Consider the following 54,570-nt stretch of genomic DNA (forward strand, 5'->3'; position numbering starts at 1 on the left):
CACTCCTTTCTGGTCCCGTGCGGCTGCAAATAATACTCATGCAAGAACTCACGGATCTCTTCACGCGTAAAACCCTTTTTATCAACAGGCATCGCCGGCTCCTTAAATCAACAGGTAATGAATGACTCACAACCAGCCTGACGGAGAGGGGCTCGATCACTTTCTTTAGGAAAGTGATCGAGCGTTGCTGTTTTTTCTGCAGTAAGTGAGAGAGCGTCGGTTTTGGTCGGGGGTGTGGGTGGCTAGGCGATGACGCCGTCCACCAGAGCCTTGGCCTCGGCCTGGACCTGCTTGAGGTGATCTTCGCCCTTAAAGGACTCGGCGTAGATCTTGTAGACGTCCTCGGTGCCGGACGGGCGGGCGGCGAACCAGGCGTTCTCGGTGACCACCTTGAGCCCGCCAATCGGTGCGCCGTTGCCGGGAGCTTCGGTCAGCTTCGCGAGGATGGTCTCGCCTGCCAGTTCGGTGGCGGTGACATCCGACGGCGAGAGCTTGCCGAGTGCCACCTTCTGCTCCCGGGTTGCTGCAGCGTCAATGCGCGCGTAGACAGGGGCGCCGAACTGGTCAGTCAGGCCCTTGTACAGCTGCGACGGGGACTTGCCCGTGACCGCGGTGATTTCCGAGGCCAGCAGGGCCAGCAGGATGCCGTCCTTATCTGTGGTCCAGACGCTGCCGTCCAGCTTGTTAAAGGATGCGCCGGCTGATTCCTCGCCGCCGAACGCGCCTTCGCCGGACAGCAGTCCCGGCACAAACCACTTGAAGCCAACGGGGACCTCCACCAGCTTCCGGCCCAGGCTTTCAGCCACGCGGTCGATGATCGAGGAAGACACCAGGGTCTTGCCCACCACAGAGTTGGGGTTCCAACCGCTGCGGTTGCGGTAGAGGTAGTCGATGGCCACCGCAAGGTAGTGATTGGGGTTCATCAGACCACCGTCGGGAGTGACGATGCCGTGGCGGTCGGCGTCGGCGTCGTTGCCGGTGGCGACGTCGAACGCGGCTGAACTGCCGCCGTCGGACATCCGCTTGATCAGCGAGGCCATCGCCGCCGGCGAGGAGCAGTCCATCCGGATCTTTTCGTCCCAGTCCAGGGTCATGAACGCCCATTGCGGGTCCACGGTGGGGTTCACCACGGTGAGGTTCAAGTGGTGGCGTTCGCCGATCTCGCCCCAGTAATCCACTGCGGCACCGCCCATGGGGTCGGCACCGATGCGGACACCGGCGTCGCGGATGGCGTCCAGGTTCAGCACGGACGGGAGATCGTCAACGTAGCTGCTCAGGAAGTCGAACTTGCCGGTGCTGTCCGCGGCCAGGGCGTCAGCGAGCGGAATGCGCTTCACGCCGCGGAGGCCGTTTTCAAGCAGCTCGTTGGCGCGGTTGGCGATCCAGCCGGTGGCGTCGGAGTCTGCAGGGCCCCCGTGCGGGGGGTTGTACTTGAAGCCGCCATCGGCTGGCGGGTTGTGGCTGGGCGTGACAACAATGCCGTCCGCCTCCGGGGCACCCGCAGCGCGCTTGTTGTTGTAGGTCAGGATCGCGTGGCTCAGCGCAGGGGTGGGCGTGTAGCCGTGACGGGCGTCCACAAGCACCTGCACACCGTTGGCGGCCAGCACTTCGAGGGCGGAGTTCTGCGCCGGTTCGCTGAGGGCGTGGGTGTCCTTGGCCAGGAACAGGGGACCGGTGATGCCCTGCCCTGCCCGGTATTCCACGATTGCCTGCGTGATCGCGACGATGTGTTTTTCGTTGAACGATGCCTTGAGGCTGGAACCGCGGTGCCCCGAGGTGCCGAACGCTACGCGCTGGCCGGGATCACCAAGATCCGGCGTGATGTCGTAGTACGCGTCGAGGAGCGCAGTGATGTCAACAAGGTCCTGGGGTTGGGCAACTGTGCCCGCGCGGCTAGCCATGGGACCAGCATGCCAGACGCAGGCCGGTGGCATAACGGCCTGTCCAGAATCCGGCCCCTGTGACGCGGAATGTCACGAAACAGGTAATGAAAACTGAGTACCGGGCCCAAAAGTACCTATATACCGGCTCCCGCCGCCGCTGTTACGTTCGGAAAAATCAGGAACAGTACAGCGCGACGGCGGCACTGGGGCCGCGTCGCATGCGGCAGTAGTCGGCCGCCTGGAGAGTAAGGGGGCCGGTCATGGGGGCAGGTGACGGAGCAGCCGAACAGGCAAGGCTGGCTGCAGCGAGGGTGCAGCGCCTGAAGCATCAGCTCGACCAGGCGGAGCGTGCCACCAAGGCGTGGGACGAAGGTGCAGTGGGCGAACGGATCGTGGCGGAAAAGCTGGACCTGCTCCCTGCGCACGGCTGGTTCCTGCTTCACGATGTGCACTGGCCGGGCCGGCCCAACGCCAACCTCGACCACGTGCTGGTTGGGCCCGGCGGCGTCGTGGTGGTGGACGCCAAGAACTGGACCGGCGAGGTCAGTGTCGCTTCCGGCGTCCTTTGGCAGGGCCGGTTTGCCAGGACGCAGTCCGTGGAAGGCGCCTTGGCGCAGTGCGCCGCCGTCGCGTCCGTACTGGCGCCGCCGCACCGGCGGTTCGTCCGCCCCCTGATCTGTCTCACCGGGCAGCCGGACCTGTTCGGCATCACCAGCTCCGACGTCGCCGTGGCGGGCGCAGACCGCATTGTTGCCGCCGTGCTGGCTCTGCCGACGGTCCTCGACGAGCAGGCCGTGGCTGCCCTGTATGCGTACCTTGGCCAGGAACTCACTCAGGAACCAGCCGCGGAGAGCCCTGCCGTCCGGGCTCTGACATCGAAACCGGCCGGCCCGCCGAGGATTGCGCCGTCCCCGCAGAGGCAGGCGCCGGGGACGCAGGCGTCCGGCAGGCAGGCGCGGGGGACAGCGGCGTCCGGCAGACAGGCGCGGGGGACGCCGGCGCCGGGCAGGTCACCAGCAAACGGGCCGGCGCCTGCAAGCAAGCCGGCACCAGGCCGGCCCGGTCCTCGGAACCTCGGACCCGGCGTCGGGCGTGCCACCGGCGCGGGTATCGGCAACGCAGGCCACGGTGCGGGCCGGAAATCGCGGGCCCAGCAGCAGGCCACCAGCATGACCCACCTGATGTTCCTTGCCGCCTTCGTGGTGTTCGCCGTGTACGTCCTTCCCTACTGGGGCGGGTAGTGCCGGGAGGTAGGACTGGAATGCCCGCGGCGGTAGGCTAATCAGTAAGACTTCCGAGGGGGAAACCATGAGTGACCAGCCAACGCCGCGCCCCGATTCCCAAGGTTCAGGTGCCCGCGGGACAGGCGATTCGCCGTCCGGTTACGAGCCGCCGCGCTTTGTGCCGCCACAGGGTTCCGAGATCCCCGCGCCGCCCCTTTACGATCCGAACCAGTACGGGGCAGGCCTCTACGGCCAGCCGGACAACCCGTCAGGCCAACAGCACGGAGCGCCGTACGTGCAACCGTCCAGCCCCTACGGACAGAGCGCTGGTGCGTATGGCCAGCCTTCGAACACTTATGGACAGCCAAGCCCTTATGCCCAGCCCGGCCCCTACGGCCAGCCGCAGTACTACGGCATGCCGGCAGAGCCTAAGGGCCTGAGTATTGCCAGCATGGTCTGTGGCATCGCGTCGGTCATCCTTGGCTGGCTCATGATTCCGCAGATCGCCGCCATCATCACGGGCCATCTGGCCCTTCGCCGTGAACCCTCGGGCAAGGGCCTGTCCATCACGGGCCTGGTCCTGGGCTACCTGTGTCTGCTGGGTTATGGCGCGCTATGGCTGTTCCTCGTGCTGGGGCTGATGGCGTACGGCTCCGGTTACGGCTACTGAGCGGGCGCTACGTCGCGGCGATCCGCTCCGCCTGTCCGCGCTCCGCAGTGGTCAAAACTCCGGCTGCGCTCCCACGCAGCGACCAGTCTGTTCTTACACCATCCGGACCGGTAAGGCTTCCCGCCGCCAACGCGCTGTCGATCCGCCGCCGGACCTCGCTTTCCGCCTCCGGCTCGGCTGCGAAGACCACCCTGAGCGCCACCTCGTCGCCTGCCCGCTGATGGCTCGTGTGGTGCGGTGCCAACGGGCACGGCGGAGTGTGCTCCCAGCTTCCGCATAGCTCCACCGTGATCGCTGCCCCTGGCGCCCCGGGATCGCCTTCAGCATCCATGACGAGTGACGCCTCGTGGACGTACGGTTCACGCATTATGTCCCTGCTTTCAGCGAAAACGGCCGGGCGTGCAACGGCGGCGCCGGCAGCGGAAAGGCCCCTGTCCGGGGGCCTTTCGTCGGGCGGGTGGGAGCCCGGGCGGGGGTGGGACCAGAGTGGTCAGACCCTCTCGTGGCTGCGCTCAGCGGCCGGTTCCTGCGCTTCAGTTCTCCGGCGGCGCGGGAAAGCCCAGAAGGAGAAGTCCTTGGCCGTGTAATGCGGCTCCTGACGGTCCGGCTGGGTTTCCTGGCGCGGTTCGGATTTCGGGGTGGCTTCCTTCTTGGTCCGCCAGCCGAAGTCCTCCATCGATGAATAGCACATCACAAACCTCCTCATAGTGACTGCGCTTTCAATCCTCCTCCTGATGGGTCCCGGAGTCGACACCCCTGCAGTCAGAACCCGAGCTGGGCCGCCACCTGGAGCAGCAGTGCTTCCGATCCCGCTGGCCCCACGAGCTGAATTCCCATAGGAAGGCCGTGTCCGTGCTGTCCGCCCGTCCAATAAACAGGGACGGTGATGGCCGGAAGGCCGCAGACGTTGACCATGGATGACCACGGCGCGAACTCGCACTGGCGCCGGTAGTCGCCGTCGGCGTCGTGGTCCCATTCGGCGGCGGGCCACCGCTCGCCGCCGTGAGTGGCGCCGGTGAACCAGCCAACCGGCCGCGGGGTCTGCGCGAGGGCAGCCGTCAGGATCAGGTCCCATTTGCCGTACTGGGTGATGGTGTCGCGCTCGAACTGGCGCAGGAATGCCAGTGCTTCATTCAGCTTCGCGGCGCTGCGTTGTTGGGCCCTGCGCCGAAAAGTGCGGGTCAGCGGGGTGAGGAGGGCTTCGCGGTGGGGGCTGATGCGGGCTGTGCCGACGGCGGCAGTCCAGGCTGTGGTGAAGGCGTCAGGGTAGCGGTTGTCGTAACGGATGGCGGCGTCGGCAACGCTGTGCCCGGCATGTTCGAGCATCTCCCGGCCAGTCCGCAGAGCGTCCAGGGCCTCCCTCTCCGGCCTAAACGGGAAGATGGTGGACCACGGGCTGTCCAGGGTCAGGCCGATCCGCAGCCGGCGGGGTTCGTGCCCGACGGCGCCGAGGTAGCTGCTGCCCGTGGGAGGCGTCAGCGCATCCATCATCAGTGCCGCATCCGCCGCGCTCCGGGCCAGTGGGCCCGCCACCACCAGGCGGCCGGGATCGCCAGAACTCTCGCCCGAGGGCACCAGCCCGCGTCCGGGTTTGAGGCCCACCAACCCGCAAGCCGCCGCCGGAATGCGTATTGATCCGCCGCCGTCGGACCCTGGCGTGAAGGGCAGCAGGCCCGTGGCAACCGCCGCGGCACTGCCGCCGGAGGAGCCGCCGGAACTCCGGCTCAGCGCGTACGGATTGCGCGACGGCGGTGCGATGCGGTTTTCGCTGTATGCCGTCAGTCCGAACTCCGGAACCTGGGTCTTTCCCAGTGAGACGATGCCTGCGGCTTTGAGGAGTGCAGGGAGGGCGCCGTCTACGGGAGCAGGTTTGCGCTCCAGTGCAGCGCTGCCGTGCGTGGTCACCACGCCCGCCACATCCGTCAGGTCCTTAAAGGCCACTGGCATCCCGTGCAGGAACGGCAGCTCCTCTTCGCCGCCGTCTGCCGTTCCGCCACCGGCCCCCAAGCCGAATCCTCTCCGGACCCCGGCGAATCGCTGGTCGGCTGCGTCGGCATCCACCAGCGCCTGTTCGGCCGTCACGGTGATAAAGGCGCCCAGCCGCGGATTCTGATCTTCGATGCGGGCCAGGAAATGGGCGGTGGCTTCCCGTGCGGAGACCTCCCCGCTGCGCAGCGCATCCTGGAGCCGGACCGCCGGAAGCTCGTGGATTTCAGTCCCGGCACCGGTTGGCTGCACAGCGGTCAAGGCGCCTCCTCAGAATCAGATAGAAGCGTAACCTGCCCGGACGGCAGCGGGCATGGCAGGCGCCTCGCGCTAGGCTGGGATCAGACCATGATGTTCCAAAGGAGGACTCCTGTGAGCGATTTCGATACTGTGCCAGTCAACGATGTTCCGGACGATGCTGCGATCCTGGATGTGCGCGAAGACTACGAGTGGGTGGCCGGGCACGCCGATGGCGCCCTCCACATTCCGCTGGACCAGCTTCCTGCCCGGCTGGACGAACTGGACCCGGACCAGGACCTGTACGTCATCTGCCGTACGGGAGGCAGATCGCAAAGGGCCGCCCAGTGGCTCACCGCTCAGGGCTATGCGGCCATCAACGTTGCCGGCGGAATGGACCAGTGGCTTGAATCGGGTAAGCCACTGGTCTCGGACAACGGTCTTAAGCCGCTGATCCTCTAGTCCGTTCGGGCACCAGGTCTAACTGCGTTCATCACCCTAGGGGAATATTTCATGCCGGCGTCACCCGCTACGTACACCTTTCTGGGTCCCGAGGGTACTTTCACCGAGGCAGCGCTGATGCAGGTCCCCGGCGCCGCGCTGGCTACCCGCATCCCGGCCTCCAACGTCAATGCCGCGCTGGACAAGGTGCGCGAAGGTTCCGCGGATGCGGCGATGGTCCCCATCGAGAACTCGGTGGAGGGCGGCGTTACAGCAACCCTCGATGCCATCGCCAGCGGGCAGGAGCTGCGGATAATCCGGGAGGTCCTGGTGCCAATCAGCTTTGTGCTGGTGGCGCGGCCCGGATTGAAGGTCTCCGAGATCCGCCGCATCTCAACCCACGGCCATGCCTGGGCGCAGTGCCGGCTCTGGGTCGAAGCGAATATTCCCGGCGCAGAATACGTCCCCGGTTCGTCCACGGCCGCGGCAGCCATGGGGCTCTTGGAGGACGGCACCCACTACGACGCAGCAATTTGTGCCCCCATCGTGGCTCAGGAACAGCCCGGGCTGGCTGTCCTGGCAGAGAACATCGGTGACAACCCGGGCGCCGTGACCCGGTTTATTCTGGTCAGCCGGCCGGGAGCCTTGCCCGAGCGGACCGGTGCCGACAAAACCACCGTTGTGGTCCCGTTGCCGGAGGACCGCCCTGGCGCACTGATGGAAATCCTGGACCAGTTCGCCACCCGCGGCGTCAACCTGAGCCGCATCGAATCCCGGCCCACCGGGCAGTACCTTGGCCACTACTTCTTCAGCATCGATGCCGACGGGCACGTCGGGGACGCCCGGGTAGCTGACGCCTTGGCCGGACTGCACCGGATCAGCCCCCACACCCGCTTCCTGGGTTCGTATGGCCGCGCGGATGCCCAGAGCACCTCAGTGGCTCCGCACACCTCCGACGAGGCATTCAAGGCGGCGCACGCGTGGGTGGCCGGAATTCTGCAGGGTGGCCCCTCAGCGCCTGAAACCGTTTCCGGGGCTTCGCCCACAGCGTAGGTGAATGCCGGCCAAGGTACTTCCCCGGGGCAACTACTGTGCGTATGCTTACTTGATCCACTTGGGGGATGGCCCCTAACGAAGGGAGCGGGTCATGAGCACTAGCAGCACAGACAACGACGGTCAGGGCATGATCGTAAACCCCAAGCCCACCGCAGAGAATCAGGACTGGGACGGCGACGACGCTGATCGCGCTGACCGCCTGCGCTTTGAAGAAGAGCAGGCCATGATCCGTGAGCAATCAGAGGCGCGTGCCGCCGCGAAGGCTGCAGCCGAGACCGGAACCGCCAAGAAGGCCAGCGCCTGAGGCCGGTTAACCCGCTTGCCGCTGACCCTTAGGCCGGCTGGCCCTTCACCCTGATGAGGAGGGACCGCGGCTCTACCCGGACAGTGATTTTTGTCGCTTCCCCGGTGGTGTCGCCGTCCACTTGCGTGGGCATCGGTTCGGGGCATTTGATGACAATTTTCCCTGCCCGGTACACGGTCATGATGGGCAGGTTGCCCTTGTGCTTGAAGACGATCTTGGCGTACATGGCCAACCAGCCCACGGCGCTCCGCGGGCTCATGACCACCACATCCAGCATGCCGTCGTCGATCATGGCCTCAGGGATGAAGTCGATGCCGCCGGGAATCAGCCCGCAGTTGGCGAAAAGCACGCTGCGGATGTTCCGGACCTGCTCCGGGTTGCCGTCCAGGGCGATGGATACCTTCTTCCGGCGGCCAGGCAAGTGCCGCATCCCCGCCTCCGTGTAGGCCAGCCAGCCCACGGCTTTTTTGAGCCCGTCATTGGTGTCGGCAAGGATTTCGGCGTCCATCCCGATGCCGGCGATGACCAGGAACGCGTGTTCTGAGAAGTGCCCCGTGCGTGAATTCTCGATCGCCATCCGTGCCGTGTCGATGAAGCGTTGCTGGCCGAAAAGAGCGGTCTGCACATTGGCGTGCAGGTCGTAGACGTCCAGGTCCACGTTGCGGGACAGGAGGTTGCCGGTCCCCAGGGGAATGATGCCCATGGCCACGCCGGTGTGTGCGAGGGTCTCTGCCACCACGCGCACTGTTCCGTCGCCGCCGCCCACCAGAACGACGTCGGCCTTGTAGTCCAGCGCTGCCCGGGCCTGGGAGTGTCCAGGGTCCTCAGCGGTGGTCTCCAGGAACAGCGGTTCGTCCCAGCCGGCGGAAATGCAGGCCCGCTGGATGGCTTCCCTGGCGTCTGAGGAGCGCGCCTTGATGGGGTTAAGGATCACCGCCACCCGCTGGTGAGCAAGGCCCGTTTCGTGGGCATCCTCACCCACGGCGCTGCGGATGTGAAGGGCTTTGAGCCGGCGCACGCCCCACCAACTGGAGACGGCGAAAGCCAATGCTGCCGCGCTCAGGAGGTAGAGAAGCCAGTCGTTCATGGTGCTCCAACAGTATCCCGGCGTCCGCGGCCCCGTTTCCCGTCCGTGCCGGAAGCCCGGCTCCGGCCGGATTGGATACTCTTGTCTGGTGATCGACGTAAAAGAACTCAGCGAATACCCGGACAAGTACCGTGCCAGCCAGCGCGCCCGTGGAGCGGACGAATCCGTGGTGGACGCGATTATCTCCGCAGATGCGGCCCGGCGGGCCGCGCTGATCCGCTTCGAGAATTTGCGCGCCGAGCAGAACGTCTTCGGTAAGAAGGTGGCGCAGGCCAAGGGCGACGAGAAAAAGGCACTCCTGGCCGAGGTCAAAGAGTTGGCCAACACGGTCAAAGCAGCATCGGCTGAGGCTGACGCTGTGCAGGCCAAGCAGGACGAACTGCTCCGCACCATCCCCAACCTCATTGAGGACGGCGTCCCTGAGGGCGGCGAGGACGACTACATCGTGGTGAAGACCGTCGGCACGCCCCGCGAGTTCCCTGATTTTGAACCGCGGGACCACCTGGAAATCGGCGAGCTGATCGGCGCTATCGATATGGAGCGCGGCGCCAAGGTGTCCGGCTCGCGGTTCTACTTCCTGCGCGGTGTGGGTGCACGGCTGGAGATGGCGCTGCTGCAGATGGCCATGGAGCAGGCCGTGGACGCGGGCTTCGTTCCTATGATCACGCCCACCCTGGTGCGCCCCGAAATTATGCAGGGCACCGGATTTGATGTGAAGCACGACGCCGAGATCTACCGTCTCGCCGAGGATGACCTTTACCTTGTGGGAACCTCCGAGGTGGCGCTGGCCGGCTACCACTCGGACGAGATCCTGGACCTGACCGCCGGTCCCATCCGTTTCGCCGGGCAGAGCTCCTGCTACCGCCGCGAGGCCGGTTCACACGGCAAGGACACCCGCGGGATCATCCGCGTCCACCAGTTCAACAAGGTGGAGATGTTCATCTACACCACCGTTGAAGAGGCTGCTGCGGAACACGAACGGCTGCTGGCCTGGGAAGAGGAAATGCTGGCCAAGTGCGAGCTCCCGTACCGCGTGATCGACACCGCGGCCGGTGACCTCGGCATGTCGGCTGCCCGCAAGTTCGACTGCGAAGCCTGGGTCCCCACGCAGGGCGCCTACCGTGAGCTGACGTCCACCTCCAACTGCACCACATTCCAGGCCCGCCGCCTGAACATCCGTGAGCGTGTAATCAATGCCGAAGGCGTAGCCAAGGGCACCCGCGCGGTGGCAACGCTGAACGGGACCCTGGCGACCACCCGCTGGATCGTGGCCATTCTGGAGCACCACCAGAACGCCGACGGCTCGGTCAACGTCCCGGCCGCGCTGCAGAAGTACCTCGGTGGCCTGGAAGTCCTCCCAGTCCTCTAGCTTCCGGCACCCGTGGCGGAACCGAGGTTAACACTCACAACGGGATAACCCTGTGAGTATTTACCGGCTGTTCACGGGGCGTGTGGCCCGCGTCCTAGCCGGTGCCGGGGCCATCTGTTTCACTGGATGTATGACTACATTGACTGAAGGCTCGGTCGCTGGCAACGAAGACCAGCGGAGCACAACTGAAAACAACACTGACCGGTTCATGATCGCGTTGGACGTCGACGGCACCCTGGTGGACCACGACGGCCACATGTCACCCGGCGTCCGGGACGCTGCCCAGGCTGTTGTAGCAGCCGGGCACGAGGTCATGATCGCCACCGGCCGGTCCCTGAACGCCACGCTGCCCATCATTGAGCAGATCGGCATCGGCACCGGGTACGCGGTCTGCTGCAACGGCGGCGTGACACTCCGGCTGGACCCGGCCCTGTCCGACGGCTACGAAGTGATCCACAAGGTAACGTTCGATCCCGCTCCTGCACTCCGCGCCCTCCGGTCCAAGCTCCCCACCGCGAAGTATGCGCTGGAGGACGAGGACGGCAACTTCCTGTCCACCGAGCGATTCCAGGATGCCAGCTTTGGCGTGGAGGCCATCGGCGTCGACTTCCAGACCCTCCTGGACTCCACCGCCGTCCGCCTCGTCGTGTTCAGCACTGAAAACACCCCTGAAGAATTCTCCGAAACCATCCGAGAGATCGGCCTGGCCGGCGTCACCTACTCCGTCGGCTGGACGGCCTGGCTGGATATCGCCGCGGCCGGCGTTACCAAGGCCAGCGCCCTGGAAATTCTCCGGGACCGGCTGGACATCGGGCAGCATCTCACGGTGGCCATCGGTGACGGCCGGAATGATATCGAGATGCTCAATTGGGCCGGACGTGGCGTGGCCATGGGCCAGGCGCCTGCCGAGGTGATAGCGGTGGCCAACGAGGTCACCGCTTCCGTGTACGACGACGGCGCCGCCCACGTGTTGCGCAGCCTCCTGCCGTAGCAGCTGCCGGGCTCACCCGCGCGCCATAGACTGCTCCTGTGCACTACGAGGAGTGTCCCGCCCCCGCCCGGCTGCAGCCCTACGTCAGCCACTTCTGGTTTGTGCGCGGCGCCCCCACGGCGAGGTACGAGAAAATCCTCCCCGGCCCGTTGGCGCACCTGATCCTTAACCTGTCTGCGCCATACCGCTTGATCAACCCGTTTGCCGTCGCGCCGGACAAAGGTTCCACGGAGGTCGCCGTGGGCTTCTATTCCGGCATCCAGCGCAGCTACCTCGTCAGTGAGAATCCGTCCCACTTGTTTAACGTTGGGGCGGCGCTGCGGCCGTACGGAATGGCCGCCTTTACCGACGTGCCGCCGGTGCAACTGCAGGACAAGGTGCAGGACACGGACGGTTTCCTGCCCGGCTTCGCGGACCTCCGCGCCGGTCTGGCGGATGCTGAGCCAGCGTTAGCATTTGCTGCTTTGGAGGGTTTCCTTACCGCCCGCCTCCATGACCGGGTGGACCAGCGGACGCGGGAGGCTGTGGCGCTGTTGGCGGCGGGGGACCTCCCGGTGAGCGGACTCGCCCGCCGCCTGGGCATCAGCGAATCCACCCTGCAGCGGATCATGCTCCGCGATTGCGGGCTGACGCCCAAAAGCTACGCCGATGTCTGCCGTTTCTACCGCTTCGTCAACGCCGCAGCCAGGCTCCCGGCGGACGGCGCGGGCGGGCGGGAACTGCTGGCCCTGGCGGACTACTATGACCAGCCCCATCTGATCCGGACCTTCCGGCGCTTCAGCGGCTTCACGCCGTCGGAATACCTCCGCCTCATCCGTCAGCACGGACCGGAGTACGCCACCTTTGTCCCTGTGGACAGCCCGACGGCGGCGCGCTGAGCACGTGCTGGACGCCCCCGACGCGCGGTGCGGCTTTTATACAAGCCAGCACCGGCGTGCGACCGTAAGCTCCAGTCAAGGACGCAGCCGAACGGCCGCGACCTGAAGGGGCGGCAAAAGTGGAACTGAACATCAATTGGCTGGCTGTGCTGCTGGCCGCGCTGGCCGGCTTCATCGTGGGCGGCCTCTGGTACTCGGTGCTGTTCGCCAAGGTATGGCAACGCGAGGCGGGCGTAACAGACGAGCAGTTGAAGCACGGAACAGTCAGGGTCTTTGCAGGCTCGTTCCTACTCGCCGTGGTCATGGCCGTGGCGTTGGCCGCCTTCATCGGCAACGGCGGCGCGGGCTTTGGTGCTCTTGCCGGGCTCGCCGCCGGTCTAGCCTGGGTGGCGGCTGCGCTCGGAGTCAACTACCTCTTCGAACGGCGCAGCCTCACGCTCTTTGCGATCAACGCGAGCTACAACATTGTGACGTTCACTGCGATGGGGGCCATCATCGGGGCCTTGCAGTAACCGGGGTCAGCGCACTTCGAGGATCAGCGCCAGCAGCCGGGCCGCGGCCGGACGGGCGGCGTGTTCCTCAACCCACTGTGACCTCGCCACCGCCTTGCTGACGGCCTGGGTGGTGATGCCCAGCTCGTGGGCCACAGCCTTCTGCTGCCCCCGGACTCCGGGCGTCATCAAATCCAGGACCCGCCACTCTGCCCCGCTCCGGTCGCGGACAATGTGGCCCAGCAGCCGGAGGACCGCCTCGGCCTCCTGGGCAAGGTCCGTAAAAGGCCCTTCCACGGCAACCGGGATGCGTTCCTTGCCGTTCCGAAGCCGGTCCACGGCGCGGCGGGCATACACCAGGCCGTGCCCTGAGGCGTCCTTGATCTGGTTGGGAAGCGGCTCATTGACCGGCCCAACACCGATCCCTACATACCAGGAACCGCAGCGCAACGCGACCAGCGCTGCCTCCACTGCCTGGTGCGGACAGTCCACAATGCCCTGGACCTCGTCCTCCACGGACCTGTCAAAATCCAGGCGCGCCGGAATATGCCGCAGGTCCTTCAGCAGGTGAGGGACACGGTCGCCATCGCGTCGGCTATCCGTCTGGTTGATGGTCAACGTGAACATTGTGAACAAAGACTACCCGCAGGTAGCTATCGCGGGGCAAGTCGAAGAACGGCCGCTGAAAGGGCTTGTGCTCCTGGGTCCAAAGGTGTTGCGATGGAGGCGCGGTTGCCAGGGGGCGGCGGCAGCAACGGGAGGACTCTTATGACCGGCAGCATGACGCAGGACGAGCTCGAACTGGTGGACCGCTGGTGGCGGGCCGCGAACTACCTTTCCGTGGGGCAGATCTACCTCCGCTCCAATCCGCTGCTGCGCGAACCGCTCAAGGCGGAAGATACCAAGTCCAGGCTGCTGGGGCACTGGGGGACAACGCCCGGACTGAACTTCGTCTACGGGCACCTGAACCGGGTAATCCGGCGCGACGCCCAGGAGATGCTATTCGTCGCCGGCCCGGGCCATGGTGGTCCGGCCGTGGTGGCAAACGCCTGGCTGGAGGGCACCTACTCGGAGATTTACGGCCAGGTGGGCAACGACGCCGACGGCATGGCCGAACTGTTCCGCCAGTTCTCCTACCCGGGCGGCATTCCCAGCCACGCAGCACCCGAAACCCCCGGGTCCATCAGCGAGGGCGGCGAACTGGGGTACGCGCTGGCCCATGCGTACGGGTCCGTATTCGACAACCCCCGGCTGATCACCGCCGTCGTCATTGGGGACGGCGAAGCCGAAACGGGGCCGCTGGCGGCCAGCTGGCACTCCCACAACTTCCTGGATCCGGTGGCGGACGGCGCCGTGCTGCCCATCCTCCACCTGAACGGGTACAAGATCGCCAACCCCACCATCCTGGCGCGCATGCCGGAGGAGCAGCTCGAGCAGCTGCTGCGCGGTTACGGCCACGAACCCTATTTCGTGACCGTCAAGGATCCGGACAACACGGCCCAGGCGCACCGGGACTTCGCGGCCGCGCTCGAGTCATCCCTCGCCGGTATCCGCGCCATCCAGGACGCCCGCCGCAATGCTCCCGACGGCGAGACAATGGGCGGGGCTCCCGACGGCGGCACTCCCGGCAGTGACTCCGCTCCCCGCTGGCCCATGATTGTGCTGCGCTCGCCGAAGGGCTGGACCGGCCCCCGGGTGGTGGACGGCCTGCAGGTGGAAGGGACCTGGCGCAGTCACCAGGTCCCCCTCTCGGAGGTCCGAACCAACGGCGAACACCTGAAGCAGCTGGAGGCGTGGCTGAAGTCCTACGGTCCGGAGGAACTGTTCGACGGCGATGGGCGGCTCATGCCCGGCATTGCGGCCAATGCGCCGGCCGGGAACCTGCGGATGAGTGCCACGCCCCACGCCAACGGCGGGCTGCTGCGGAAACCCCTGAAGCTGCCCGCCTACAAGGACCACGCCGTCGACGTCCCCAAGTCAGGGACCGAGCGGATCAGCCCCATGATCACGCTGGGCTCGTGGATGCGGGACGTCATCTCGCTGAACCCGGAAACTTTCAGGCTGTTCGGGCCGGACGAGACTGCATCCAACCGGCTGCAGAGCGTCTACGAGGTCACAGACAAGGTGTGGCAGTACAGGATTGACGACGTCGACGAGCACCTCGCGCGGTCCGGCCGGGTCATGGAGGTGCTCAGTGAGCACCTGTGCCAGGGCTGGCTGGAAGGCTACCTCCTGACCGGCCGGCACGGGGTGTTCAGCTGCTACGAGGCCTTCATCCACATTGTCGATTCCATGTTCAACCAGCACGCCAAGTGGCTCAAGGTCCACAGCCAGCTGCCCTGGCGCCAGCCCGTGGCATCGCTGAACTACCTGTTGTCCTCCCACGTCTGGCAGCAGGACCACAACGGCTTCTCGCACCAGGACCCGGGTTTCATTGACCATGCGGTGAACAAAAAGGCCGAGGTCATCAGGGTCTACCTGCCGCCGGACGTGAACACGCTGCTCTCCGTGATGGAGCACTGCCTGGCGTCAACGGATTACGTGAACATCGTGGTCAGCGGCAAGCAGCCCTCACCCACGTGGCTGGGGCCGGCTGACGCGGAGAACCACTGCGAACGCGGGCTCGGGATCTGGCACTTCGCCGGGTCCGAGGTCGCGGGGGAGGAGCCGGATGTGGTCCTGGCTTGCGCGGGCGACGTGCCTACCGTGGAAACCGTCGCGGCGGCCGAACTGCTGAAGGAAGGTGCGCCCGGACTGAAGGTCCGGGTGGTCAACGTAGTGGATCTGATGCGGCTCCAGGACGTGAGTGAGCACCCGCACGGCCTCCCGGCGTCGGACTTTGACGGCATCTTCACGCCGGACAAGCCGATCATTTTCGCCTACCACGGCTACCCGGCCCTGATCCACCGCCTCGCGTACCGGCGGACCAACCAGGAGGGCCTGCACGTGCGCGGGTACAAGGAAGAGGGCACCACCACCACGCCCTTCGACATGGCGATGCTCAACGGGATCGACCGCTTCCAGTTGGCCATCGATGCCATTGACCGGGTGCCGGGCCTGGCGGAAAAGCACTCCATGCTGCGGCAGACCCTTCAGGACCGCCGGATGCAGGCGCGCGAACACACCCGCATCCACGGCGAGGACCCGGAGGATATCCGCAACTGGGTTCTGAAGGCCTGAGCCCGGAAGGGCAGATGACGCCCGGCGCTGATTCTGCAAGGCTGTTCCTGATGGGCCAGCCGGCTTACCGGGCTCGAAAGGATCACCTGCATGCCATGGCTTGATGTGATCGGCAACGATATTCACTACACGGACTCAGGCCGCGGCCAACCGGTGGTGCTGCTGCACGGCCACGCATCGACGGCGGCTTGCTGGGAGCCGATAATCCGGGACCTCGAGCGGGACTTCCGGGTGCTGGCCTACGACACCTACGACCACGGCTGGTCCTCGAATTCCCCGCGGCAGGGACCGCTGGTTGACCGGGTTGCAGAGCTTGAGCAATTCATCGACTCCCTGGGCCTGGAGAATCCCGTCATCGTGGGCCAATCCATGGGCGGTATGACCGCGCTTCGGTGGGCCGTCCGCCACCCCGGCGGCGCCCCTGCCCTTGTAGTGTGCGGGATGGGCTGGCCACTGGTTGTTCCACCTCCCGGTCAGCCGGGCCTGCCGGAAAAGTTCGAGGTGTTCAGTTCGCTGGATGACGACGAACGTATCTGGCTGGGCGTAGGAAACTCGTTCACGGAGCGCTGGATCGCGGAAAACCCCAAGGACTTTGCCCGCTACGTCAGGGTGCGGTCAACTGCCACCGCCATTGAAGCAGCCCGCCACCCGCGCAGCCTTGAAGAAAGCCAAGGGGAGTTCCTCAGCGCTGACCCGCGGGACGTCGAATGGTTCCAGCGGGGACTGGAATCCATCACCAGCCCGCTGGTGGTGCTGATTGGGGACGGGGAGAGGCCGCGCATCCGCCGGGGAGCTGAGCACGTTGCCGCCACTGTGCCCGGTGCCCGCCTCCTGGTTGTGGAGGACGCCGGCCATAATGCCTACTTCCAGCGCCAGGACATCCTGGTGGAGGCCATCCGCAGCACGGTTGCCCCCACCCGGGGACGCTGACCCGGCGCGGCCGGCCGGGGTTCTGAGGTGTATTTCAACGCGCCGGGGATTCCACCCGTTTCACCCAGGCCGTCCCCGCGGGCAAACGAGGCCCAGAGCCGGCGGACCTCGCGGCCCACGGCGTTGGTTTCGTCCCAGGAGGCGCCGGCAAGCAGGCCTGCCGCTTCCCAGGTTTTCCGGTTGCCAAAGAGCAGCGGCAGATCAACGGTGTGGGCTGCCCGGTAGAAGTTCCCCGGGGCGCCCCACGAGAGCACGTAGCTGTACGCCTTGCCGCCAGCGCGGGTGTGGCGTCGGGCAAACCGTCGGGCCGACCTGCCGTAGACCGCTTCCGTGATAGCCCAGTTGATGGCCTTCACGGCGGCCCCGCCCAGCAGCGGAACCTTGGCCAGCCGCCCCACCACCGGGTTCCGGGGCAGGAACAGCCTGGCCTCATCGGAAGTGTGGCCGATCAGCACCTCGATGGCCGGCGCAGTCCTGTTCCAGGCGGCTTCAATTTCGTCTTCGGGTGGCAGCGGGGCGTGCCCGTACTGGGTGCCGAACGGCATGGCGGCCATCAGCCCGTACTTCCTGGCCACCTGCGAGACGTGGCCTTCGATCTCCACCACCTCCAGCATCGGAGTGTCCTCGGTGACAGCTTCCGCCGCGATGCCCATGGCGGTGCTCATCTTGTGCCGGCCCCGGGTGATGCCCAGCGGCGCACTTTGGATGATGGCCCGTTGGAACAGGGAGGGCGCTTCCGGAGTCGCCATGAGGTGAGCTACTGAATCGCCGCCCGCGGACTGCCCGAACGCAGTGACGCGCTCCGGATCGCCACCGAAGGCGCCGATGTTGCGCTGCACCCAACGGAACGCCTCCAGTTGGTCGAGGAGGCCGAGGTTCGCGGGCCGACCGGTGCCTGTCGCCAGATAGCCGAACAGGCCCAGGCGGTAGGTCACGGACACCACAATGACGCGGTTCTCGGCCACAAGGGCCTTCGGGTCGAAGATTGCCAGGTCACCGGAGCCTGAGGTGTACGAGCCGCCGTGCAGCCACACCATCACCGGCACGCGTTCGTTTTCGGCAAGACCGGCCGGCAGGGTGATCGAGAGGCGCTGGCAGTCCTCGCTTCCGGGGAGTTCGCCGTACCGCGTGCCCAGGATGTCATCCAAAAACGGAACCGGACCCTGCGGGCAGGCCGGCGCCAGCGTTGTGGCGGCGAGGCCGGAGGTCCGGTCCGGCACGGGGACGGGAGGCTGGAAGCGGCCCGCCGTGGCATAGGGGATCCCGGTGGCGCGCAGCACCTCACCGTCCCGCCAGCCGGTGACCGGACCGCACGGAGGACTAAACAAAGGTTCGAAACTCACAGGGCAACGATTCCACAGTTTTTCTGGTGCACCGCTTTCAGCTCCAGCGAGTGCTGCCTAAATCTCGACTGCCTAAACCACGACTTAAACCCCGACGGCGGGTGCCGGCTCTTGCGAACCGGGCACCCGCCGTCGGACTGGCTGGTGTTTTGAACAGGAGCTAGTGCGCTACCGGCACGTAGCGCTTGATGGAGGCTTCGAGTTCGGCTTCGGCGGCGGCGCGGTCGCCCCAGCCCTCAGCCTTGACCCACTTGCCTGGCTCAAGGTCCTTGTAACGGGTGAAGAAGTGCTCGATTTCCTTGATCAGGAAGTCGCTGACGTCGCTGATTTCCTGGATGTGGTCGAAGCGGGCGTCAACAGGAACGCACAGGACCTTGGCATCTCCGCCGCCGTCGTCGGTCATGTTGAAAACGCCGATGGGGCGGGATTCGACGATGACGCCGGGGTGCAGATCGAAGTCCTGCAGGAGCACCAGTGCATCCAGCGGGTCGCCGTCTTCGCCCAGAGTGTTTTCGAAGAAACCGTAGTGCGTGGGGTACTGCATGGAGGTGAAGAGGACGCGGTCCAGGCGGACGCGGCCGGTCTCGTGGTCAACTTCGTACTTGACGCGTGATCCCTTGGGGATCTCGATTGTCACGTCATGCTTCATGGAATGCTCCTCGGCAATTGCAGGGGTTCGCGGCACAGAAGACGAACCGCAAAAGGAGTGTCGGTGCCGCCGACTATTATTGAGGATATAGCGAGAGGCCCAGGTTTCAGGAACTGGCGGGGATATTTCAGGACTTGAGGACCGGCACCAGCATGAACCAACCAGCGGCCCCCGGCGGGAGCAAGGACCCGTTCCGGCGTGTGCTGCACCGCGTATTTCAGGCGTGGCCCACTGTTCTGCTGCTGGCCTTGATGGTGATGGTGGCCCTGCCTGCGGGCTGGCTGATTGCCCCTGCCTTCGTCGGCCCGCCTCCGGTCACCGCGCCCCGGATACCAGCCTGGCAGCAGGCCCCCACAACCCTTTCTGCCGGCCAAGGCCTGGAGCAGCTGCAGGAATCGGCGCCGGTCCCGCTGCCGGCCGCGGTGACTGCGCAACTGGACTCCCACTTAAAGCCCGACGGCGGCGGTACCTTCACAGGGATGGTCCAGGACGCGCTGACCGGCCAGGTCCTGTATGACCGTGGTGGGTCGGAGAACCGGATTCCAGCCTCCAACATCAAGCTGCTCACCGCCGTGGCCGCCCTGCGGGCCATCGGGCCCGGGCACCGGTTCAGCACCAAGGCCCTGGCAGGCCCCAGCACGGACCAGGTGATCCTGGCCGGTGGCGGCGACGTCCTCCTGGGAGCCGGCGAATCAGCGCCGGACCAGGTCATGGGCCATGCCGGGCTTGCTTCCCTGGCCGCGGCCACGGTGGCCGCGCTGAAAGACCAGGGAGCAGCCGGCGAACTGAAGGTGCTGGTAGACGATTCCTTGTTCAGCGGCCCAAACCTGAATCCGGCCTGGGCGCAGGGCGACGTCGCGGCAGGAGAGATGGCGCCGTTGTTCCCCCTCGCGTTGAACTCTGCACGTTTCGATCCTGCCGTCACCACCGGGCCCCGCCCGCAGGATTCTGCAATCACGGCCGGGGAGGCGTTCGCCGCGCAGCTCAAGGCGGCGGGTTCCGCTGCCGGACTCACGGTGGCCGCCGGCGTCGGGCGTTACCCACCCTCCGGAACCGGGGAAGCGGCTGAAAGCGCGGAACCGGTGGTCCTGGCAGAAGTCCAGTCCGCCACTGTGAGCGAGCAGGTGGACCTGATGCTGCAGGACTCGGACAACTACCTGGCGGAGGTGCTGGGCAGGATGGCCTCGGCGGCTTCGGGCGGGCCGGGCAGCAATGAAGGCGCCACGGCCGCAGTCCGTACGCAACTGGCGGACATGGGTATCCCCACGAATGGCCTGAGCCTCGCCGATGTGTCCGGGCTGGCGCTGGGCAACCAGGTCTCCGCCCGGCATTTCGCCGAGGTGGTCCGGGCCATCACCACCGGTGCGGACACCAGGCTGCGCGCGGCGCTGGACGGTTTCCCGGTGGCCGGCCTGACCGGCACCCTGGACGCCCGCTACGGGAATGATGCCACGGTCCGCGGTGCCGGCCTGGTGCGGGCCAAGACCGGAACGCTGAACTCGGTGATCGCACTGAGCGGCTATGTAGTGGACGCCGACGGCCGGCTGCTGGTCTTCTCCTTCATCGGCAACGGGCTGACGCCGGGAGCTGCCGGAAACCGGGAAGCCCTGGACCGCGCGGCCACGGCGCTCGCCGCCTGCGGCTGCCGCTAGGGATCGGGGCGTACGCGTTCGCCGGTCAGCGAACTTAAGGGCGAACCGCCCCTTGCTGTGATCTGATGGGAAGCATGGAGTCCACTGCAAGTGATTCGTCAGCACCGGCAACATCCAGTCCCGCCCAGGCCCTGATCAACTGGGACCTCGCGGCATCAACTGCGGCCCGGCTTGTTTCGGCGGGCCCAACCCTGAACACCGGGGAAATCAACGAAGCCGTGGACAGCCTGCGCAAGCTCGCGGACGCCTCGGTCCCGCACGTCCACGAGATCACCGGCCTCGACGCGGCGAAGGATCTCCGGGACTCCTCGGTCCTGGTGGTGGACCGGGCCAACTGGGCCAAAGCCAATACGCAGAGCTTCGCCGTAATGCTCAAGCCCGCCATGGAAAAGATGCTTGCCAGCCGCCGCGGCACCCTCAGCCCCGCCGCCGCCAGCGTCAGCGGAGCCATCACGGGCAGCCAGCTCGGCGCGGTCCTGGCGTTCCTGTCCAGCAAGGTCCTGGGCCAGTACGATCCCTTCGCAGCGCTCGCGGAAGGCTCAAAAGCGCCGGCGGCCGGCAGGCTGCTCCTGGTGGCACCAAACATCGTCTCGGTGGAACGTGAACTCAACGTCACCCCGGAGGATTTCCGCCTCTGGGTCTGCCTGCACGAGCAGACGCACCGCGTGCAGTTCGCGGCCGCACCCTGGCTCCGCCACCACATGCTCGAGCAGATCGATGACCTTAGCGGACACCTGCTGGGCAACGTGGACACCCTCATGGAACGTGCCTCCGCCGCGGCCCGCTCCCTCAAGGACCGCAGCGTCACGGGCGATACCCCCGGCCGGGGCGCCATCCTGGACCTGCTGCAGAACCCCGAGGAAAAGGCCGCCATCTCCCACCTGACGGCGGTCATGAGCCTGCTGGAAGGCCACGCCAACGTGGTGATGGACGCGGTGGACACCAGCATTGTCCCGTCCGTCAAGACCATCCGGCAGCGCTTCACGGACCGCGGCAAGGACCGCGGTGTGATGGAGAAATTCATCCGCAACCTGCTGGGGCTGGACGCCAAAATGCGGCAGTACTCCGACGGCGCCAGGTTTGTCCGCGCCGTGGTGGACGTGGCAGGCATGGAAGGCTTCAACCGGGTCTGGGAGTCCGCTGACCACCTTCCCACCGAACCCGAGATCCACGACGCCAAGCTATGGCTGAACCGGATGGGCCTGTAATTGCCTGACCCCACAACCGGTTTTCACAGCGGACGACGACGGCCCGGCAGGCTGGTGCCGGTCGTCGGCACTGCGCGCAAGGCCCTCCAGAACGCACTGGCCGGCGCAGGCTACCCCCCTCACGTACTGGTGGCGTGCAGCGGGGGACCGGACTCGCTGGCGCTGGCCTCCGTGGCGGCGTACTTCGCCAGGCGTGGCCACGTGGACGGCCGCCCGGTAACGGTAGGGGCGGTGGTGGTGGACCACCAGCTCCAGCCCGGCTCAGCCGAGGTGGCCGCGCGGACCGCCCTTGCCCTGAAGGAACTGGGGCTCGCGCCGGTGGAGGTCCGGACCGTAGTGGTGGCGCCCACCGGCATGGGCCCGGAAGCCGCCGCCCGGGACGCACGCCATGCGGCGCTCGAAGCGGAAGCCCAGGCCCAAGGCGCCGCCGCGATCCTCCTCGGCCACACCCTGGACGACCAAGCCGAACAGGTCCTGCTCGGCCTCGCACGTGGGTCCGGCACCCGCTCCCTGGCCGGGATGAGGCCCGCCCGCGGCATGCTGCTGCGGCCGTTCCTGGCCCTCCGGCGTGCTGACACCCTGGCAATCTGCGCCGCGGAGGAACTCGAACCCTGGCACGATCCCAGCAACGCGGACCCCGCATTTGCCCGTTCGCGGACCCGCGTGGAGGTCCTGCCGCTGCTGGAGGAAAAGCTCGGCCCCGGCGTCGCTGAGTCCCTTGCCCGGACGGCATCCATCCTGCAATTGGACGCCGATTACCTGGAGGACGTGGCAAACAGCACGTTCGCAGCGCTGGTGGAGCGGTCCGGGCAGGAACTGCGCCTCCCGGAAGAAGCGTTGGGCAATCTTTCCCCGGCCATCAGGTTCCGGGTGATCGCCAAGGCCGCCGCCGCCGTCGGAGGCCAGCAGCCCGGCTACCAGCGGCTCCTGGCCGCGGAAGCGCTGCTGCGGCGGCAGGGTTCGGCAGGTCCGGTGGAGCTTCCCGGCGGCGTGAGTGTGTACCGGCTCTCACTGGCGCAGCTGGCGGAACCCGGCAGCGTGGACACTGTTGCCCCCGCTGCCGGCCGGCCGGAGGCCGGCAATCCCGTTCCCCGCGAAGGTGCCCGCTGTGGGAAGCTAGTATTCCGGCCTTAAAACCGCCCAAGAATTAGTCGCATCCCGCATTCCGCATCTACACAGGAGCCATTGGTGGATTCAAACGACGTCCAGGCAGATCTCAAGCACGTTCTCTACACCAAGGAACAGATCCAACAGCGGATCGGTGAACTCGCTGCCCAGATCGACAAGGACTACGAAGGCCGCGATCTCCTGATCGTGGGCGTCCTCAAGGGTGCAGTGATGGTCATGGCAGACCTCGCCCGCGCGCTCCACAGCCATGTCTCCATGGACTGGATGGCAGTCTCCTCCTACGGCTCCGGCACCCAGTCCTCAGGGGTTGTCCGCATCCTCAAGGACCTGGACACCGACCTGATGGGCAAGGATGTCCTGATCGTCGAGGACATCATTGACTCCGGCCTGACGCTGTCCTGGCTGAAGACCAACCTGGAATCCCGCGGCACCGCGTCCGTGGAGATCTGCACCGCCTTCCGCAAGCCTGCCGCAACCAAGGTCAAGATCGACGTCAAGTACGTCGGTTACGACATCCCCAACGAATTCGTGGTGGGCTACGGCCTGGATTACGCCGAAAAGTACCGCAACCTGGACTTTGTGGGCACGCTCGCCCCGCACGTTTACGAGTAAGCCCGCCCGTTCCGCCGGCCACGGCTGCGCTCCCGGTCCCGCTACGCCCAGAGGGAACTTTTGGGCGTCTCCATGCGTGAATTACACCGGACGGTGTATAGCTAGAAGCTGACGCAGCACCATCACGCGCGCAGACCACTCGCCGTGCAGCACTACCAGGAGGGACGGGGCCAGCCCCCGAACAGATGAAAGCTAAGAGTTTCTTCAAGGGCCCGGGCATCTGGATCGTTGTTGTGATCGCCATGCTCCTTGTGGCCTTTGCAACGCTGGCTCCCGGCGGTGCCGCACGGATCGACACTGACAACGGGCTGGAGCTCCTCGCCGACAGCGGCAAGGTTGAGCAGGCAAAGATCTTCGACGGCGAAAACCGCGTTGACCTGGTCCTGAAGGACAACCTCACCATCGACGGGCAGGACAAGGGCAAGAGCGTCCAGTTCTTCTTCGTTGACGCCCGTGCCGCCGACGTCGTCAGGGCCGTCACCGCCGCCAATCCCTCCAACGGCTACACGGACCAGCCGATCGAGAGCAACTGGTTCTCAGGCCTGCTTTCGCTCCTGATCCCCGTGATCCTTCTTGGCGCGCTGTTCTGGTTCCTGATGACCCGCATGCAGGGCGGCGGTTCCAAGATCATGCAGTTCGGCAAGTCCAAAGCCAAGATGGTCAACAAGGACATGCCGCAGGTGACTTTTGTGGACGTCGCCGGTGCCGATGAAGCCGTGGAGGAACTGCAGGAGATCAAGGAATTCCTGCAGGAACCGGCGAAATTCCAGGCCGTCGGCGCCAAGATCCCCAAGGGCGTGCTGCTCTACGGCCCTCCCGGAACCGGCAAGACCCTCCTGGCCCGCGCCGTCGCCGGCGAAGCAGGAGTTCCCTTCTTCTCCATCTCCGGTTCGGACTTCGTGGAAATGTTCGTGGGTGTGGGCGCCTCCCGTGTCCGCGATCTGTTCGAGCAGGCCAAGGCCAACTCGCCGGCCATCATCTTCGTTGACGAGATCGACGCCGTCGGCCGCCACCGCGGCGCCGGCATTGGCGGCGGCAACGACGAACGCGAGCAGACCCTCAACCAGCTGCTGGTTGAAATGGACGGCTTCGACGTCAAGACCAACGTCATCCTGATCGCGGCAACCAACCGTCCGGACGTCCTGGACCCGGCACTGCTGCGTCCGGGCCGCTTTGACCGCCAGATCTCCGTGGAAGCGCCGGACCTGATCGGCCGCGACCAGATCCTCCAGGTGCACGCCAAAGGCAAGCCGATGGCCCAGGGTGTTGACCTCAAGGCCGTTGCCAAGAAGACCCCCGGCTACACGGGTGCCGATCTCGCCAACGTGCTTAACGAAGCCGCGCTGCTGACGGCGCGCTCCAACGCCAACCTCATTGACGACCGTGCCCTGGACGAGGCGATTGACCGCGTCATGGCCGGCCCGCAGAAGCGCAGCCGGGTCATGAAGGAACACGAGCGCAAGATCACCGCGTACCACGAGGGCGGACACGCCCTGGTGGCGGCAGCCCTGCGGAACTCGGCCCCGGTCACCAAGATCACCATCCTTCCCCGCGGCCGTGCCCTGGGCTACACCATGGTGGTCCCGGAGAACGATAAATACTCGATCACCCGCAACGAACTGCTGGACCAGATGGCCTACGCCATGGGCGGCCGGGTTGCTGAGGAAATTGTCTTCCACGACCCCTCCACCGGTGCGTCCAACGACATTGAGAAGGCCACCGGAACGGCCCGCAAGATGGTCACCGAGTACGGCATGAGCGAACGGGTGGGTGCTGTCCGCCTCGGCCAGGGCGGTGGCGAGCCGTTCCTGGGCCGCGACGCCGGGCACGAGCGCAACTACTCAGACCAGATCGCCTACGTGGTGGATGAGGAAGTCCGCCGCCTGATCGACCAGGCTCACGACGAGGCGTACGCCATCCTGATCGAAAACCGCGATGTCCTGGACCAGCTGGCCCTGGAACTCCTGGAACGGGAAACGCTCAACCAGGCCGAAATCGCCGATATCTTCCGGGACATCCGCAAGCGCGACTTCCGCGAAGTATGGCTGTCCAAGGAGTCCCGTCCGGTGCAGCAGGCCGGGCCGGTGGAGTCCCGCCTGGAAAAGGCCGAACGGGAAGCCCAGGAGGAGGCCAAGCAGGCCCGTCTCGACGAGCCGCTGGACGCCCAGCCGCCGCACCCGCAAGGTGTGCCGGAGGATGCTCCCTTCCAGGGCGGCATTCCCGACTCGGGGCCTGACGCCCTGCGCGGCTAAGCTTTCTCCTGTGAATCACTTCGACGACGACGACGCCCACGACTCCGCCGTGCACTCCGCGGACGGTGGATCCCACCATAAAAAGCACGAAAAAGTGGACCGGCCCCGGATCGAAGCCGCCGTCCGCGAGATCCTGCTGGCCATCGGTGAAAATCCGGACCGGGGCGGGCTCCAGGACACCCCCAAGCGGGTAGCCAAGGCCTACGCCGAGGTGTTCGCAGGGCTGCACCATGATCCCGCCGACGTCCTTTCCACCACGTTCGATCTGGACCACGAGGAACTGGTCCTGGTCAAGGACATTCCCTTCTACTCCACGTGCGAGCACCACCTGGTGCCGTTCCACGGTGTGGCCCACGTGGGCTACATCCCCTCGCACGACGGAAAAGTGACCGGGCTGAGCAAGCTGGCCCGGCTGGTGGACATCTATGCCCGCCGCCCGCAGGTGCAGGAGCGCCTCACCACGGAAATCGTCGAAGCAATGGTCACCCACCTCAAACCCCGTGGCGCGATCGTCGTTGTTGAATGCGAACACATGTGCATGTCCATGCGCGGTGTCCGCAAGCCCGGAGCAAAGACCGTCACCAGTGCGGTCCGCGGGCAGCTCCATGACCCGGCCACCCGTGCCGAAGCCATGAGCCTCATCCTCGGAAGGTAACAATCAGACCATGGACTCACTCGCAGCAGCCCCGGGAACCGGGCCGGCAACATCGCCGCTGCCCGTCCTGCGCAAACCGCGCCCGGCCGCGAAGTTCGCAGACCTGCCCACGGACCGCACCCTGGTCATGGGCATCCTCAACGTCACTCCGGACTCCTTCAGTGACGGCGGAAAGCACCCCACAGCGGACACCGCCATCGCGGCCGGCCTGCGGATGTTCTACGCCGGGGCGGACATCATCGACGTCGGTGGTGAATCGACGCGGCCCGGCGCCGAAGATGTGGGCCCGGAGGAAGAACAGCGCCGCGTGCTCCCGGTGATCCAGGCCCTCGTTAAAGCCGGTGCGCTGGTCAGTATCGATACCACCCACGCATCCACCGCCGCCGCCGCCCTGCAGGCCGGTGCGGCCATCATCAACGACGTCTCCGGACTCACCATTGAGCCTGAGATGGCGGATCTCGTCGCTTCATCCAAAGCCCCCTACGTTCTCACCCACCGCCGCGGCGACGCCCGCACCATGAACTCGCTGGCGGACTATCAGGACGTCGCCGGTGAAGTGGTGGCGGAGCTCGCCGGAGTGCGGGATAAGCTCTACGCAGCCGGCGTCATCCCGGAACAGATCATCATTGATCCGGGCCTGGGTTTCGCCAAGAACGACGCCCAGAACTGGGAACTCCTGCAGAACCTTGATCAGCTGGAGGGCCTGGGGCACAAAGTCCTGGTGGCCGCCTCCCGCAAGCGCTTCCTCGGCACCCTCCTGACGGTGGCCGGCAAATCCGCCGCTCCGGAGGAACGCGACGCCGCCACCGCTGCGATCACTGCCATCAGTGCCTTCCGTGGCGCCTGGGCAGTCCGCGTGCACGACGTCGGACCCAGCCTTGACGCCGTCAAGGTCGCCTCACGCTTGGCTGCTGCACACACCAACCACTAGGGCCGGGGGACCCATGGACAGGATTACGCTGAGCGGCGTCACCGCTGTCGGCTATCACGGCGTGTTTGATTTTGAACGCCGCGACGGACAGCCCTTTGTGGTGGACGCCGTACTTCATCTGGACTTCGCCAAAGCCGCGGAATCCGACGACGTCCGGGACACCGCGCACTACGGTGAGGTGGCAGACCGGATCAAGGAGTGGATCACCGGGGAGCCGCTGAACCTGATCGAGGCCCTCGCGGTCCGGATCGCCGATTCGCTGCTCAACGACTTCGACATCCAGGCGGTGGACATCACGGTCCACAAGCCGCAGGCGCCCATTGAGGTGCCCTTCGGTGATGTGGCCGTCAGCGTGCACCGTGCCCGGATAGGCGGGCTGCAGCCATGACCGGCTATACCAAGGCCGTCCTGGCCCTCGGCAGCAACCTGGGCGAACGGAACGACACCCTGTCCGAAGCTGTTGCCGATCTCGTGGACCCGCCTGAGGTGCGGCTGCTCGCCGTTTCCCCGGTGGTCCAAACCAAAGCGGTGGGCGGCCCGGCGGGCCAGCCTGACTTCCTGAACATGGTCATCACCGTGGAGACAACCCTTGACCCCGCCGGGCTGCTGCAACACTGCCAGGCGGTGGAGAACAAGCACCACCGCGTCAGGGAAGTGCGCTGGGGACCGCGGACGCTCGACGTCGACATCATCACTTACGGCGGTGTCACCAGCGACGATCCGGTGCTGACCCTGCCGCATCCCCTGGCGGCAAAGCGCGCCTTCGTGCTGTACCCCTGGTCCTTGATTGAGCCGGGCGCCACGTTGGACGGCGAACGGATCAGCGTCCTGGCTGCCCGCGCCGCCGATTTCGGCGATCTCACTCCGTTTGACGGTTTCGGCGACTATGACGGCGTCCCTACCGCCGGGGCGGTGGAGTAGGCCATGAAGCCCATAAATCCACTCCGCCTGATGCTGATCGGCCTGGTCATGGCCGTCGCAGGCTGGTCCGCCACCGTGGTGACCAGCCGGTACAGCCTCGCCACCCCGGTCCTTCCGGCCACCGCGCTGGCTTCCATGGGCGTGATCGTCGCCATCACGCTGATTCTCGGTATCAGGATCCTCAGGTGGCGCAACAGCAACCGGGACGCCACCAAGAAAAAGACCGTACTCAATCCGATCCTCGCAGCCCGGACCCTGGTCCTGGCACAGGCATGCGCCTACGCGGGTACCGTCCTGCTCGGCTGGCATGTGGGGATCTTCCTGGACCAACTGCGGATCTGGAATCTCCGCAGCGACCAAAGCATCACCTGGGTGGCTGTTGCCATGGCCGGCGGGGGTTTGGTGATGATCGTTGTGGGCCTGCTGGTGGAGCGGTTCTGCAAGATCCCGCCGGAAGACACCGAAACGCCGGGCGAGGGCAAACGGAGCCCGCGGGGCGAAGTCGCAGGGGAAGGCGAATATGCGTACCGAGGCGATTGATCCCGTGGGCATCACCTGGCAGCGCGTTTCGCCGAAGTACATCACCGTGCGGCTGGTCCAGTGGGCTATCGGCAACCTGGCCGCAGTGCTGGTCCTGTCCCTGCCTCTGGTATTTGTCCTGTTGGGCTGGTGGGAGTGGCCGCCGCTGTGGCTGGCCGTCACGGTGCCGGCCGTGACGCTCGTCCTGGCCTTGTGGCGGCTTGCGCTTATTCCGCGCCAGGTGCGCGCCATCGGCTACGCGGAGCGGGATGACGACCTGCTGATCCGCGGCGGCATCTTCTTCCAGCGGACCATGGCGGTCCCGTACGGGCGGATGCAGTACGTCGATATAGCGGTGGGCCCCGTGGAGCGCGGGCTGGGGCTCTGCACCCTTAAACTGCACACTGCCGCGCCCGGGACCAACGCTCTGATCCCCGGGCTTCCCGCTGCGGAGGGCGCCCGCCTGCGCGAGCAGCTCGCCGCCCGGGGCGAAGCCAGGCTGGCAGGACTGTGACCGCAGACGTTCCGGAGCCCGGCGCGCCTGCGGTTCTTCCGAAAACGCCCGACGCCGAGTGGCTGCGGGTCCACCCGGCATCGCCTTTTGTGCGTGGCTGGCTGGCGATTGCCGCCATCGGGTTCTTCTTCGGGCGGGACACCTTCGAACGGCTGCTGCAGGGCAGGCCCCTCGTGGAGGAGGGCTTCGCGGGCAGGGCGCCCTGGCTTGTGGCCGCCGGTGGTGTGGTGCTGCTTGCCACCGTGGCGGGTTTCATCCTGGAGTGGTACTTCACCAAGTACCAGGTGTCCGGCGGCTACGTCCGGGTCAACTCGGGATTCCTCTTCCGCCAGCAGCGGCAGGCACGGCTGGACCGCGTCCAGGCCATCGACATCGTCCAGCCGCTCCTGGCCAGGATCTTCGGGCTGGCTGAACTCAAGTTTGAGGTCGCGGACGCCGGCGAATCCGCTGTGCGCCTGGCGTTCCTGCGCATGGATGACGCCCGGCAGCTCCGGGCCGACATCCTGGCGCGCGCGGCCGGGGTTGTCCTGGACCCTGAACGCCCGCAGGCACCCGCGCCCGAGGCGCCGGAACATCCCGTACTGTCAGTGCCGCCGTCGCGCCTTGTGGGTTCACTGCTCCTGAGTGAACAAAGTTTTTTCGTGGTGCTGGGCGGCGTGGCCTCGGTGATCCTGTCCGCCGTGACGGAGAACCAAAGCTTTTACTTCTACCTGATTCCCGCGGCACTGGGCCTGGCCGCGAGTTACTGGGGCTCCTTCAACAAGGGCTACAACTTCACCGCCGCCATTTCGCCGGACGGGATCCGGCTGCGGTACGGGCTCCTGGACACCCAGGCGCAGACCCTGCCGCCAGGCAGGATCCAGGCATTGAGAGTGTTGCAGCCGCCACTGTGGCGGATCTTCGGCTGGTACCGGATCCAGGTCAATGTGGCCGGGTATGGCGCACTGGGCAGCAACGGGGAAGTGTCATCGCGCACCACACTGCTGCCGGTGGGCAAACTGCCTGACGTGATGAGCATGCTCTCGCTGGTGCTGCCGGACCCGGGCACTGCCGAACCTGGACGGATCTTCGCAGCCGGGCTCAACGGGTTGGATTCCGACGCCGGCTTTATCACCACACCGCGCCGCGGCAGGGTGCTCGCGCCGTTGGGATGGCGCCGAAACGGATTCACGGCCACGGCAACCGCCCTCCTGATCCGCTCAGGCCGGTGGTGGCGGCAGCTGGTGGTGGTGCCGCACCAGCGGACCCAGTCCCTGGCCTTGCACCAGGGTCCGCTCGCGCGCCGTTTCGGCCTCGCGGACCTTGTCCTGCACACCACGGCAGGGCCGGTCTCGCCGCGGCTGATCCAGGCCGACGTGGACGAGGCACGCGCCCTTTTTGATGCGCAGGCGGCCCGGGCCCGGCTTGCCCGCAAGCGTCAGACCACCGAACATTGGCTCGCGCAGGTGGTGGAGCCCTTCCCCACCGCGGCGCCGCTGGCTGAGTCAGCGGAACCGCCGGCGTCGCCCGCTGTTGAGGCAGCGGAACCCCCTGCGGCACCCGCTGTTAAGGCGACTGAGCCTGAACCGGTTGAGCCCGCCCCCGCAGCTGAGACCAGGGACACCCCGCCCCTGACACCGCAACAGGAAGGCCCGCAACGTGGCTAAGCCCGGACGCCTTGGCGTCGGAATCATTGGTGCCGGCAAAGTAGGCGCCGTCCTCGGTGCAGCTTTGCGCGCTGCCGAGCACGCCGTCGTCGGGGTTTCCGCTGTGTCTGACGCCAGCCGCGAACGCGCGGAGGCGTTGCTGCCGGGAGTGCCGGTCCTGGAGATCCCGGACATCGTGGAGCGTTCCCAACTGGTGCTCCTGGCCGTCCCGGACGACGCCCTGGCCGGGCTGGTGGACGGCTTGGCCAAACTGGGGGCCTGGCAGCCGGGACAGATCGTGGCACACACCTCGGGCAGGTTCGGCGTGGGGGTCCTGCGTCCGGTCCGGGCGGCGGGGTCCATCCCGCTGGCTTTGCACCCGGCGATGACTTTCACGGGCATGAGCCTGGACCTCGCCCGCCTGCTTGACTGCACTTTCGGTGTCACTGCGGATGCCGCGATGCTGCCCATTGCCCAGGCGCTGGTGGTGGAGATGGGTGCCGAGCCGGTGGCCATCGCCGAAGGGGACCGGACGCTGTATCACGCCGCCCTGGCACACGGCTCCAACCATCTGGTGACCCTTGTTGCGCAAGCCTCCCAGCTGCTGCGGGATGTGGGCGTTGAAGCGCCCGAACGGATGCTCGGACCGCTGCTGCGCGCCACATTGGAGAACGCCCTCGCCTCAGGTGAATCGGCACTGACCGGACCGGTGGCCCGCGGCGATGTGGGTACCGTGGAGGCTCACGCCCAGGCGCTGCTCGAGTACGACGCCGGCGCCCACGGCGATGTGCTGGAGGCATATCTCGCCATGGCACGGGCAACCGCCCTGCGCGCGGAGAGCCGCGGGCTGCTCAAGACTGAACAGCTCGGTGCCATCCGGGCTGCGCTGGAAGAAGGAAACTGAGATGGCCATCCAACTCGTGACGACGGCGGCGGAGCTCCGGGATGCCAGCGCCCGGCTTCTCTCGCACAAACAAGGCCGGTCACAGGGCCTGGTGCCCACCATGGGCGCGCTGCACGAAGGGCACGCCACGCTTGCCCGGACCGCCGTCGAACAGAATGACGTGGTGGTGGCGTCCATTTTCGTGAACCCGCTGCAGTTCGGCGATGCCGTGGATCTGGACAGGTACCCACGGACCCTTGATGCTGACGTGGCCCTGCTGGAGGAGCAGGGTGTGGACCTGGTGTTCGCGCCGTCTGTGGACGAGGTCTATCCCGGCGGCGAGCCCCAGGTGCGTGTGACGGCGGGGGCACTGGGGGAGAAGTGGGAAGGCGCCTCCCGGCCAGGGCATTTCGACGGCGCCCTCACGGTGGTTGCCAAACTGCTGCACTATGGCACTCCGGGGGCCGGCCTGCCGCCGTCGGGGGCGTTCGTCTCGGGCGGCGGCGGGGGACTGCCGTCCTACCGGGCCTACTTCGGCCAGAAGGACGCGCAACAGCTGGCGCTCGTGCGGCGGATGGTGGCAGACCTGAACTTCCCCGTGGACATTGTCGCGGTGCCCACGGTTCGTTCCGGGGACGGACTGGCACTGTCCAGCCGCAACCGCTTCCTCTCGGAGGAACAGCGCGAAGCCGCACTGGTCCTCTCGCGGGCGTTGCGGCTCGTGGAGGAGCGGGCCGAGGCGCACGAGCCGTTGGATCCCGATTCGGTGCGGGCGATGGTTGCATCCCAGCCGCTGGTTGAGCTGGACTACTTTGACGTGGTGGATCCGCGCACGCTGGAGCCGCTGGCCGAAAACTGCCGGAAGGTTCCGTTCCGTGGTGAGGGGCTGGCGATCATCGCGGCCAGGGTGGGCCCGGTCCGTCTGATAGACAACGTGCCGCTCAGCTCTTAACGCCCAGGGTCCTTTTCGGCGTCCGGCGTATCCGGTATGCTGAAAGCGTTGCCCCGGACCCTGGCATCGCCCTATTTGGCGTACTCCAGGAGGAACACTCTTACCACGGGCACCCGGTACCTCACCCTGAATTTCCTTCGGCTTTTGTGCTGCCCGGCCTCAGCCTTTCCAACGCAGCCGCATGCATGGCGGGCCACGCGCCCGCCTCCATTTCTTTTTGTCCCTCTGGCCCTCCCGGCCAGGCATACCCAGGAGCGAATCCCATGATCCGCACAGTAGAGGACGGACTGTCCTACCTCGTCAAGGTCCATGACGCGGCCGTTTTGGACGACTACCTTAATTCAGCCGTTGACCTGGCCCGCCAGCACGCAGCCATGAGCGGACTGTGCGGGATCCTCGTGACCCGCCATGCCCATGACACTTACACGGTGGCTGTCAGTGAGACCGTGCCCTTCGGAGAGACCCGCGAACGGCACGATCCTTAGGCGGAGGCAGTGATGGTCTATCTGGACAGCACGTTCCACACCGTCCCCGATGGAGTAATGGACGAACCAGGCGTTGATGAGCAGCCAGTCACACCCCTTGGGTTGCAGGCCCGCGAGATCATCGACTCCATCCTCGACGACGTATCGCCAGGGCTGGCGGAGGTCAAGTGGCGTCTGCGCAAATGCCTGGCTGCCCACCCGGGTTCGCCCGAGCAGGCGTTACTGGCCCACCTCATGGAGACCTCGGAGCTGGTGAACCACGGGACTCGCTGACTCCAGTAGGTATCCTTGAAGTGACGACACCGCCGTTCCGGTTCTGCCTGCAGCCGGGTCCTCTCACAGCGGGATGATTCAGGGATCAGAGGCTCACCATGGAAAGTGCACCCGGCATGTTCGCGGGTGAGGTTGACGTGTGTGCACCCTATTTGGCGAAGCTGCCCGTGACAGGCGCCGCCGTTTCCCTGTTCGGCGGTTCGGCTGCTGAAACTTTGGTCTCTGCCACCGACGATCTGGCTGCCCGGCTGGATGAACTGCAGTTTAACCTGGGAGAAGGGCCCCGTTGGCGGGCGCTGCAGACACGCTTGCCCGTGTTGGTCCCCGACGCCCAATCGCCCGCTGGTCACGAGTGGCCGATGTTTTATCGGGCAATCCACGGCACAAGGGCGGCCGCGCTCTTTGTTTTCCCTTTAACAGTTGGCGCGGTGGACCTTGGCGTCGTGGAGCTGTACCGGGCCTCACCTGGAAAGCTGAGCCGATCCGATCAGGCGACGGCGGCCGTGCTCGCCGGCGAGACCTCCTTTCATCTCCTGCGAAAGATCCTCAACCTCAGTTCGCCCGAGACCGATCCGGTCCTTGAGCCCGCGTTGATGTCGCGGCGCGAGATTCATCAGGCCACCGGCATGGTTCTGGCGCAGTCCGGTGCCACAGCAGCCGAGTCGTTGCTATTGCTGCGGGCATACGCCTTTGCCCATGACCTCACGCTGAAGGAGACCGCGGCCGCTGTGCTTGAGCGCCGGCTCAGTTTTGAGCCCGGGAATGGTGGGCCGGGCGGACGCGTACTGCAGTAAAATGGCGCCATGGGAATCAGTACGCGCGCCGAGCGCGTCAGCGTGGCGTTCGTGAAAATCACGGACACGCTCGTGGCCGACTACGACGTCGTTGACCTGCTGCACACGCTGGTGGAGGAGTCTGTAGGGCTGCTGGATGTAGCAGCCGCGGGCTTGCTCCTGGCTGACTCCAGTGGTGAACTGCAGGTAGTGGCATCCACCAGCGAGGAAAGCCGGCTCGTAGAAATCCTGCAGCTCCAGGCGGGGGCCGGCCCCTGCGTTGAGTGCTACCTCACGGGGAAAGCGGTGGACGTGGAGAGTGTCGCCAGGCTCACTGTCTGGCAGGACTTCCGTGACGCCGCCCTCTCGCAGGGCTTCCACTCGGTTCACGCCGTGCCCATGCGGGTTCACGGCAGGACTATTGGTGCCATGGGCCTCTTCGGGGCCGAGGAAGGTGCCCTGACGGCAGAGGACGCCGCCATCGGTCAAGCGCTCGCGGACGTTGCAACAATCAGCCTTATGCAGGAACGGACCATCAGGGAAGCGGCCCTGGTCAACGAACAGCTGCAGCGGGCATTGAACACGCGGGTACTGATCGAACAGGCCAAGGGCGTCATTGCCCACACGGCGGGGGTGGACATGGACGAAGCGTTCAACCGGCTGCGAAGCCATGCCCGCGCTCACAGCCAAAGCCTGCACGCAACGGCCGGGCGCATCGTGGACCGCAGCCTGACGTTGTAGGGGTTCCGGGTGTTGAGGGGCTATTCCGGGTGTAGAGGGGCTAAAGCGCCGTTTCCGATTGTGGATCGCGGTTGACCATCAGCTGCTGCAGGAGCGCACGTTCCGGCCTGCCTGGGTTCTGGGCTACACAGCGGCGAAGGCGTGCCCGGGCCAGTTCCTCGCCGGGATCGGTTCCGGCCAGGACTTCATCGATGATTTCCTGGGCCTGCCACCGCAGTGACTCCTTGGCGAACTGCCGGACTTCCGCGGACGCTGTGGCGCCTTCAATCCAGGGATCGGTCTCTTCGCAGGGTATAAATTCAAACACTCGCTCTGCTGACATCGGGGCCTCCTTGCACCAGGCCGGCGGATCCCTGATGGCTTCCCTCGGCGTCGAAGCACTGCGCTGAAAAACACATTACAGCGAGTAAGACCGGTCTGTCTCCCCTTGGGAGTAAACTTGTTCTCACGATGATCCATGGCCCAGATCCCGCATCCTCCCCTGCCGAAGTCCAGGTAGCGGCGGCTCTGAGTCCTGCCGATTCGCGGAGCCGGATCCTTGCAGTGGCCTATGATCTGTTCTCCCGCCGCGGCGTGCGGGATGTGGGCGTCAACGAACTGATTGAGCGTTCGGGGGTGGCGAAGGCAACCTTCTACCGGCACTTCCCCTCGAAGGATTCGCTCGTCCTCGCCTTCCTTGAGCAGCGGGACCAGCTTTGGACCGTCGAAGCTATTGTCAGCCAGGCGCGGCTCCGGGGCACTACGCCCACCGAACAGCTGCTGGCCATTTTTGATGTCTTTGGTGACTGGTTCCTCCGGGACGATTTCGAGGCCTGTTCCTTTATCAACGTCCTGCTCGAAATGGGTCCCGCCCATCCGCTGGGCCAAGCGAGCATTGATTACCTGGCGAAGATCAGAGGCCATGTGCAGGCCCTCGCCGAGGAGGCGGGCTTGCAGCGCACCGAGGATTTCTCCCGGTCCTGGCACATCCTGATGAAAGGCTCCATCGTCTCAGCCACCGAAGGTGATGCGGGAGCCGCCAAGCGCGCCCAGCAGATGGCCGGCTGGCTCATCGAGCACCACCGCAGCTGATCGCTCCCGGCGGGGGTTTCCCGCTGCTGTTGCCTACCTCCCAGGCCGCTGTTGCCTACGGTGATTCCATATAGTCAGCTTGCTTATCACTTATGGCTTTTCTAGGCTGGATGCGTCAGGCAATCAACTCTCGAAGCGGCCCCCGCGTGTGCTGGAAGCCACCCCGGTCCGCCTCAATGAAGGAGGAAAAGTGTCAGAACACAGCATCGCAGGCAAGAAGGTCGCATTCCTTTTGACCGACGGCGTGGAGCAGATTGAGCTCACCAGCCCGTGGGAAGCAGTGAAGGAAGCCGGCGGCGAACCCACTCTGGTTGCCCTCTCGAAAGGACGGCTGCAGGGCTTCAACGGCACCGAAAAGGGCGATACTTTCGACGTTGACCTCACAGCGGCGGAGGCTGACGCTTCGGAATTCGACGCGCTGGTCATCCCCGGCGGGGTAGTGAACGCCGATCACCTGCGGGTGGACAAGGATGCCCAGAAATTCACGCGCAGCTTCTTCGAGCAGCACAAGCCAGTGGCCGCCATCTGCCACGGCCCCTGGCTCCTGATCGACGCCGGCGTGATCCGCGGCCGCAAAGTGACCTCGTACCACACGCTCCAGACGGACCTGAAGAACGCAGGCGCCAACTGGACCGACGAAGAGGTGGTGGTGGACCAGGGCCTGGTGACCAGCCGCAGCCCGAAGGACCTTCCCGCCTTCAACAGCAAAGTGGTGGAGGAAATCTCCGAAGGCCAGCACGCCGGCCAGACCGCCTAGGGCGGAAGCGTTCCCTCAGGGTTAAGAAAAACCCCCGGTGGAGGAATTCCTCCGCCGGGTAGAGTGTTGGAATCTGCAGCGACGATGCTCGCGCGCCACTTATTCTCAAGCTCGCGCCACTTCATTTCAAACTCCCTGAGGGAACACCCATGTCTACAGAAGTCTCTTCGAACGCTGCCGGTCAGCCCGGCCAGTCTGCGCCGCCGGCAGCGCCGAAGCACACCGCGCCGGAGAAAATGTCCCGCGAGTCGGTAACGATTATCGCCACCCTGCTCGTGGCCACCTTCGTGGTGATCCTCAACGAAACCATCATGAACGTTGCCCTGCAGCGGCTGATGGTGGACCTGAACGTGGATGCCCCCACGGTCCAGTGGCTTTCCACCGGCTTTATGCTCACCATGGCCGTGGTCATCCCCACCACGGGTTTCATCCTCCAGAGCCTCTCCACCCGCGCGGTGTTTATGCTCGCTATGGGGCTGTTCGCCGGTGGCACCGCCCTGGCAGCCCTCGCGCCGGGCTTCGAAATCCTGCTGCTGGCCCGCGTTGTCCAGGCCGGCGGCACGGCAATCATGCTGCCCCTGCTGATGACCACCATCCTCACGCTGGTTCCGCTGGCCAAACGCGGTGCGGTTATGGGCAACGTCAGCATCGCCATCTCCGTAGCTCCTGCCATGGGGCCAACCGTCTCCGGCCTGATCTTGGAGCACTTCACCTGGCGGTTCATCTTCGTCTTCGTCCTGCCCGTTGCCCTGGCGGCCCTGGCCATCGGCGCAAAGTACCTGACCAACATCGGCAAAGCTGAGAAGACCAAGCTCGACTTCTTCTCGGTCCTCCTCACCGTCCCGGCCTTCGGTGGCCTGGTGTACGGTCTCAGCCAGATCGGCGGCGGCCACGGCGGCCAGGCCGGTCCGGGCACCGTTGCCATAGGCGCTCTGGTCATCGGAGTCGCCAGCCTGACGGCCTTTGTGCTGCGCCAGGTCCGGCTGCAGAAAGCCGAAGCGCCCCTGCTGGACCTCCGCGCCTTCAAATTCCGCATGTTCACCGTTTCCGTGCTGCTGATGGTGGTGGCCATGATGGCGCTCTTCGGCGGCGTTATTCTGCTTCCGCTCTACCTCCAGGAAATCCGCGGCCTGGGTTCCCTTGAGACCGGCCTGGTGCTGCTCCCGGGTGGCCTGGCCATGGGCCTGCTGGGTCCGGTGATCGGGCGCCTCTTCGACAGGATCGGCCCCCTGCCGCTCACCGTGACCGGATCGGTGCTGCTGGTGCTCTCCTTGTGGCAGTTCTCAATGCTCGACGCCGGCACTGCAGTGTGGTGGATTGTCACCCTCCACGTGGGGCTGAGTTTCGGCCTTGCGCTGCTGTTCACCCCGGCATTCACCACGGGCCTGAACCCGTTGCCGCCGCATCTGTACTCGCACGGCTCAGCCATCATGAGCACCACGCAGCAGGTCGCCGGCGCGGCCGGCACAGCCCTGCTGGTGTCCATCTTCGCCGTGGTATCCGCCACGTCTGGCCTTGTGGCTGGGATGAGCACCGCGTTCCTGACGGCAACCTTCGTAGCCCTCGCCGCCGTCGTGCTTTCAGCGATGATGCGCAAGACCGAGGGCACAGGCCCGGGCCACGGGCCGGCCCACTAGCTACGGCCGTCAGGCAGCCAGCCTTCCACTGCGTTTTCCCAGAGAGCGGGGCTGATGTTCCATTCCTGCGTGTGCCGGCAGGCCGGGAACCGGACCAGACTCACCAGGTCAGGGAAACGGGCGGCGTAGTCCTCGCTGATGCGGATCGGCGTGCTGGCATCGCCAACGCTGTGGAGGATGACTGCCGGTACGGGCGGCGCCAAAGCGGAGAAATCCAGGGTCCGAAGGTCCAGCGGCTGGGCCAGTCCCGCCAGGCGGTGCAGCGGCCCGCCAAGGATCCGCAACACTCCGGTGGCAAGGGCGGCCGGTAGGCGCCGCGCCGCCGTGTGCGAGGAGAGCGTCCGGTGCCAGTCCAGCACCGGCGCCGTCAGCACCAGGCCGGCGATCAGCGCCCGGTGGCTGGAGGTGTGGGCTGCGGCCAAGGCCATGGTTGCCCCCATCGACCAGCCCGAGATGATGATCGAGCCGGCCCCGTGCGAAGCCGCGAAGTCCAAGGCTGCTTCCACGTCCGCCAGCTCGCTGAGGCCGAGGTGGTGTTTGCCGTCCGGCGTCGGGGGAGCGTCGGGGTCCCCGCGGAATGAGATGAGCAGTTGCGGGTAGCCGAGCCGGTGGAAGAACGGTGCTGTGCGGACGCCGGTGGCCCGCCGCCCGCCGAGCCCGTGGACGTGGATGACCCAGGGACGCCGGGCGGACCCAGGGATGAGCCACGCAGGAGCCGGGCCCGGCAGCAGCACGTCCTTAAAGGGCAGGCCGGCCGCTTCAGGGTCCGGGTAGACGTAGCCGGCCCAGTAGCCCGCGGTGTTCCCCTTGAGCTGGCCGCTGTAGATTTCTTCAACGCGGCGGGTGACCGTGCGGGCCTTTGTGTCGCTGGATATGACCTGGCCGATGCGGGCATGCCCGGTGCGGTTACCCCAGTACAGGCTGTAGACGCCGGGAGCCGAGGTGTCCTGGTCAGCATGGAGGGTGACATTGCCGCCGTCGACGGCCAGAATCCTGGTGCGCTCAGGGCGCTGTACCACGGGCGTAACCAGACTCCTGGCCGTCTGCAGGCAAAGCGCGCCCGCAAGGGACGCCGCAGCGAGTGCTGAGGCCGCACCGAGGAGGGAGCGCTTTCTCACACAAGCCACCTTAGCGCCGGGGCTTGAAGGCCGTGGGCCTGAGCGGCGGGCGTGAAGGGGCCCAAAGGTCAGCCGGCGAAGAACTCGCTGAGTTCGGTGATGAGCTTCTCCGGTGCGCGGAGCACGCCGTCGTGGCCGGCGCCCGGCAGGATGGTGTAGCTGGAGCCGGAGAGGACATCGTGGATCTGGCCGCATGCCACGCCGAAGTAGGCCGGACTTTTCTCGCCCACCACGATCAGGGTTTCCAGGGGCAGTGCAAGGAACGGCTCCGCCGGCATGTCCGCGGCGATGATCGCCTTGATCTCGCGGACGCCGGTGTTCATCAGTTCACGCTGCTGCTTGCCCACATGGGTGGCGGCCGTGAGCTTGTTCGCGATGGTGAGCATGGACAACGGCATCCGGGAGAACGCGCCGCCGGTTTCCAGGCCCTTGTTCAGCACGGCGAGCGCCCTGCCGTCGTCCCCGGCTGTGGTGGCTTTCTCGTACTCGGAGGTCCAGTCAGCCTTGACGCTGTGGTTCACGGACACTGCCGGGTCATAGACGGCGAGCCGCTCCACCGGGAGGGTCCGGGCCGCGTGCAGGGCCACGGCGCCGCCGAAGCTGTGCCCGAAGACGTCGGTGCTTGATGTGTGCTTCATAACGGCGTCCAGGTCCCGGATATCAGTGTCCAGGGTGTAGTCCTCGGGCTGCGGTGACGAGGATCCGCGGCCACGGCGGTTGAACGTGTGCACCGGCCGGCCCAGGGCTGCGCTGAGCTTCTGTGCGAACTTGGTGTAATCGGCCGCGGTCACCATGGAAGCCGGCACCACCACCACGCCGGAACCGGCCGAAGCGAGTTCCGCACCCGTGGAGAAGAGCTCCAGTGTGCCGCCGTCGGGGGTTCTGATGTTCTCACGCGTCATGAACCGAGCCTATCGGAGGTACCCGAGTGCTGACAGCAGGCTCAGCCCTTGAAGTACTCCGCGATGTCCGTGACCAGCTCGTTCACCGCTGCCGGGATGGAACCGTGGAAGCCCTTGGGCGAGAGTTCGTAGGTGCTGCCCGGTACGGAGGCGTGCAGGCGCTGGGCGGTGACCTTGTAATAGCTCGGGCTCTTGCCGCCCACCATGAAGTGCGTGTTGGCGGGCAGGACGCCGAAGTCACGGACATGATCGGCTTCGTCATACGCGGCCCGCAGTTCGCCGACGCCGGTAGGCATCAGTTCGCGGAACATCCTGTTGACCTTGGTGCGGGACAGCAGGGCCATCAGTCCGGCGAGGACGGGCTCGGGGATCTTGGAGAGCGTGGTGGCCGGCTGCATGCCCTTCTTCAACCTGGCCAGGGCATGGCCCACATTGCCGGCGTTGACCGCTGCCTCAAAATCGTCCAGCCAGGCGGTGTCCAAACTGCCGTCAATGTTGACCGCGGCGTCGTAGACCGCCAGCTTGTCCGGTTCGTGGGCGGTGCCGGCGAACTCCTGCACCGCGTTCAGTGCCACCGAGCCGCCCAGGCTGTGGCCCAGGAGGTTGCGGGCGCCGGTGGCGTCCATGACTGTGCGGACGTCAGCGATTTCGGTGGCCATGGAGTAATCGGAGGGCTGTTCGGTGGAGTTGCCCCGCCCGCGCCTGTCGTAAACGTCCACGGCCCAGCCCTCGCCCAGGCCCTTGGCCAGCGCCACCGAGAACGGACGGTAGATCAAGGCCGTGAGGAACGCGCCGCCGATGACCACCACCCGGCGCTCGCCCGGCGCATCTTCGGTGCCGTAGCTGTATAACGCCAGCCTGCCGCCGTCGTGCGTGGGCACTTCCTGTTCTTTCACGCTCCCCATCCTAGGGTGGGAGCGTGCTGCTACCTGCGCCTGCCCAGTGGCCGGAGCTGGCCGTCGCTGCCGTTGATGAACCGGGCAATCCTGACCGCCAGCCCCTTGCCGGGCCGGATCGGTCCCTCGTGCAGCTGGCCCGGGACCACCTGGAACGAGATGGCGGGAACAGCGGCTGCCAGCTGCCGGCCGGTCTCGGCGAAGTACGCGGGGCTCCAGCCGCCGCTCAGCATCAGGATGGGCGTGGTGAGGGACGTGAAATCGTCCAGTTCGGCGTCGGCGTCGAGCACGGCACGCATTTCCTTCACGGCGGTGGGCAGCAGTTGGCGCATCTCGGACCCGAGGTTGGTCCGGGCGGAGAGGATGCTCAACATCCGCAGGGCGCCGAGCGGCAGGTAGGACAGGGGACCGGCAGTGGCCAGGCCCTGGACCAGGTGCGCCCACGCATGGTTGAGTTGGCCCGCGGTCACCGCGTCCTCGAGCTCGGGGCGCCAGCGGTGGCTCAGGTTTCCGGAAAGCGATACGGCGGCGTCATAGGTCACCAGCCGGTTGATCGGCAGGGTCCGCGCTGCCTGCAATGCCACGAACCCGCCGTAGCTGTGCGCCACCACGTCAGTGGACCCCGTCTCACGCAGGACCGCAGCGAGGTCGCTGATCTCGGTCTTCACCGAGTAGTCATCGGGCTGGGGCGATGACCCGTCCCGCCCCCGCCTGTTATAGCAGTGCACGGGCCTGCCGAGCAGGACGCTAAGCTTCCGGGCGAACGGCCGGTAGAGGGCGTCGGTGACCAGGGTGCCGTGGATGAGTACGACGCCGGGAGGCCCCGCCGTCGTCGGGTCCAGTTCCACAGGGGTGCGGAAGGAATGCACGTCGAGGTGCCCGCCGTCGTCCGTCTCCACTGTCCATTTCTCCACAGCCCGAGTCTATGCCCGGGACCGCCCCCGGAAGCCGGGTACGCGATCGCCCGGTAAACTTGGGGATTGTGACTTCCCAAAACACCCCCGCCCCCAAAAATGCCCCAGAGCCTCTCGACGCCAGCGAACAGATGCGCATCCGCATGGAGAAGCGCAGCAAGCTGATCGAGCGCGGCACCGAGGCATATCCGGTGGGTGTTGAGCGCACGCACTCCCTCACCGAGATCCGTGAAAAATATGCACACCTCGAAGCTGACGAGACCACCGGCGACGTTGTGGGCGTCACCGGCCGCGTGGTTTTTGTGCGGAACACCGGAAAGCTGTGCTTCGCCACGCTCCAGGAAGGCGGCTTGGACGGCAAGGGCACCCGGCTCCAGGCCATGCTGAGCCTCGCCAACGTGGGTGAAGAAGCGCTCGCGGACTGGAAGGCACTGGTGGACCTCGGCGATCACGTCTTTATCAAGGGCGAAGTGATTTCCTCCCGTCGCGGCGAGCTGTCCGTCATGGCAGAGTCATGGTCCATGGCCTCCAAAGCCTTGCGCCCGCTGCCCGTCCTGCACGCGGAACTGAACGAGGAAACCCGCGTCCGGCAGCGGTACGTGGACCTGATGGTGCGCGACGAAGCCCGGGAAATGGTCTACACTCGCGCCGCGATCACCCGCTCCATCCGCGAGAGCCTGCACCGCCACAATTATGTGGAGGTGGAGACCCCCATTTTGCAGCTGGTCCACGGCGGCGCCCTGGCCCGCCCGTTCGAAACGCACATGAACGCGTTCGATCAGAAAATGACCCTGCGCATCGCCACCGAGCTTTACCTCAAGCGCGCCGTAGTGGGCGGGATCGACCGCGTCTATGACATGGGCCGGGTGTTCCGCAACGAGGGCGTGGACTCCACCCACAGCCCGGAATTCACTACGCTTGAGTGCTACGAGGCCTGGGCGGACCAGTTCGTCATGGCCGACCGCATCAAGGAAATCATCCTCGACGCCGCTGACGCGGTGGGTGCCGGCCGCACCCTCCAGACGGACGCCGGCGAAATCAACCTCGACGGCGATTGGGCCTGGCTGTCCGTTTACCCCGGGCTGTCCGACGCCGTTGGCCAGGAAGTCACTCCTGACACGTCGGTTGAGGTGCTGCGTGAAATCGCCGCAAAGCATGAGGTGAAGGCGGACCCGAAGTGGGATGCCGAGAAGTTGGCCGTGGAGCTGTTCGGCGAAATTGTGGAGCCCACGCTGCTGAACCCCACCTTTGTCTACGATTACCCGCCCTCCGCGCAGCCGCTGGCCCGCCCGCACCGCGAGGACGGCCGGCTGATCGAAGCCTGGGACCTCATCATCGGCGGCATGGAACGCGGCACGGCCTTCTCCGAGCTGATCGATCCCGTCATCCAGCGCGAACGGCTGACCGAGCAGTCCCGGCATGCCGCGGCCGGTGACGACGAAGCGATGCAGCTGGATGAGGACTTCCTGCGCGCCCTCGAATACGGCGCTCCGCCGATGGGTGGCATCGGCCTGGGGATTGACCGGCTGGTCATGCTGTTCACCGGTGCCGGTATCCGCGAAACCATTCTCTTTCCGCTGCTGAAGCCTGAAGGACACTGACCGTGGAATATGTAGCAGTCCTCCTGCCCTCAGTAGTGGTGGGCCTGATTTTCTGGTTTGCGATGAAATCGATCTTCAATGCCGATAAGGCCGAGCGGCAGGCGGAAGCCCGCGCCCAGGCCGAAGCCCGGGGTGCTGCAAATGGCGAGGCCGATACAAAAGCCAAGAATCAGTCGCCGGCCCCACTGGACCGCCCGGATGTGGAATCCTGATATAGTCGCGGGACTTTCTGTGGATATCCACAGGAACCAATAGATGCTTTGACGCGTTGCCATAATAAGGGTCATACTTTTTAGAGGAACATCCTGCTTTTCTGAAAACCCCGAACCTTTCCCAGAGGAAGACTATTAATGGCACAGAAAGTAAACATCGTCCTCGTAGATGATCTGGATGGGGGATCCGCGGATGAGAATGTCCGCTTTGGCCTCGATGGGGTCAGCTACGAAATCGACTTGTCCTCGGCCAATGCGGCCGAACTCCGGACGTCGCTGGAGCGGTTCATAGCCGCAGCGCGCAAGACGTCTGCCGGGCGGACTGCCCGGACCAAACCCGCAGTGGCGGGGCGGGGCAATGATTCAGCGCAAATCCGTCAGTGGGCACGTGAAAACGGCTACACGGTCAACAGCCGTGGCCGAATTCAAGCCGAAATCCAAGAAGCCTACCAAAAGGCAAATTCCTAGGAGTCGGCCTTCATCGTTACCGGGAACCCTGTCTTCGCCCCCCCCGGCGTCGGCAGGGTTTTTTGGCGCCCTGAATTGCATGCAGGAGCATTTTGTGCCGCCGCCAGCATCACGCCACGGACATAGCCTGAATTCGCCCCGCCGAATCCATACTTCGGCGCGAGGCTCTAATGCCTGTAATTAGCGGACTGCGGCGGTATATCGCATCCCGGCGTTCTAACCGGCACAAAGGGCCACCAAAGAAGCCAGCGACAACCAGGTGCGGTGGAGATTCCAGCGCGTCCACTTTTGTTCATAGGCCTTTCTGGCACCATCCTGTCCTGGCACCGCAGCCTGCGCTAGTCCGTTGTTAAGGGGATGTTCACGGTGAAAGTGATGACCAGGGTCGCCGTGTAGAACGCCCACGCGAGGCTGACCGGGAATGCACTCTCCAGCCCGTTCGCGAACGAATAAAGGGCGGCTCCCGTCAGGGAGAAGAAGGCGCCGAAAAAGGCTACGGCGAACGCGGGGTTCTGGATCGCCGTATTGATGCTGGCCATGGCGCTGACAAAGGTGCCGTCTTCTGTTGCCCGCAACCCTGGCATCACCGAACAGGCAAATGAGTTGTAGAGCCCACCGATCCCGGCGAGCGTGACTGCCGCGGCTGGGAGATTCGATACGGGAGCGAATGAAGTTGAGTGCTGCGCGTATGTCTGCCGCTGTGCCCTCTTGGTTCGATGGAGCTATGGAAAACTACCAGCCCAACGCGGCAGACAAACGAACCGGCAACGGCACCATCCTGGTCATCGGCGGAACGGGCAAAACAGGGCGCCGGGTCGCGGAGCGGCTCAGTGAACGCGGCGTCTCCGTCCGCATCGGATCCCGCTCTGGCAGCCCGGCCTTTGACTGGGACGACGCCGGCACGTGGGGAGCTGCGCTGAAGGGGATCACCAAGGCCTACGTCACCTACTACCCGGATCTTGCGTTCCCCGGCGTATCCGGACTGATCGCACGCTTCGCTGCGGCAGCCGCGGCCAGCGGTGTGGAAAAAACTGTCCTGCTGTCCGGCCGCGGCGAGGACGGCGCCGTTGCCAGCGAGGAATCGGTCCAAGAGTCCGGGATCGCCTGGACCATCGTCCGGTGCAACTGGTTCAACCAGAACTTCAATGAGAGCTTCTTCCTCGGACCGGTGCTGGACGGAATTATCTCAATCCCCGCAGGAGATGCCGTGGAGCCGTTTGTGGACGCCGACGACATCGCGGATGTGGCCGTCGCAGCCCTCACGGAACCAGGGCATGACGGCGAGGTGTACGAACTATCCGGACCGCGGCTGCTCAGCTTTCACGACGTTGCCCACGAGATCAGCGCTGCCACAGGCAGGGACGTCGCCTACAGTCCAGTGACTGCGGCGGAGTACGAGGCCATCCTGGCAAAGGAAGGCCTGCCCCGGGACTTCGTGGACCTCTTCACGCTGATTCTGGACGGGCGGAACGCCTCCCTCACCGACGGCGTGCAGCGGGCTCTGGGCCGCGAACCAAAGGACTTCCGCGACTTTGCCCGTGAAGCCGCAGCAGCGGGGGCGTGGGACTGGAGACCGGGTCGGCTAGCAACGGCTACGGGCTGTTTGCGACTGTAAATTATTTATTGGGGCATTTATATGTGCCAGCGTCTAGAATGTTCGCCATGGACCCTTTGGCTGATTTCCTCGATGGACCCCGGGCCCGGAATGCCTTCCTGCTCAGGGTGGTCATGTCAGCCCCGTGGTCAATCAGGGTCCAGGACGAGGCCCCGCTGACCGTGGTGGCCATGCTGGGAGGCTCGGCGTACTTCAGCCAGGGCGCCGGCGAACCCCTGCATCTGGAGCCTGGCACGGTGCTCCTGATCCGGGACCAAGCCCCGTATGTACTCGCAGGCAACCCCAACGAAAAGCCAAGGTACTTTATCGGGATCGACCAGAACTGCTCGGGGCCCAACGGTGAAGATCTTGCCCAAAGCCTGCGCAGCGGTTTACGGACCTGGGGCAATGACGCTGATGGCCAGGACGCCATGCTGGTGGGCACCTACAGGAGCAGCGGCGAAGTGGGGGATCTTCTGCTGTCCGCCCTGCCATCGCATGTACTGGTCAAGGCCGCCGACAATCCCATCGTCTCCGTCCTGAGGCAGGAGATAGACGGCGACGGCGTCGCCCAGGCCAGCGTCCTTGACCGCCTTTTGGACCTGTTGCTGATCGGTGCTGTCCGGACGTGGACCGCCCGGGAGTCCAACGCGGAGCACAACTGGCTGACGGCGGAGCGGGACCCGGCTGTCCAGCAGGCCATCCGCCTGATCCACAGCTCGCCTGACAGGGCCTGGACCGTGGAGTTGCTCGCTGGAAGCGTCGGGGTGTCCAGGGCTTCGCTGGCCCGCCGGTTCCATGCACGCGTAGGTAAACCACCCATGGCCTACCTCAACCAGTGGCGGCTCGCGAAGGCTGCCGACCTGATGGGTGATCAACGGTTAACCCTGTCCACCATTTCGCGCCGTGTGGGCTACGCCAGCCCTTTCAGCTTCAGCGCTGCATTTAAAAAGCGGTACGGCGTCAGCCCCCAGGAACACCGGCGGCGGCAACCGGCAGTCGCCCGTCCGGAAGTGCCGGACAGGATCGAGGGGAACCATGACATTTGAGGCAAAGCCGGAGCTGCGGCATGTGGATGTTTCACTGCCGTTCGCCGGACCATGGAAAGTTGAGAACAGCCCGAAGCGGCGGGTCCCCAGCCATGGCACCGCTATGCTGGGCACCGCCTACGCGATCGACTTCGTCGGTGTGGATGATCACGGCAGGACTGCTCCTGGAGTGAGCTGGCGTACCGCCTTCGCCACGGAGCCGCCGGAGCAGTTTTTTTCTTTCGGCCGCCAGATCCTGGCCCCGGTAACCGGCCGGGTAGCAGCCGTGCATCAGGGCGAGCAGGACCACGAGGCCCGACGCTCCCCGGTAATGCTTCTGCCATACGCGCTGGGACAGGCTTCACGGCTCCGTCAGGGGCTCGGTAACATCACCGGCAACTGTGTGATTATTGCTCCGCACGGAGTCGGAGCCTTCGTAGCAGTAATGCATCTCCAAGCCGGCTCGATCCGGGTATCCGTAGGCCAGGAGGTCACGGAGGGAGAGCACATTGCAAACTGTGGCAACTCGGGCAATTCCACCCAGCCACACGTGCACATGCAGGCGATGGACAGGCTGGACGCGTGGACAGCCCAGGGGCTTCCCATGCGGATCAGGCGCTACTACGAAAAACCCCGCAGGTCCACGCGTTTCATACTCCGGGAAAACACGATTCCCTACGAAGCGTCAACCGTGGAGGCCGCGCGCTAACCGTTTGATCCCGTCACACGGACACCCACGGTTTCCCCTGTGGCGAACACGCTCCACAAGTCAGGGTCTGCCACGTAGCATCAAAGTACGTCGTAGCTAGGAGTGTGGCGAAATGTTTGAGCGATTTACGGACCGTGCCCGTCGAGTAGTTGTGCTTGCCCAAGAAGAGGCACGCATGCTGAACCACAATTACATTGGTACCGAACACATCCTCTTGGGTCTGATCCATGAAGGTGAAGGCGTTGCCGCCAAGGCTCTGGAGTCCTTGAGCATTTCGCTCGACGGCGTTCGCGAGCAGGTGCAGGAGATTATCGGCCAGGGCCAGCAGGCTCCATCCGGCCACATCCCCTTCACGCCGCGCGCCAAGAAGGTGCTGGAACTCTCGCTGCGCGAAGCCCTGCAGCTGGGCCATAACTACATCGGCACCGAGCACATCCTGCTCGGCCTCATCCGCGAGGGCGAGGGCGTTGCCGCCCAGGTGCTGGTCAAGCTTGGTGCAGACCTTAACCGGGTCCGCCAGCAGGTCATCCAGCTCCTCTCCGGCTACCAGGGCAAGGAGAGCGCCGGTGGCGCAGGCGTTGGCGCAGGCCAGCCTGAAGGCACTCCCGCCGGTTCCGTGGTCCTGGACCAGTTCGGCCGCAACCTGACCCAGGCTGCGCGCGAGAACAAGCTGGATCCCGTCATCGGGCGCGAATCCGAGATGGAACGCGTCATGCAGGTCCTTTCCCGCCGGACCAAGAACAACCCGGTCCTGATCGGTGAACCGGGTGTTGGCAAGACGGCCGTCGTCGAGGGCCTGGCCCAGGCGATTGTCCGCGGTGACGTTCCGGAGACCATCAAGGACAAGCAGCTGTACACCCTGGACCTCGGTTCACTGGTTGCCGGCTCCCGCTACCGCGGTGACTTCGAAGAGCGCCTGAAGAAGGTCCTCAAGGAAATCCGCACCCGTGGCGACATCATCCTGTTTATCGATGAAATCCACACGCTCGTTGGTGCAGGTGCCGCCGAAGGTGCCATCGATGCCGCGTCCATCCTGAAGCCCATGCTGGCCCGCGGTGAACTGCAGACAATCGGTGCCACCACCCTGGATGAGTACCGCAAGCACATTGAGAAGGACGCCGCGCTGGAGCGCCGCTTCCAGCCGATCCAGGTGAAGGAGCCCTCCGTCGCTCACGCGATCGAGATCCTCAAGGGCCTGCGTGACCGCTACGAGGCGCACCACAGGGTGACCATCACCGACGGCGCCCTCGCCTCGGCTGCCAGCCTCGCCGAGCGCTACATCTCGGACCGCTTCCTGCCGGACAAGGCGATCGACCTGATCGACGAAGCAGGTGCGCGGCTGCGCATCCGCCGGATGACCGCCCCGCCGGAGCTGAAGGCAATGGACGAGCGCATCGCCAAGCTGAAGATGGAGAAGGAATCCGCCATCGACGCCCAGGACTTCGAGGGCGCTGCTTCGCTCCGCGACAAAGAGCAGAAACTCATCACCGAGCGCTCCGAGAAGGAACGCCACTGGAAGTCCGGCGGCATGGACGACATCTCGGAGGTGGACGAGGATCTGATTGCCGAGGTGCTGGCCAACTCCACGGGCATCCCCGTCTTCAAGCTGACCGAGGAAGAGTCCTCGCGCCTGCTCAAGATGGAAGATGAGCTACACAAGCGTGTTGTCGGCCAGGATGAGGCCATCAAGTCGCTGTCCCAGGCGATCCGCCGCACCCGTGCAGGACTGAAGGACCCCAAGCGTCCCGGCGGCTCGTTCATCTTCGCCGGCCCCACCGGCGTCGGCAAGACCGAGCTCGCAAAGGCCCTGGCGGAGTTCCTGTTCGGTGAAGAGGATGCCCTCATCACCCTGGACATGTCCGAGTACTCCGAGAAGCACACGGTTTCGCGGCTCTTCGGCGCCCCTCCGGGCTACGTCGGCTACGAAGAAGGCGGGCAGCTGACCGAAAAGGTCCGCCGCCGTCCGTTCTCCGTGGTCCTGTTCGACGAAGTTGAGAAGGCCCACGCGGACCTCTTCAACTCACTCCTGCAGATTCTGGAAGACGGCCGCCTGACCGACTCCCAGGGCCGCGTGGTGGACTTCAAGAACACCGTAATCATCATGACCACCAACCTGGGCACCCGGGACATCTCCAAGAGCGTTGCCACCGGCTTCCAGTCCGGCACTGACACGCAGACCGGCTACAACCGGATGCGCGCCCGCGTCACTGAGGAGCTCAAGCAGCACTTCCGCCCCGAGTTCCTGAACCGTGTGGATGACGTTGTGGTGTTCCCGCAGCTCACCCAGGACGAGATCATCGAGATCGTGGACATGTTTGTGGGCCGCCTGGAGAAGCGCCTCAAGGACAAGGACATGGGCATCGAGCTCACGCCCGCGGCCAAGGTGCTCCTGGCAACCCGGGGCTACGATCCAGCCATGGGTGCACGGCCGTTGCGCCGCACCATCCAGCGCGAGATCGAGGACCAGCTCTCCGAGAAGATCCTGTTCGGTGAACTCCACGCCGGCGACATCGTCGTAGTGGATGTGGACGGCGAAGGAGACTCCGCCAAGTTCACGTTCGCAGGCAATACCAAGCCGCGCATCCCGGAGATCGCGCCGAGCGTCTAGATCCAGGCAAAACCGCACCAAACCGAAAGCCCCGCCACTCCACCAGGAGCGGCGGGGCCTTTGCGTTATACACACTGGGCTGCCTCCGGTACGGTGGCTGGGACGCTCCGGCACCGGAGCCATTTGCCGCTTGCTGCTCCTTCGTCGCTCTGACGCAAGCTACACAAATGACCCCGGCACCTTCGCTGGTGACTGGCGCACCGGCAAGCCCAAGTGCGACTGGAGTAGAGCCCTGCCTCGTAGGATTGTGGGTGTGACCGATCCTGAGACTTTTCGCATCCGCCCTGCCCGCACCAGTGATGTGGCCGCCATCAAAAGCCTGGTGGCGCCGTTGGCCGAGCAGCGGATCCTGATGGCGAAGGAGACGGTGGCCTACTACGAGAGTCTCCAGGAGTTCCGGATCGCAGAATCCGACGCCGGCGAAGTGATCGGCTGCGGGGCCCTGCACGTGATGTGGGAGGACCTCGCAGAAGTCCGCACCCTGGCCGCCTTGGACGCCTGGCGCGGCAGGGGCGTGGGGCACGTCCTGGTTGAAAGCCTGCTGGAAGAGGCCCGCGAACTGGGAGTAGGCCGGGTCTTCTGCCTCACTTTCGAGGTGGACTTTTTCAAGCGGCACGGCTTTGAGGTGATGGCGGACCAGACCGCCGTGGACCCAACGGTCTACTCGGAACTCCTGCGCTCCCACGATGAAGGCGTGGCCGAGTTCCTGGACCTTGCCCGGGTGAAGCCAAATACGCTGGGGAACACCCGCATGATCAAGGTCCTGTAACGCCCCGCATCTGCACCCGCCCGTTCTCGCCCTGAGCAGCGCGCAGAGCAGCATGGCATGAGGCCGTTGGCATAAATCTATTTGTTGGATAAACTAATCGGGCTGCACTTCGGCCTGCAGGTAAGGGACAGTCATTGGGGGCTGTCCCTTACCTATGCCCAACGGCCATTCACCGGAAGTCCCTTGCCCGGACAGCTGTGCCGGGATGGCCCCGGCGTCCACCAGACGGCGCGGGCTACCGGACTGAATGCGGCGATAGTAGGGTCAGAGGGCATCCTCCGGAAGTTCCATCCCCAGGAGTTCGGCCATGAAGAAACTCATCAATGACCCCCGCGCAGTGGTGGCCGAGTCCGTCCAGGGCTTCGGCCTTGCCCACGCGGCACTGGTGACCGTCAGCGCGGATCCGCTGTTCATCACGCGTAAGAATGTGGCGGTGGCTGGAAAGGTTGGACTTGTTTCGGGCGGAGGCAGCGGCCATGAACCGCTCCACGCCGGTTTTGTAGGCCCAGGAATGCTCGACGCCGCCGTGCCCGGGGCGGTGTTCACCTCACCCACGCCGGACCAAATCCTTCCGGCGATGCTGGCCGCGGACTCCGGTGCCGGCGTCGTGCTTATCGTGAAGAATTACACCGGGGATGTTTTGAACTTCGAAACCGCCGTGGAACTGGCTGAGGCCGAAGGTGTGGATGTCCGGACAGTGATCGTCAATGACGACGTCGCCGTCGAGGACTCGCTGTACACTGCGGGACGTCGCGGCGTGGCCGGCGCCGTGCTGGTGGAGAAGATCGCCGGCGCAGCAGCGGAGCGCGGTGACAACCTGGATGCTGTGGCAGAGCTAGGAAACCGCGTCAACAGCAACGTCCGCTCCATGGGGGTGGCGCTGGCGGCATGCACGGTCCCGCATGCGGGAACGCCCAGCTTCGATCTTGCCGAGAATGAGATTGAATTCGGCGTTGGCATCCACGGCGAGCCGGGCCGGCACCGCTTACCGGTGGAGGGCGCGGACGGCATCACGGACCGTCTGCTCGACGCCGTGCTGGGCGATCTGGGGATCGCCTCGGGTGAGAAGGTACTGCTGTTCGTCAACGGGATGGGTGGCACCCCGCTGCAGGAGCTGTATATCGTGTACCGCCGGGCGGCCGAACTGCTGGCGGGGCGCGGAGCCGCCGTCGAACGCTCGTTGGTGGGAAACTACGTCACCGCCCTTGACATGCAGGGCTGCTCCATCTCCGTCCTCCGCCTTGATGACGAACTGACCCGGCTGTGGGATGCCCCCGTGCACACGGCGGCGCTGCGTTGGGGGGCTTGACCATGGTCCTGGACGTGAACTGGACCATCAAATGGCTCACGCTGTGCGCGCAGTCAATGGCGGAGAACCGCCTGTACCTGATCGAACTGGACCGTGCCATCGGGGATTCCGATCATGGGGAGAATATGGACCGGGGCTTTCAGGCGGTACTGGAGAAACTGGCCGAAGTCCGGCCGGAGACACCGGGCGCTGCCCTGAAGCTGACCGCAATGACCCTGATGTCCAAGGTGGGCGGCGCCGCCGGCCCCCTGTACGGTACGGCGTTCCTGCGGGCCGCCACTGCGGTGGGGGATGCGGCCGAGGTGGCCCCGGCGGTCTGGGCAGCGGCTCTGCTGGCTGCCCGCGACGGGATCGTGGCACGGGGCAAGGCCGAGTCCGGCGACAAAACAATGGTGGATGCCTGGACCCCCGCCGCCGAAGCAGCGCAGGCCGCCGCCGCGCATGGTGCAGGCAACGTGCTTGAAGTTCTGGTCGCAGCCGCCGAGGCCGCCGAAGCCGGCGCCATCGCCACCGACCCGCTGGTGGCACGCAAGGGCCGCGCCAGCTACCTGGGGGAGCGGAGCGCAGGCCACCGCGATCCGGGAGCCGCGTCCAGCGCACTGATCCTCCGCGCCGCCGTCGAGGCCGCAGCATGACCGTACGGCTGGTGGTGGTGTCCCACAGTGAAAAGATTGCCGACGGCGCGGCGGAGCTCGCCGCCCAGATGGCGCCCGACGTCGTGATTCTCGCCGCCGGGGGTACCGGGGACGGCAGGATCGGAACCAGCCTCGAGAAGGTGATGGCCGCCTTGGACCAGGCGGCAGGAGGCGACGGTGTGGTGGTTGTGACGGATCTTGGGTCGGCCGTGATGACCGCTGAGTCGGCACGTGAGTTCGCCGGGGATCCGGCCGACGTGCTTTTGGCGGACGCACCCCTGGTGGAAGGTCTCGTTGCAGCCGCGGTGGCTGCTCAAGGCGGAGCAGGAGCCGAAGCGGTCAAACTGGCAGCTGAGGCGGTGTACGGCCGGGGTGCGAAGGATGCTGCGGCACCCACGACGTTTGGGGCCGGCACTGTCGCCGAAGGCTCCGTGACCGGACAGGGGCCGGATTTCACTGGTGACTTTGAACTTGTGAACCAGGCCGGCATGCACGCCCGTCCGGCCGCCAAGATAGCCGGCGGGCTTGCTGCGCTCAACGCCGAAGTCACTGTCAACGGGGTGGACGGAACCGCGATGACATCATTGATGACGCTGGCGGCGGGCCAAGGTTCGGTGCTTCACGTCGAGGCATGGGGCCCTGATGCGGAGCGCGCCGTCAACTACGTCGGAGGCCTGGTGCAGGCCGGCTTCGGCGAGCCGTAAGCGTTACTTCAGTTCCGGCCGCCGGCGAAGGCCCACCTTGTGGCCCTCGAACAGCAGATACGTGCCGATTCCCATCAGCAGGAAGCCGGCGATCCCGACGACGATCAGCTGGGTGTTCACGCCCGCGATCAGCAGGACTATACCGAGCATTCCCGCGACGGCACCCACGTAGGTGCTCCGCCTAAACCGCACTCCCACGGAGCCCGATGAGAGTTCCTCGGCAAGCCGCGGATCCTCGGCTGCCAGATCAGATTCCAGCTCCTCGAGCTGTTTCCGCTCCCGATCTGAAAGTGGCACCGTTACCCCTTTCCCGGCATGCAGAAGTTGTTCTAAATCCAACATCCGCAGTGTTAGTAATACTGAAATTACAGCGTCCGTGAGGGAAGTCAAGGGGAGGGTTTCCTTCAGGTACCGACGCGGTCAGGAGGACGGCCGAGGGGCCGTCCGGGAGATGATGGAACCATGACCATCGCCAAATCTGTTCTGCTCTTTGTCCTCGCTGCCGCGGCCGAAATTGGCGGTGCGTGGCTGGTCTGGCAGGCCGTCCGGGAGGGGAAGCCGTGGTGGTGGGCGGGTGCCGGGATCATCGCTCTCGGCATCTACGGTTTCGTTGCCACGCTGCAGCCTGACGCTCACTTCGGCCGGATCCTGGCCGCCTACGGTGGCGTCTTCGTGGCGGGGTCACTGGCCTGGGGAATGGTGTTTGACGGATTCCGGCCGGACCGGTGGGACGTCATTGGTTCGGTCATCTGCCTGTTGGGGGTGGCCGTCATCATGTTCGCACCCCGGGATGCGT

The 54,570-nt window shown here is 65.6% G+C and carries 59 protein-coding genes (1 of these 59 only partly in view); 44 read left to right on the forward strand and 15 right to left on the reverse strand.

Features of this window, described 5'->3' with window-relative positions; genetic code table 11:
* Positions 1–242 precede the first annotated feature (242 nt).
* Positions 243–1,901 (reverse strand): phosphoglucomutase (alpha-D-glucose-1,6-bisphosphate-dependent), encoded by a 1,659-nt coding sequence (gene pgm, locus ACP7AX_RS13810; RefSeq protein ID WP_426227072.1) that lies wholly within the window; start codon positions 1,899–1,901, stop codon positions 243–245.
* A 242-nt stretch (positions 1,902–2,143) separates the two neighbouring features.
* Here pgm and ACP7AX_RS13815 point away from each other — a divergent pair, with 242 nt between their 5' ends.
* Complete coding sequence (locus tag ACP7AX_RS13815; protein WP_426227074.1) at positions 2,144–3,124, forward strand: NERD domain-containing protein; 981 nt, start codon at positions 2,144–2,146, stop codon at positions 3,122–3,124.
* 67 nt (positions 3,125–3,191) lie between these two features.
* Positions 3,192–3,776, forward strand: a complete 585-nt coding sequence (locus ACP7AX_RS13820; RefSeq protein WP_426227076.1) for a DUF4190 domain-containing protein — start codon at positions 3,192–3,194, stop codon at positions 3,774–3,776.
* 7 nt (positions 3,777–3,783) lie between these two features.
* Here the strand turns inward: ACP7AX_RS13820 and ACP7AX_RS13825 are convergent, their stop codons facing one another.
* From ACP7AX_RS13825 to ACP7AX_RS13835, 3 genes are all read right to left on the reverse strand, one after another.
* Positions 3,784–4,143, reverse strand: a complete 360-nt coding sequence (locus ACP7AX_RS13825; protein ID WP_426227078.1) for a hypothetical protein — start codon at positions 4,141–4,143, stop codon at positions 3,784–3,786.
* 123 nt (positions 4,144–4,266) lie between these two features.
* Positions 4,267–4,467 carry a hypothetical protein gene (locus ACP7AX_RS13830; RefSeq protein ID WP_426227080.1) on the reverse strand — a complete coding sequence of 67 codons (201 nt, stop codon included), beginning with the start codon at positions 4,465–4,467 and terminating at the stop codon, positions 4,267–4,269.
* A 71-nt stretch (positions 4,468–4,538) separates the two neighbouring features.
* Complete coding sequence (locus ACP7AX_RS13835; RefSeq protein WP_426227082.1) at positions 4,539–6,023, reverse strand: amidase; 1,485 nt, start codon at positions 6,021–6,023, stop codon at positions 4,539–4,541.
* A 111-nt stretch (positions 6,024–6,134) separates the two neighbouring features.
* Here ACP7AX_RS13835 and ACP7AX_RS13840 point away from each other — a divergent pair, with 111 nt between their 5' ends.
* From ACP7AX_RS13840 to ACP7AX_RS13850, 3 genes are all read left to right on the forward strand, one after another.
* Positions 6,135–6,461 (forward strand): rhodanese-like domain-containing protein, encoded by a 327-nt coding sequence (locus tag ACP7AX_RS13840; RefSeq protein ID WP_131684839.1) that lies wholly within the window; start codon positions 6,135–6,137, stop codon positions 6,459–6,461.
* A 51-nt stretch (positions 6,462–6,512) separates the two neighbouring features.
* Entirely contained in the window at positions 6,513–7,493 is a 981-nt protein-coding gene (pheA, locus tag ACP7AX_RS13845; RefSeq protein ID WP_426227084.1) for a prephenate dehydratase, read from the forward strand.
* A gap of 94 nt (positions 7,494–7,587) precedes the next feature.
* On the forward strand, positions 7,588–7,800 hold the full coding sequence (locus ACP7AX_RS13850; protein ID WP_131684837.1) for a hypothetical protein: 213 nt from the start codon (positions 7,588–7,590) through the stop codon (positions 7,798–7,800).
* A 28-nt stretch (positions 7,801–7,828) separates the two neighbouring features.
* On the opposite strand, the gene ACP7AX_RS13855 is transcribed toward ACP7AX_RS13850, so the two are convergent.
* The gene (locus tag ACP7AX_RS13855) at positions 7,829–8,887 is read right to left on the reverse strand and encodes a diacylglycerol/lipid kinase family protein (RefSeq protein ID WP_426227087.1); all 1,059 of its coding nucleotides are present in this window, start codon (positions 8,885–8,887) and stop codon (positions 7,829–7,831) included.
* A gap of 88 nt (positions 8,888–8,975) precedes the next feature.
* Here ACP7AX_RS13855 and serS point away from each other — a divergent pair, with 88 nt between their 5' ends.
* The 4 genes from serS (at position 8,976) to ACP7AX_RS13875 (ending at position 12,637) form a co-directional block, all read left to right on the forward strand.
* Positions 8,976–10,256 carry a serine--tRNA ligase gene (serS, locus tag ACP7AX_RS13860; RefSeq protein WP_426227089.1) on the forward strand — a complete coding sequence of 427 codons (1,281 nt, stop codon included), beginning with the start codon at positions 8,976–8,978 and terminating at the stop codon, positions 10,254–10,256.
* A 130-nt stretch (positions 10,257–10,386) separates the two neighbouring features.
* Complete coding sequence (locus ACP7AX_RS13865; RefSeq protein WP_131684834.1) at positions 10,387–11,247, forward strand: Cof-type HAD-IIB family hydrolase; 861 nt, start codon at positions 10,387–10,389, stop codon at positions 11,245–11,247.
* A 38-nt stretch (positions 11,248–11,285) separates the two neighbouring features.
* Complete coding sequence (locus ACP7AX_RS13870; protein ID WP_426227091.1) at positions 11,286–12,125, forward strand: DUF6597 domain-containing transcriptional factor; 840 nt, start codon at positions 11,286–11,288, stop codon at positions 12,123–12,125.
* Between the two features lie 119 nt (positions 12,126–12,244).
* On the forward strand, positions 12,245–12,637 hold the full coding sequence (locus ACP7AX_RS13875) for a DUF1761 family protein (protein ID WP_131684826.1): 393 nt from the start codon (positions 12,245–12,247) through the stop codon (positions 12,635–12,637).
* A 6-nt stretch (positions 12,638–12,643) separates the two neighbouring features.
* Here ACP7AX_RS13875 and ACP7AX_RS13880 read toward each other — a convergent pair whose 3' ends face one another.
* Positions 12,644–13,243, reverse strand: a complete 600-nt coding sequence (locus tag ACP7AX_RS13880) for a hypothetical protein (RefSeq protein ID WP_426227093.1) — start codon at positions 13,241–13,243, stop codon at positions 12,644–12,646.
* 141 nt (positions 13,244–13,384) lie between these two features.
* On the opposite strand from ACP7AX_RS13880, the gene ACP7AX_RS13885 reads away from it, so the two are divergent.
* Entirely contained in the window at positions 13,385–15,796 is a 2,412-nt protein-coding gene (locus ACP7AX_RS13885; protein WP_426227095.1) for a phosphoketolase family protein, read from the forward strand.
* Positions 15,797–15,886: 90 nt separating this feature from the next.
* Complete coding sequence (locus tag ACP7AX_RS13890; RefSeq protein ID WP_426227097.1) at positions 15,887–16,726, forward strand: alpha/beta fold hydrolase; 840 nt, start codon at positions 15,887–15,889, stop codon at positions 16,724–16,726.
* Here the strand turns inward: ACP7AX_RS13890 and ACP7AX_RS13895 are convergent.
* Positions 16,657–18,069, reverse strand: a complete 1,413-nt coding sequence (locus ACP7AX_RS13895; protein ID WP_426227099.1) for a carboxylesterase family protein — start codon at positions 18,067–18,069, stop codon at positions 16,657–16,659. The two genes, ACP7AX_RS13890 and ACP7AX_RS13895, sit on opposite strands and share 70 nt — an antisense overlap.
* Positions 18,070–18,229: 160 nt before the next feature.
* Positions 18,230–18,718, reverse strand: coding sequence for an inorganic diphosphatase (locus ACP7AX_RS13900; protein WP_131684822.1), 489 nt, complete (start codon positions 18,716–18,718; stop codon positions 18,230–18,232).
* Positions 18,719–18,969: 251 nt separating this feature from the next.
* On the opposite strand from ACP7AX_RS13900, the gene dacB reads away from it, so the two are divergent.
* The 18 genes from dacB to ACP7AX_RS13990 all read left to right on the forward strand — a co-directional run bounded on the left by dacB (position 18,970) and on the right by ACP7AX_RS13990 (position 34,842).
* Positions 18,970–20,370, forward strand: a complete 1,401-nt coding sequence (dacB, locus tag ACP7AX_RS13905) for a D-alanyl-D-alanine carboxypeptidase/D-alanyl-D-alanine endopeptidase (RefSeq protein ID WP_426227310.1) — start codon at positions 18,970–18,972, stop codon at positions 20,368–20,370.
* Positions 20,371–20,444: 74 nt separating this feature from the next.
* Positions 20,445–21,578 carry a zinc-dependent metalloprotease gene (locus tag ACP7AX_RS13910; protein ID WP_426227311.1) on the forward strand — a complete coding sequence of 378 codons (1,134 nt, stop codon included), beginning with the start codon at positions 20,445–20,447 and terminating at the stop codon, positions 21,576–21,578.
* 54 nt (positions 21,579–21,632) lie between these two features.
* The gene (gene tilS / locus ACP7AX_RS13915) at positions 21,633–22,712 is read left to right on the forward strand and encodes a tRNA lysidine(34) synthetase TilS (RefSeq protein WP_426227313.1); all 1,080 of its coding nucleotides are present in this window, start codon (positions 21,633–21,635) and stop codon (positions 22,710–22,712) included.
* A 54-nt stretch (positions 22,713–22,766) separates the two neighbouring features.
* Positions 22,767–23,318 (forward strand): hypoxanthine phosphoribosyltransferase, encoded by a 552-nt coding sequence (gene hpt / locus ACP7AX_RS13920; RefSeq protein WP_131684819.1) that lies wholly within the window; start codon positions 22,767–22,769, stop codon positions 23,316–23,318.
* Positions 23,319–23,503: 185 nt separating this feature from the next.
* Entirely contained in the window at positions 23,504–25,570 is a 2,067-nt protein-coding gene (ftsH, locus tag ACP7AX_RS13925) for an ATP-dependent zinc metalloprotease FtsH (RefSeq protein WP_131684818.1), read from the forward strand.
* A gap of 10 nt (positions 25,571–25,580) precedes the next feature.
* Positions 25,581–26,225 (forward strand): GTP cyclohydrolase I FolE, encoded by a 645-nt coding sequence (gene folE, locus ACP7AX_RS13930; protein WP_131684817.1) that lies wholly within the window; start codon positions 25,581–25,583, stop codon positions 26,223–26,225.
* 10 nt (positions 26,226–26,235) lie between these two features.
* Positions 26,236–27,156, forward strand: coding sequence for a dihydropteroate synthase (folP, locus tag ACP7AX_RS13935; protein ID WP_131684816.1), 921 nt, complete (start codon positions 26,236–26,238; stop codon positions 27,154–27,156).
* A 13-nt stretch (positions 27,157–27,169) separates the two neighbouring features.
* Positions 27,170–27,544, forward strand: a complete 375-nt coding sequence (folB, locus tag ACP7AX_RS13940; RefSeq protein WP_131684815.1) for a dihydroneopterin aldolase — start codon at positions 27,170–27,172, stop codon at positions 27,542–27,544.
* Complete coding sequence (gene folK / locus ACP7AX_RS13945; protein WP_131684814.1) at positions 27,541–28,077, forward strand: 2-amino-4-hydroxy-6-hydroxymethyldihydropteridine diphosphokinase; 537 nt, start codon at positions 27,541–27,543, stop codon at positions 28,075–28,077. The genes folB and folK overlap by 4 nt, the downstream gene beginning before the upstream one ends.
* 3 nt (positions 28,078–28,080) lie before the next feature.
* Positions 28,081–28,617 carry a DUF3180 family protein gene (locus ACP7AX_RS13950; RefSeq protein WP_131684813.1) on the forward strand — a complete coding sequence of 179 codons (537 nt, stop codon included), beginning with the start codon at positions 28,081–28,083 and terminating at the stop codon, positions 28,615–28,617.
* The gene (locus ACP7AX_RS13955; RefSeq protein WP_426227105.1) at positions 28,598–29,110 is read left to right on the forward strand and encodes a PH domain-containing protein; all 513 of its coding nucleotides are present in this window, start codon (positions 28,598–28,600) and stop codon (positions 29,108–29,110) included. The genes ACP7AX_RS13950 and ACP7AX_RS13955 overlap by 20 nt, the downstream gene beginning before the upstream one ends.
* Positions 29,107–30,756: a PH domain-containing protein gene (locus tag ACP7AX_RS13960; RefSeq protein ID WP_426227107.1), complete on the forward strand. Its 1,650-nt coding sequence runs from the start codon at positions 29,107–29,109 to the stop codon at positions 30,754–30,756. The genes ACP7AX_RS13955 and ACP7AX_RS13960 overlap by 4 nt, the downstream gene beginning before the upstream one ends.
* A complete protein-coding gene (locus ACP7AX_RS13965; RefSeq protein ID WP_426227109.1) occupies positions 30,749–31,639 on the forward strand; it encodes a Rossmann-like and DUF2520 domain-containing protein in 891 nt (296 codons plus the stop codon). Before ACP7AX_RS13960 ends, ACP7AX_RS13965 begins: the two co-directional genes overlap by 8 nt.
* 1 nt (position 31,640) lies before the next feature.
* A complete protein-coding gene (locus ACP7AX_RS13970) occupies positions 31,641–32,570 on the forward strand; it encodes a pantoate--beta-alanine ligase (protein ID WP_131684809.1) in 930 nt (309 codons plus the stop codon).
* A 263-nt stretch (positions 32,571–32,833) separates the two neighbouring features.
* A complete protein-coding gene (locus ACP7AX_RS13975) occupies positions 32,834–33,055 on the forward strand; it encodes a hypothetical protein (RefSeq protein WP_131684808.1) in 222 nt (73 codons plus the stop codon).
* Positions 33,056–33,067: 12 nt separating this feature from the next.
* Complete coding sequence (locus ACP7AX_RS13980; RefSeq protein WP_426227111.1) at positions 33,068–33,328, forward strand: hypothetical protein; 261 nt, start codon at positions 33,068–33,070, stop codon at positions 33,326–33,328.
* Positions 33,329–33,426: 98 nt separating this feature from the next.
* Entirely contained in the window at positions 33,427–34,122 is a 696-nt protein-coding gene (locus ACP7AX_RS13985) for a GAF and ANTAR domain-containing protein (RefSeq protein ID WP_426227113.1), read from the forward strand.
* Positions 34,123–34,131: 9 nt separating this feature from the next.
* Positions 34,132–34,842, forward strand: a complete 711-nt coding sequence (locus ACP7AX_RS13990; protein ID WP_131684805.1) for an ANTAR domain-containing protein — start codon at positions 34,132–34,134, stop codon at positions 34,840–34,842.
* Between the two features lie 40 nt (positions 34,843–34,882).
* On the opposite strand, the gene ACP7AX_RS13995 is transcribed toward ACP7AX_RS13990, so the two are convergent.
* A complete protein-coding gene (locus tag ACP7AX_RS13995) occupies positions 34,883–35,164 on the reverse strand; it encodes a hypothetical protein (RefSeq protein WP_426227116.1) in 282 nt (93 codons plus the stop codon).
* A gap of 128 nt (positions 35,165–35,292) precedes the next feature.
* Here ACP7AX_RS13995 and ACP7AX_RS14000 point away from each other — a divergent pair, with 128 nt between their 5' ends.
* The 3 genes from ACP7AX_RS14000 to ACP7AX_RS14010 all read left to right on the forward strand — a co-directional run bounded on the left by ACP7AX_RS14000 (position 35,293) and on the right by ACP7AX_RS14010 (position 38,307).
* Positions 35,293–35,913 carry a TetR family transcriptional regulator gene (locus ACP7AX_RS14000; protein WP_131684803.1) on the forward strand — a complete coding sequence of 207 codons (621 nt, stop codon included), beginning with the start codon at positions 35,293–35,295 and terminating at the stop codon, positions 35,911–35,913.
* 190 nt (positions 35,914–36,103) lie between these two features.
* Entirely contained in the window at positions 36,104–36,670 is a 567-nt protein-coding gene (locus tag ACP7AX_RS14005) for a type 1 glutamine amidotransferase domain-containing protein (RefSeq protein WP_426227118.1), read from the forward strand.
* Positions 36,671–36,819: 149 nt separating this feature from the next.
* Positions 36,820–38,307 (forward strand): MDR family MFS transporter, encoded by a 1,488-nt coding sequence (locus ACP7AX_RS14010; protein WP_426227120.1) that lies wholly within the window; start codon positions 36,820–36,822, stop codon positions 38,305–38,307.
* On the opposite strand, the gene ACP7AX_RS14015 is transcribed toward ACP7AX_RS14010, so the two are convergent.
* The 4 genes from ACP7AX_RS14015 to ACP7AX_RS14030 form a co-directional block, all read right to left on the reverse strand.
* Positions 38,304–39,425: an alpha/beta hydrolase family protein gene (locus tag ACP7AX_RS14015; protein WP_426227122.1), complete on the reverse strand. Its 1,122-nt coding sequence runs from the start codon at positions 39,423–39,425 to the stop codon at positions 38,304–38,306. The two genes, ACP7AX_RS14010 and ACP7AX_RS14015, sit on opposite strands and share 4 nt — an antisense overlap.
* A gap of 68 nt (positions 39,426–39,493) precedes the next feature.
* Positions 39,494–40,327, reverse strand: a complete 834-nt coding sequence (locus ACP7AX_RS14020; protein WP_426227124.1) for an alpha/beta fold hydrolase — start codon at positions 40,325–40,327, stop codon at positions 39,494–39,496.
* A 41-nt stretch (positions 40,328–40,368) separates the two neighbouring features.
* A complete protein-coding gene (locus ACP7AX_RS14025; protein ID WP_426227126.1) occupies positions 40,369–41,232 on the reverse strand; it encodes an alpha/beta fold hydrolase in 864 nt (287 codons plus the stop codon).
* 20 nt (positions 41,233–41,252) lie between these two features.
* Positions 41,253–42,137: an alpha/beta fold hydrolase gene (locus ACP7AX_RS14030; RefSeq protein WP_131684797.1), complete on the reverse strand. Its 885-nt coding sequence runs from the start codon at positions 42,135–42,137 to the stop codon at positions 41,253–41,255.
* Between the two features lie 68 nt (positions 42,138–42,205).
* Here ACP7AX_RS14030 and lysS point away from each other — a divergent pair, with 68 nt between their 5' ends.
* The 3 genes from lysS to ACP7AX_RS14045 all read left to right on the forward strand — a co-directional run bounded on the left by lysS (position 42,206) and on the right by ACP7AX_RS14045 (position 44,418).
* Complete coding sequence (gene lysS / locus ACP7AX_RS14035) at positions 42,206–43,738, forward strand: lysine--tRNA ligase (RefSeq protein WP_426227128.1); 1,533 nt, start codon at positions 42,206–42,208, stop codon at positions 43,736–43,738.
* 2 nt (positions 43,739–43,740) lie between these two features.
* On the forward strand, positions 43,741–43,950 hold the full coding sequence (locus ACP7AX_RS14040) for a hypothetical protein (protein WP_131684795.1): 210 nt from the start codon (positions 43,741–43,743) through the stop codon (positions 43,948–43,950).
* Between the two features lie 138 nt (positions 43,951–44,088).
* Complete coding sequence (locus tag ACP7AX_RS14045; protein WP_131684794.1) at positions 44,089–44,418, forward strand: Lsr2 dimerization domain-containing protein; 330 nt, start codon at positions 44,089–44,091, stop codon at positions 44,416–44,418.
* Positions 44,419–44,756: 338 nt separating this feature from the next.
* Here ACP7AX_RS14045 and ACP7AX_RS14050 read toward each other — a convergent pair whose 3' ends face one another.
* The gene (locus ACP7AX_RS14050; protein WP_426227130.1) at positions 44,757–44,957 is read right to left on the reverse strand and encodes a hypothetical protein; all 201 of its coding nucleotides are present in this window, start codon (positions 44,955–44,957) and stop codon (positions 44,757–44,759) included.
* A 185-nt stretch (positions 44,958–45,142) separates the two neighbouring features.
* On the opposite strand from ACP7AX_RS14050, the gene ACP7AX_RS14055 reads away from it, so the two are divergent.
* From ACP7AX_RS14055 to dhaM, 8 genes are all read left to right on the forward strand, one after another.
* Positions 45,143–46,033, forward strand: a complete 891-nt coding sequence (locus ACP7AX_RS14055; RefSeq protein ID WP_426227132.1) for an NmrA family NAD(P)-binding protein — start codon at positions 45,143–45,145, stop codon at positions 46,031–46,033.
* 47 nt (positions 46,034–46,080) lie between these two features.
* On the forward strand, positions 46,081–47,061 hold the full coding sequence (locus tag ACP7AX_RS14060; protein ID WP_426227134.1) for an AraC family transcriptional regulator: 981 nt from the start codon (positions 46,081–46,083) through the stop codon (positions 47,059–47,061).
* Entirely contained in the window at positions 47,051–47,749 is a 699-nt protein-coding gene (locus ACP7AX_RS14065; protein WP_426227136.1) for a M23 family metallopeptidase, read from the forward strand. Before ACP7AX_RS14060 ends, ACP7AX_RS14065 begins: the two co-directional genes overlap by 11 nt.
* A gap of 112 nt (positions 47,750–47,861) precedes the next feature.
* Positions 47,862–50,357, forward strand: a complete 2,496-nt coding sequence (locus ACP7AX_RS14070; RefSeq protein WP_131684791.1) for an AAA family ATPase — start codon at positions 47,862–47,864, stop codon at positions 50,355–50,357.
* 253 nt (positions 50,358–50,610) lie between these two features.
* A complete protein-coding gene (locus tag ACP7AX_RS14075) occupies positions 50,611–51,126 on the forward strand; it encodes an amino-acid N-acetyltransferase (protein ID WP_131684790.1) in 516 nt (171 codons plus the stop codon).
* Between the two features lie 307 nt (positions 51,127–51,433).
* A complete protein-coding gene (gene dhaK / locus ACP7AX_RS14080) occupies positions 51,434–52,435 on the forward strand; it encodes a dihydroxyacetone kinase subunit DhaK (RefSeq protein WP_131684789.1) in 1,002 nt (333 codons plus the stop codon).
* Positions 52,436–52,437: 2 nt separating this feature from the next.
* The gene (gene dhaL, locus ACP7AX_RS14085) at positions 52,438–53,070 is read left to right on the forward strand and encodes a dihydroxyacetone kinase subunit DhaL (protein ID WP_426227139.1); all 633 of its coding nucleotides are present in this window, start codon (positions 52,438–52,440) and stop codon (positions 53,068–53,070) included.
* Positions 53,067–53,774 carry a dihydroxyacetone kinase phosphoryl donor subunit DhaM gene (gene dhaM, locus ACP7AX_RS14090; protein WP_426227141.1) on the forward strand — a complete coding sequence of 236 codons (708 nt, stop codon included), beginning with the start codon at positions 53,067–53,069 and terminating at the stop codon, positions 53,772–53,774. The genes dhaL and dhaM overlap by 4 nt, the downstream gene beginning before the upstream one ends.
* A gap of 3 nt (positions 53,775–53,777) precedes the next feature.
* On the opposite strand, the gene ACP7AX_RS14095 is transcribed toward dhaM, so the two are convergent.
* Positions 53,778–54,071: a DUF3040 domain-containing protein gene (locus tag ACP7AX_RS14095; RefSeq protein ID WP_426227143.1), complete on the reverse strand. Its 294-nt coding sequence runs from the start codon at positions 54,069–54,071 to the stop codon at positions 53,778–53,780.
* A 165-nt stretch (positions 54,072–54,236) separates the two neighbouring features.
* On the opposite strand from ACP7AX_RS14095, the gene ACP7AX_RS14100 reads away from it, so the two are divergent.
* Positions 54,237–54,570: the 5' portion of a YnfA family protein gene (locus tag ACP7AX_RS14100; RefSeq protein ID WP_426227145.1), read on the forward strand. The gene runs 2 nt beyond the window's last position; only the first 334 of its 336 coding nucleotides appear in the window; it begins with the start codon at positions 54,237–54,239; the stop codon is cut by the window's right edge — 1 of its three bases falls inside, at position 54,570.

It is taken from the genome of Pseudarthrobacter sp. DSP2-3-2b1 (genome assembly GCF_049895945.1).
Classification (GTDB): domain Bacteria; phylum Actinomycetota; class Actinomycetes; order Actinomycetales; family Micrococcaceae; genus Arthrobacter.

What these genes read in the sequence shown, in the direction of transcription:
- pgm (WP_426227072.1), bottom strand. Translation starts at nt 1,901, where the DNA reads ATGGCTAGCCGCGCGGGCACAGTTGCCCAACCCCAGGACCTTGTTGAC.
- ACP7AX_RS13815 (WP_426227074.1), top strand. Translation starts at nt 2,144, where the DNA reads ATGGGGGCAGGTGACGGAGCAGCCGAACAGGCAAGGCTGGCTGCAGCG.
- ACP7AX_RS13820 (WP_426227076.1), top strand. Translation starts at nt 3,192, where the DNA reads ATGAGTGACCAGCCAACGCCGCGCCCCGATTCCCAAGGTTCAGGTGCC.
- ACP7AX_RS13825 (WP_426227078.1), bottom strand. Translation starts at nt 4,143, where the DNA reads ATGCGTGAACCGTACGTCCACGAGGCGTCACTCGTCATGGATGCTGAA.
- ACP7AX_RS13830 (WP_426227080.1), bottom strand. Translation starts at nt 4,467, where the DNA reads ATGTGCTATTCATCGATGGAGGACTTCGGCTGGCGGACCAAGAAGGAA.
- pheA (WP_426227084.1), top strand. Translation starts at nt 6,513, where the DNA reads ATGCCGGCGTCACCCGCTACGTACACCTTTCTGGGTCCCGAGGGTACT.
- ACP7AX_RS13850 (WP_131684837.1), top strand. Translation starts at nt 7,588, where the DNA reads ATGAGCACTAGCAGCACAGACAACGACGGTCAGGGCATGATCGTAAAC.
- ACP7AX_RS13855 (WP_426227087.1), bottom strand. Translation starts at nt 8,887, where the DNA reads ATGAACGACTGGCTTCTCTACCTCCTGAGCGCGGCAGCATTGGCTTTC.
- ACP7AX_RS13865 (WP_131684834.1), top strand. Translation starts at nt 10,387, where the DNA reads ATGACTACATTGACTGAAGGCTCGGTCGCTGGCAACGAAGACCAGCGG.
- ACP7AX_RS13880 (WP_426227093.1), bottom strand. Translation starts at nt 13,243, where the DNA reads ATGTTCACGTTGACCATCAACCAGACGGATAGCCGACGCGATGGCGAC.
- ACP7AX_RS13885 (WP_426227095.1), top strand. Translation starts at nt 13,385, where the DNA reads ATGACCGGCAGCATGACGCAGGACGAGCTCGAACTGGTGGACCGCTGG.
- ACP7AX_RS13890 (WP_426227097.1), top strand. Translation starts at nt 15,887, where the DNA reads ATGCCATGGCTTGATGTGATCGGCAACGATATTCACTACACGGACTCA.
- ACP7AX_RS13900 (WP_131684822.1), bottom strand. Translation starts at nt 18,718, where the DNA reads ATGAAGCATGACGTGACAATCGAGATCCCCAAGGGATCACGCGTCAAG.
- dacB (WP_426227310.1), top strand. Translation starts at nt 18,970, where the DNA reads ATGGTGATGGTGGCCCTGCCTGCGGGCTGGCTGATTGCCCCTGCCTTC.
- ACP7AX_RS13910 (WP_426227311.1), top strand. Translation starts at nt 20,445, where the DNA reads ATGGAGTCCACTGCAAGTGATTCGTCAGCACCGGCAACATCCAGTCCC.
- ftsH (WP_131684818.1), top strand. Translation starts at nt 23,504, where the DNA reads ATGAAAGCTAAGAGTTTCTTCAAGGGCCCGGGCATCTGGATCGTTGTT.
- folP (WP_131684816.1), top strand. Translation starts at nt 26,236, where the DNA reads ATGGACTCACTCGCAGCAGCCCCGGGAACCGGGCCGGCAACATCGCCG.
- folB (WP_131684815.1), top strand. Translation starts at nt 27,170, where the DNA reads ATGGACAGGATTACGCTGAGCGGCGTCACCGCTGTCGGCTATCACGGC.
- folK (WP_131684814.1), top strand. Translation starts at nt 27,541, where the DNA reads ATGACCGGCTATACCAAGGCCGTCCTGGCCCTCGGCAGCAACCTGGGC.
- ACP7AX_RS13950 (WP_131684813.1), top strand. Translation starts at nt 28,081, where the DNA reads ATGAAGCCCATAAATCCACTCCGCCTGATGCTGATCGGCCTGGTCATG.
- ACP7AX_RS13955 (WP_426227105.1), top strand. Translation starts at nt 28,598, where the DNA reads ATGCGTACCGAGGCGATTGATCCCGTGGGCATCACCTGGCAGCGCGTT.
- ACP7AX_RS13970 (WP_131684809.1), top strand. Translation starts at nt 31,641, where the DNA reads ATGGCCATCCAACTCGTGACGACGGCGGCGGAGCTCCGGGATGCCAGC.
- ACP7AX_RS13975 (WP_131684808.1), top strand. Translation starts at nt 32,834, where the DNA reads ATGATCCGCACAGTAGAGGACGGACTGTCCTACCTCGTCAAGGTCCAT.
- ACP7AX_RS13980 (WP_426227111.1), top strand. Translation starts at nt 33,068, where the DNA reads ATGGTCTATCTGGACAGCACGTTCCACACCGTCCCCGATGGAGTAATG.
- ACP7AX_RS13985 (WP_426227113.1), top strand. Translation starts at nt 33,427, where the DNA reads ATGGAAAGTGCACCCGGCATGTTCGCGGGTGAGGTTGACGTGTGTGCA.
- ACP7AX_RS13990 (WP_131684805.1), top strand. Translation starts at nt 34,132, where the DNA reads ATGGGAATCAGTACGCGCGCCGAGCGCGTCAGCGTGGCGTTCGTGAAA.
- ACP7AX_RS13995 (WP_426227116.1), bottom strand. Translation starts at nt 35,164, where the DNA reads ATGTCAGCAGAGCGAGTGTTTGAATTTATACCCTGCGAAGAGACCGAT.
- ACP7AX_RS14000 (WP_131684803.1), top strand. Translation starts at nt 35,293, where the DNA reads ATGATCCATGGCCCAGATCCCGCATCCTCCCCTGCCGAAGTCCAGGTA.
- ACP7AX_RS14010 (WP_426227120.1), top strand. Translation starts at nt 36,820, where the DNA reads ATGTCTACAGAAGTCTCTTCGAACGCTGCCGGTCAGCCCGGCCAGTCT.
- ACP7AX_RS14020 (WP_426227124.1), bottom strand. Translation starts at nt 40,327, where the DNA reads ATGACGCGTGAGAACATCAGAACCCCCGACGGCGGCACACTGGAGCTC.
- ACP7AX_RS14025 (WP_426227126.1), bottom strand. Translation starts at nt 41,232, where the DNA reads ATGGGGAGCGTGAAAGAACAGGAAGTGCCCACGCACGACGGCGGCAGG.
- ACP7AX_RS14045 (WP_131684794.1), top strand. Translation starts at nt 44,089, where the DNA reads ATGGCACAGAAAGTAAACATCGTCCTCGTAGATGATCTGGATGGGGGA.
- ACP7AX_RS14050 (WP_426227130.1), bottom strand. Translation starts at nt 44,957, where the DNA reads ATGGCCAGCATCAATACGGCGATCCAGAACCCCGCGTTCGCCGTAGCC.
- ACP7AX_RS14055 (WP_426227132.1), top strand. Translation starts at nt 45,143, where the DNA reads ATGGAAAACTACCAGCCCAACGCGGCAGACAAACGAACCGGCAACGGC.
- ACP7AX_RS14060 (WP_426227134.1), top strand. Translation starts at nt 46,081, where the DNA reads ATGGACCCTTTGGCTGATTTCCTCGATGGACCCCGGGCCCGGAATGCC.
- ACP7AX_RS14065 (WP_426227136.1), top strand. Translation starts at nt 47,051, where the DNA reads ATGACATTTGAGGCAAAGCCGGAGCTGCGGCATGTGGATGTTTCACTG.
- ACP7AX_RS14070 (WP_131684791.1), top strand. Translation starts at nt 47,862, where the DNA reads ATGTTTGAGCGATTTACGGACCGTGCCCGTCGAGTAGTTGTGCTTGCC.
- dhaK (WP_131684789.1), top strand. Translation starts at nt 51,434, where the DNA reads ATGAAGAAACTCATCAATGACCCCCGCGCAGTGGTGGCCGAGTCCGTC.
- dhaL (WP_426227139.1), top strand. Translation starts at nt 52,438, where the DNA reads ATGGTCCTGGACGTGAACTGGACCATCAAATGGCTCACGCTGTGCGCG.
- dhaM (WP_426227141.1), top strand. Translation starts at nt 53,067, where the DNA reads ATGACCGTACGGCTGGTGGTGGTGTCCCACAGTGAAAAGATTGCCGAC.